This is a genomic window from Azorhizobium sp. AG788, assembly GCF_943371865.1.
Taxonomy (GTDB): domain Bacteria; phylum Pseudomonadota; class Alphaproteobacteria; order Rhizobiales; family Xanthobacteraceae; genus Azorhizobium.
Genome location: NZ_CALRWL010000005.1, coordinates 1 through 57671, shown reverse-complemented (window position 1 = coordinate 57671; position 57671 = coordinate 1). Strand labels below are relative to the sequence as shown.

General features: G+C 67.2%; 50 protein-coding genes. 37 read left to right on the top strand and 13 right to left on the bottom strand.

Going from position 1 to position 57671, the window contains the following annotated elements; genetic code table 11:
• Positions 1–223: 223 nt before the first annotated feature.
• The 4 genes from proS to AAG816_RS04945 all read left to right on the top strand — a co-directional run bounded on the left by proS (position 224) and on the right by AAG816_RS04945 (position 5082).
• Entirely contained in the window at positions 224–1546 is a 1323-nt protein-coding gene (proS, locus tag AAG816_RS04960) for a proline--tRNA ligase (protein WP_341988428.1), read from the top strand.
• A 14-nt stretch (positions 1547–1560) separates the two neighbouring features.
• Positions 1561–2865, top strand: a complete 1305-nt coding sequence (locus AAG816_RS04955; RefSeq protein WP_341988427.1) for a lipoprotein-releasing ABC transporter permease subunit — start codon at positions 1561–1563, stop codon at positions 2863–2865.
• The gene (locus AAG816_RS04950) at positions 2862–3560 is read left to right on the top strand and encodes an ABC transporter ATP-binding protein (RefSeq protein WP_341988426.1); all 699 of its coding nucleotides are present in this window, start codon (positions 2862–2864) and stop codon (positions 3558–3560) included. Before AAG816_RS04955 ends, AAG816_RS04950 begins: the two co-directional genes overlap by 4 nt.
• Before the next feature lie 190 nt (positions 3561–3750).
• Positions 3751–5082: a peptide MFS transporter gene (locus AAG816_RS04945; protein WP_341988425.1), complete on the top strand. Its 1332-nt coding sequence runs from the start codon at positions 3751–3753 to the stop codon at positions 5080–5082.
• A gap of 14 nt (positions 5083–5096) precedes the next feature.
• Here AAG816_RS04945 and AAG816_RS04940 read toward each other — a convergent pair whose 3' ends face one another.
• Entirely contained in the window at positions 5097–5531 is a 435-nt protein-coding gene (locus AAG816_RS04940) for an EamA family transporter (protein WP_341988424.1), read from the bottom strand.
• 263 nt (positions 5532–5794) lie between these two features.
• Between AAG816_RS04940 and dnaE the strand changes: the two genes are divergently transcribed.
• Complete coding sequence (dnaE, locus tag AAG816_RS04935; protein WP_341988423.1) at positions 5795–9235, top strand: DNA polymerase III subunit alpha; 3441 nt, start codon at positions 5795–5797, stop codon at positions 9233–9235.
• A 13-nt stretch (positions 9236–9248) separates the two neighbouring features.
• Positions 9249–10160, top strand: coding sequence for a transcriptional regulator GcvA (gene gcvA, locus AAG816_RS04930; RefSeq protein WP_341988422.1), 912 nt, complete (start codon positions 9249–9251; stop codon positions 10158–10160).
• On the opposite strand, the gene AAG816_RS04925 is transcribed toward gcvA, so the two are convergent.
• Complete coding sequence (locus tag AAG816_RS04925; RefSeq protein WP_341988421.1) at positions 10145–10936, bottom strand: crotonase/enoyl-CoA hydratase family protein; 792 nt, start codon at positions 10934–10936, stop codon at positions 10145–10147. The genes gcvA and AAG816_RS04925 overlap by 16 nt on opposite strands.
• Positions 10937–11219: 283 nt before the next feature.
• Between AAG816_RS04925 and AAG816_RS04920 the strand changes: the two genes are divergently transcribed.
• The 14 genes from AAG816_RS04920 to lpxB all read left to right on the top strand — a co-directional run bounded on the left by AAG816_RS04920 (position 11220) and on the right by lpxB (position 26076).
• Positions 11220–12224, top strand: a complete 1005-nt coding sequence (locus tag AAG816_RS04920; RefSeq protein WP_341988420.1) for a 30S ribosomal protein S2 — start codon at positions 11220–11222, stop codon at positions 12222–12224.
• 103 nt (positions 12225–12327) lie between these two features.
• On the top strand, positions 12328–13251 hold the full coding sequence (gene tsf, locus AAG816_RS04915) for a translation elongation factor Ts (RefSeq protein WP_341988419.1): 924 nt from the start codon (positions 12328–12330) through the stop codon (positions 13249–13251).
• Between the two features lie 23 nt (positions 13252–13274).
• Entirely contained in the window at positions 13275–13991 is a 717-nt protein-coding gene (gene pyrH, locus AAG816_RS04910; RefSeq protein ID WP_341988418.1) for a UMP kinase, read from the top strand.
• A gap of 314 nt (positions 13992–14305) precedes the next feature.
• A complete protein-coding gene (gene frr / locus AAG816_RS04905) occupies positions 14306–14869 on the top strand; it encodes a ribosome recycling factor (RefSeq protein ID WP_341988417.1) in 564 nt (187 codons plus the stop codon).
• 30 nt (positions 14870–14899) lie between these two features.
• Complete coding sequence (locus tag AAG816_RS04900; protein WP_341988416.1) at positions 14900–15676, top strand: isoprenyl transferase; 777 nt, start codon at positions 14900–14902, stop codon at positions 15674–15676.
• A 3-nt stretch (positions 15677–15679) separates the two neighbouring features.
• Positions 15680–16501 (top strand): phosphatidate cytidylyltransferase, encoded by an 822-nt coding sequence (locus AAG816_RS04895; protein ID WP_341988415.1) that lies wholly within the window; start codon positions 15680–15682, stop codon positions 16499–16501.
• Positions 16502–16511: 10 nt separating this feature from the next.
• Positions 16512–17681 carry a 1-deoxy-D-xylulose-5-phosphate reductoisomerase gene (gene dxr / locus AAG816_RS04890; RefSeq protein ID WP_341988414.1) on the top strand — a complete coding sequence of 390 codons (1170 nt, stop codon included), beginning with the start codon at positions 16512–16514 and terminating at the stop codon, positions 17679–17681.
• A gap of 132 nt (positions 17682–17813) precedes the next feature.
• Positions 17814–18959, top strand: coding sequence for an RIP metalloprotease RseP (gene rseP, locus AAG816_RS04885; protein WP_341988538.1), 1146 nt, complete (start codon positions 17814–17816; stop codon positions 18957–18959).
• Between the two features lie 173 nt (positions 18960–19132).
• Complete coding sequence (gene bamA / locus AAG816_RS04880; RefSeq protein ID WP_341988413.1) at positions 19133–21565, top strand: outer membrane protein assembly factor BamA; 2433 nt, start codon at positions 19133–19135, stop codon at positions 21563–21565.
• 66 nt (positions 21566–21631) lie between these two features.
• Positions 21632–22705: a UDP-3-O-(3-hydroxymyristoyl)glucosamine N-acyltransferase gene (gene lpxD / locus AAG816_RS04875; RefSeq protein ID WP_341988412.1), complete on the top strand. Its 1074-nt coding sequence runs from the start codon at positions 21632–21634 to the stop codon at positions 22703–22705.
• Entirely contained in the window at positions 22702–23163 is a 462-nt protein-coding gene (fabZ, locus tag AAG816_RS04870; protein WP_341988411.1) for a 3-hydroxyacyl-ACP dehydratase FabZ, read from the top strand. Before lpxD ends, fabZ begins: the two co-directional genes overlap by 4 nt.
• 2 nt (positions 23164–23165) lie before the next feature.
• Positions 23166–23975: an acyl-ACP--UDP-N-acetylglucosamine O-acyltransferase gene (lpxA, locus tag AAG816_RS04865; protein WP_341988410.1), complete on the top strand. Its 810-nt coding sequence runs from the start codon at positions 23166–23168 to the stop codon at positions 23973–23975.
• Positions 23972–24877, top strand: a complete 906-nt coding sequence (lpxI, locus tag AAG816_RS04860; RefSeq protein ID WP_341988409.1) for a UDP-2,3-diacylglucosamine diphosphatase LpxI — start codon at positions 23972–23974, stop codon at positions 24875–24877. The genes lpxA and lpxI overlap by 4 nt, the downstream gene beginning before the upstream one ends.
• On the top strand, positions 24877–26076 hold the full coding sequence (gene lpxB, locus AAG816_RS04855; RefSeq protein WP_341988408.1) for a lipid-A-disaccharide synthase: 1200 nt from the start codon (positions 24877–24879) through the stop codon (positions 26074–26076). Before lpxI ends, lpxB begins: the two co-directional genes overlap by 1 nt.
• A gap of 77 nt (positions 26077–26153) precedes the next feature.
• Here the strand turns inward: lpxB and AAG816_RS04850 are convergent, their stop codons facing one another.
• Positions 26154–27053, bottom strand: coding sequence for a LysR family transcriptional regulator (locus AAG816_RS04850; RefSeq protein WP_341988407.1), 900 nt, complete (start codon positions 27051–27053; stop codon positions 26154–26156).
• Positions 27054–27356: 303 nt separating this feature from the next.
• On the opposite strand from AAG816_RS04850, the gene AAG816_RS04845 reads away from it, so the two are divergent.
• Both AAG816_RS04845 and AAG816_RS04840 read left to right on the top strand, forming a co-directional pair.
• Positions 27357–27905: a hypothetical protein gene (locus AAG816_RS04845; RefSeq protein WP_341988406.1), complete on the top strand. Its 549-nt coding sequence runs from the start codon at positions 27357–27359 to the stop codon at positions 27903–27905.
• Between the two features lie 8 nt (positions 27906–27913).
• The gene (locus AAG816_RS04840) at positions 27914–28888 is read left to right on the top strand and encodes an NAD(P)H-quinone oxidoreductase (RefSeq protein WP_341988404.1); all 975 of its coding nucleotides are present in this window, start codon (positions 27914–27916) and stop codon (positions 28886–28888) included.
• Positions 28889–29110: 222 nt separating this feature from the next.
• Here the strand turns inward: AAG816_RS04840 and AAG816_RS04835 are convergent, their stop codons facing one another.
• On the bottom strand, positions 29111–29404 hold the full coding sequence (locus AAG816_RS04835) for a hypothetical protein (RefSeq protein ID WP_341988537.1): 294 nt from the start codon (positions 29402–29404) through the stop codon (positions 29111–29113).
• Positions 29405–29733: 329 nt separating this feature from the next.
• Here AAG816_RS04835 and cls point away from each other — a divergent pair, with 329 nt between their 5' ends.
• Positions 29734–31179, top strand: coding sequence for a cardiolipin synthase (gene cls / locus AAG816_RS04830; RefSeq protein WP_341988403.1), 1446 nt, complete (start codon positions 29734–29736; stop codon positions 31177–31179).
• 99 nt (positions 31180–31278) lie between these two features.
• Here the strand turns inward: cls and gltA are convergent, their stop codons facing one another.
• The 4 genes from gltA to AAG816_RS04810 form a co-directional block, all read right to left on the bottom strand.
• On the bottom strand, positions 31279–32586 hold the full coding sequence (gltA, locus tag AAG816_RS04825) for a citrate synthase (protein ID WP_341988401.1): 1308 nt from the start codon (positions 32584–32586) through the stop codon (positions 31279–31281).
• Positions 32587–32699: 113 nt separating this feature from the next.
• Positions 32700–33344: a molybdenum cofactor guanylyltransferase MobA gene (gene mobA, locus AAG816_RS04820; RefSeq protein WP_341988400.1), complete on the bottom strand. Its 645-nt coding sequence runs from the start codon at positions 33342–33344 to the stop codon at positions 32700–32702.
• A gap of 287 nt (positions 33345–33631) precedes the next feature.
• Entirely contained in the window at positions 33632–36271 is a 2640-nt protein-coding gene (locus tag AAG816_RS04815; protein WP_341988399.1) for a glycosyltransferase, read from the bottom strand.
• A gap of 211 nt (positions 36272–36482) precedes the next feature.
• Positions 36483–36956, bottom strand: coding sequence for a hypothetical protein (locus tag AAG816_RS04810; RefSeq protein WP_341988398.1), 474 nt, complete (start codon positions 36954–36956; stop codon positions 36483–36485).
• Between the two features lie 309 nt (positions 36957–37265).
• Here AAG816_RS04810 and AAG816_RS04805 point away from each other — a divergent pair, with 309 nt between their 5' ends.
• Both AAG816_RS04805 and AAG816_RS04800 read left to right on the top strand, forming a co-directional pair.
• On the top strand, positions 37266–38900 hold the full coding sequence (locus AAG816_RS04805; RefSeq protein ID WP_341988396.1) for a beta-1,6-glucan synthase: 1635 nt from the start codon (positions 37266–37268) through the stop codon (positions 38898–38900).
• Between the two features lie 198 nt (positions 38901–39098).
• A complete protein-coding gene (locus tag AAG816_RS04800) occupies positions 39099–39539 on the top strand; it encodes a TonB family protein (RefSeq protein WP_341988395.1) in 441 nt (146 codons plus the stop codon).
• Between the two features lie 6 nt (positions 39540–39545).
• On the opposite strand, the gene AAG816_RS04795 is transcribed toward AAG816_RS04800, so the two are convergent.
• The gene (locus tag AAG816_RS04795; protein WP_341988394.1) at positions 39546–39956 is read right to left on the bottom strand and encodes a hypothetical protein; all 411 of its coding nucleotides are present in this window, start codon (positions 39954–39956) and stop codon (positions 39546–39548) included.
• Between the two features lie 360 nt (positions 39957–40316).
• Between AAG816_RS04795 and AAG816_RS04790 the strand changes: the two genes are divergently transcribed.
• The 4 genes from AAG816_RS04790 to AAG816_RS04775 all read left to right on the top strand — a co-directional run bounded on the left by AAG816_RS04790 (position 40317) and on the right by AAG816_RS04775 (position 44248).
• Positions 40317–40622: a TonB family protein gene (locus tag AAG816_RS04790; RefSeq protein ID WP_341988392.1), complete on the top strand. Its 306-nt coding sequence runs from the start codon at positions 40317–40319 to the stop codon at positions 40620–40622.
• Positions 40623–40706: 84 nt separating this feature from the next.
• Positions 40707–42053, top strand: a complete 1347-nt coding sequence (gene glmU / locus AAG816_RS04785) for a bifunctional UDP-N-acetylglucosamine diphosphorylase/glucosamine-1-phosphate N-acetyltransferase GlmU (RefSeq protein ID WP_341988391.1) — start codon at positions 40707–40709, stop codon at positions 42051–42053.
• A 128-nt stretch (positions 42054–42181) separates the two neighbouring features.
• Positions 42182–44005 carry a glutamine--fructose-6-phosphate transaminase (isomerizing) gene (glmS, locus tag AAG816_RS04780; protein WP_341988390.1) on the top strand — a complete coding sequence of 608 codons (1824 nt, stop codon included), beginning with the start codon at positions 42182–42184 and terminating at the stop codon, positions 44003–44005.
• A gap of 42 nt (positions 44006–44047) precedes the next feature.
• Positions 44048–44248: a hypothetical protein gene (locus tag AAG816_RS04775; RefSeq protein ID WP_341988388.1), complete on the top strand. Its 201-nt coding sequence runs from the start codon at positions 44048–44050 to the stop codon at positions 44246–44248.
• Positions 44249–44263: 15 nt separating this feature from the next.
• Here AAG816_RS04775 and AAG816_RS04770 read toward each other — a convergent pair whose 3' ends face one another.
• From AAG816_RS04770 to AAG816_RS04755, 4 genes are all read right to left on the bottom strand, one after another.
• Entirely contained in the window at positions 44264–44818 is a 555-nt protein-coding gene (locus AAG816_RS04770; protein ID WP_341988387.1) for a YcxB family protein, read from the bottom strand.
• Positions 44819–44957: 139 nt separating this feature from the next.
• Positions 44958–45371, bottom strand: coding sequence for a YbaN family protein (locus AAG816_RS04765; RefSeq protein ID WP_341988386.1), 414 nt, complete (start codon positions 45369–45371; stop codon positions 44958–44960).
• Positions 45372–45417: 46 nt separating this feature from the next.
• A complete protein-coding gene (gene recG, locus AAG816_RS04760; RefSeq protein ID WP_341988385.1) occupies positions 45418–47511 on the bottom strand; it encodes an ATP-dependent DNA helicase RecG in 2094 nt (697 codons plus the stop codon).
• A gap of 134 nt (positions 47512–47645) precedes the next feature.
• Positions 47646–48029: a VOC family protein gene (locus AAG816_RS04755; protein WP_341988384.1), complete on the bottom strand. Its 384-nt coding sequence runs from the start codon at positions 48027–48029 to the stop codon at positions 47646–47648.
• Between the two features lie 235 nt (positions 48030–48264).
• On the opposite strand from AAG816_RS04755, the gene AAG816_RS04750 reads away from it, so the two are divergent.
• The 8 genes from AAG816_RS04750 to AAG816_RS04715 all read left to right on the top strand — a co-directional run.
• The gene (locus AAG816_RS04750; RefSeq protein ID WP_341988383.1) at positions 48265–48918 is read left to right on the top strand and encodes a protein-L-isoaspartate(D-aspartate) O-methyltransferase; all 654 of its coding nucleotides are present in this window, start codon (positions 48265–48267) and stop codon (positions 48916–48918) included.
• A 473-nt stretch (positions 48919–49391) separates the two neighbouring features.
• Positions 49392–51572 (top strand): TonB-dependent siderophore receptor, encoded by a 2181-nt coding sequence (locus tag AAG816_RS04745; protein WP_341988382.1) that lies wholly within the window; start codon positions 49392–49394, stop codon positions 51570–51572.
• Positions 51573–51689: 117 nt separating this feature from the next.
• Complete coding sequence (locus AAG816_RS04740) at positions 51690–52958, top strand: alpha/beta hydrolase (protein ID WP_341988381.1); 1269 nt, start codon at positions 51690–51692, stop codon at positions 52956–52958.
• A gap of 163 nt (positions 52959–53121) precedes the next feature.
• Entirely contained in the window at positions 53122–54336 is a 1215-nt protein-coding gene (locus tag AAG816_RS04735) for a M23 family metallopeptidase (protein WP_341988380.1), read from the top strand.
• 186 nt (positions 54337–54522) lie between these two features.
• Positions 54523–55551: a beta-N-acetylhexosaminidase gene (gene nagZ, locus AAG816_RS04730; RefSeq protein WP_341988379.1), complete on the top strand. Its 1029-nt coding sequence runs from the start codon at positions 54523–54525 to the stop codon at positions 55549–55551.
• Between the two features lie 7 nt (positions 55552–55558).
• A complete protein-coding gene (locus AAG816_RS04725) occupies positions 55559–56395 on the top strand; it encodes a ScpA family protein (protein ID WP_341988378.1) in 837 nt (278 codons plus the stop codon).
• Between the two features lie 25 nt (positions 56396–56420).
• Entirely contained in the window at positions 56421–57137 is a 717-nt protein-coding gene (gene scpB, locus AAG816_RS04720; protein WP_341988377.1) for an SMC-Scp complex subunit ScpB, read from the top strand.
• A gap of 50 nt (positions 57138–57187) precedes the next feature.
• A partial coding sequence (locus AAG816_RS04715; protein ID WP_341988376.1) for an ATP-binding cassette domain-containing protein occupies positions 57188–57671 on the top strand: 484 nt, incomplete at its 3' end.

The following is a 57671-nucleotide window of genomic DNA, read 5'->3' as shown; positions in this document are numbered from 1 at the left end:
GCGAAGACGTGGTCCTGGGCCCCCGCGCGGTGCTGCGGTGGGGCGGTCGCGCAGGGGATGTCGCGGTGGGCATGTCCGGGCCGGGCCGGCGGATGTTGCGGCGGGCGCCGCGATCCTCGATCACGGTCGCGATCGCCGAGATGACGCGGGCTTGTGTTTTGCCAAGGGTTCCGCTTTCTCTCACACCGAGATTTTCCGAAACGTCCAACGCCTGAGTCTATCGATGCGCTTGTCTCGCTATTTCCTGCCGACCCTTCGCGAAGTCCCGAAGGAGGCGGACATCGTCTCGCACCGCCTGATGCTGCGGGCGGGCATGATCCGGCAGGAGAGCGCCGGCATCTATGCCTGGCTGCCGCTCGGCCTGAAGGTGCTGAACAATATCTGCCGTATCATCCGCGAGGAGCAGAACCGCACCGGCGCGGTGGAACTGCTCATGCCCACCATCCAGTCGGCGGATCTGTGGCGCGAGAGCGGGCGCTATGACGATTACGGCAAGGAAATGCTGCGCATCAAGGACCGGCACGACCGGGACATGCTGTTCGGCCCGACCAATGAGGAAATGGTCACCGAGATCGTCCGGGCCTATGTGAAGTCCTACAAGAGCCTGCCGCTGAACCTCTATCACATCCAGTGGAAGTTCCGGGACGAGGTGCGCCCGCGCTTCGGCGTCTATCGCTCGCGCGAATTCCTGATGAAGGATGCCTATTCCTTCGATGTGGATGCGGAGGCGTCCCGCCATTCCTACAACAAGATGTTCGTCGCTTATCTGCGCACGTTCTCGCGGATGGGGCTGAAGGCGATTCCCATGGTGGCGGATACAGGGCCGATCGGCGGCAACCTGTCCCATGAATTCATCATCCTCGCCTCCACCGGGGAGAGCGAGGTGTTTTGCCATGGCGACTACCTGAACATGACCCCGCCGCCCGCGGACGTGAATTTCGATGATGCGGCTTCGCTGCAGTCCATCGTGGACCAGTGGACCACGCTCTATGCGGCCACTGAGGAGAAGCACGACACGGACGCCTTCGCGGCGGTGCCCGCCGATCGCCAGGTGGCGGCCCGCGGCATCGAGGTGGGCCATATCTTCTATTTTGGCACCAAATATTCCGAGCCGTTCGGCGTGAAGGTGCTCGGCCCCGACGGCGTCGAGCGGCTGGTGCACATGGGCTCCTACGGCATCGGTCCCTCGCGCCTGGTGGCGGCGATGATCGAGGCCTCCCACGACGAGAACGGAATCATCTGGCCGGACGCGGTGGCGCCGTTCCAGGTGGGGATCCTCAACCTCAAGGTGGGCGATACGGCCACCGATGCGGCCTGTGAGGAGCTCTACGCCAAGCTCACCGCCTCCGGCGTCGAGGTGCTCTATGACGACACCGACGAGCGGGCCGGCGGCAAGTTCGCCAAGGCGGATCTGATCGGCCTGCCGTGGCAGATCCTGGTGGGGCCGAAGGGCCTGGCCGACGGCAAAGTGGAACTGAAGCGGCGCGTGGACGGCTCCCGTGAGCTGGTGTCCCCGGCCGAAGCATTTGAGAGGCTCAAGGGATGACGGGAAGGCAGCGCATGGCCGCAGCCTCGGGTTCGCGCGGACCCGCGCCGGACGACGAGCCGAGCGGAACCCGGCCGTTCGCCGCCTTCGAATGGATGCTCTCAGCGCGCTACCTGCGGGCGCGGCGCAAGGAGGGCTTCATCTCAGTCATCGCGGGCTTCTCCTTCCTGGGCATCGTGCTCGGGGTGGCGACGCTGATCATCGTCATGGCGGTGATGAACGGCTTCCGGGCGGAACTGCTGGGCAAGATCCTTGGTCTCAACGGCCATATGCTGGTGCAGCCCATCGAGACCCCGCTGACCGACTATGCGGCGGTGGCCGAGCGCATCTCCAAGCTGAACGGCATCAAATTGGCGGTGCCGCTGGTGGAGGGGCAGGCGCTCGCGTCCTCGCCCTACAATGCTTCCGGCGTGCTGGTGCGCGGCCTGAGCGAGAAGGATCTGCGCGGCCTGCCGTCGGTGGCCAACACCATTCGGCAGGGGACGCTGGAGGGCTTCGACCAGGGGCAGGGGCTGGCCATCGGCAAGCGCCTCGCCGATCAATTGTCCCTGCGCGCGGGCGACAACATCACCTTGGTGGCCCCGCGCGGGGCGGTGACCCCTATGGGGACGTCACCGCGCATAAAAGTCTACAAGATCGCGGCGGTGTTCGAGATCGGCATGTCCGAGTATGACGGCGCCTTCGTCTTCATGCCGCTGCCGGAGGCGCAGGCCTATTTCAACCGCGCCAATGACGTGAATGCCATCGAGGTCTATATCGACAAGCCCGATGACGTGGGCATTCTGCGCGGCGCGGTGCAGGCGGCGGCGGAGCGGCCGGTCTATATCGTCGATTGGCGGCAGCGCAACGCCACCTTCTTCAACGCGCTACAGGTGGAGCGCAACGTGATGTTCCTCATCCTCACCCTGATCGTGCTGGTGGCGGCGCTCAACATCGTCTCCGGCCTGATCATGCTGGTGAAGGACAAGGGCCACGACATCGCCGTGCTGCGCACCATGGGTGCGACGCAGGGCGCGGTCATGCGCATCTTCCTCATCACCGGCGCCAGCATCGGCGTGGTTGGCACCCTGGTGGGCCTGCTGCTGGGGGTGCTGGTGTGCCTCAATGTGGAAGAGATCCGCCAGTTCATCTCCTGGATGACCCGCACGGAATTGTTCTCGCCCGAGCTGTATTATCTGAGCCGGCTGCCGGCGAAGATGGATTTCGGCGAGACGGCCTCGGTGGTGATCATGGCCCTGGTGCTGTCGCTGTTCGCGACCCTCTATCCCTCCTGGCGGGCGGCCCGGCTCGATCCGGTGGAAGCCCTGAGATACGAATGATGCCCGCTCCCGCGAGCCCCCCCGCCATTGCCCTGGTTCAGGTGTCCCGCCGCTATTCCGAAGGGGAGGGCGCCATCGAAGTGCTGCGCGACGCCAATCTGGTGGTGGAGCCCGGCCAGTCGGTGGCGCTGGTCGCCCCGTCGGGCACCGGCAAGTCCACCTTGCTGCATCTGGCCGGGCTGCTGGAGCACCCCGACGACGGTGAGGTCTATGTGGATGGCGAGCCCACCTCCAAGCTGCCGGACCGGGAGCGCACCCGGCTGCGGCGGAACCATGTGGGGTTCGTCTATCAATTCCATCACCTCCTGCCGGAACTGAGCGCGCTGGAGAATGTGATGATGCCGCAGATGATCCGCGGCCTGTCCAAGAAGGATGCGGCGGTGCGGGCGGGCGAATTGCTGGGCTATCTGGGCCTGGGCAAGCGCCTCAAGCATCGCCCTTCGGAACTCTCCGGCGGCGAGCAGCAGCGGGTCGCCATTGCCCGCGCCTTGGCCAATGCGCCGCGTCTGGTGCTGGCGGACGAGCCCACCGGCAATCTGGACCCGAAGACCTCCGATCATGTCTTCAGTGCTTTGGCGGAATTGGTGCACGCCACCGGCGTCGCCACCATCATCGCCACCCACAATATGGAACTGGCGTCCCGCATGGACCGGCGGGTCACCCTGCGCGACGGGCAGGTGGTGGAACTGGACTGAGGGCGGCGCGCGCCCATCCGTCCGGGGCCCTCGAAGGCCGGTCTCGCCGAATCCGTTGCGCATGCGACGGGCTGGCGTGTTCCGCCATCCGACTGTGCAAATGTGCTTTTACCTCCCCCGCCGCATTGTGACGGGGTGCCTCTACGGTATCATCCGGACTTCGGTCGGGGCGTAACGGTGGGGCGCAGGCATGAGTGACGTCGGCATCGCGGCCCCGCCGGGGCGCAAATGGTTGCTCTCCGCCCATCCCGCCGGCTTCTGGTTCGTGTTCTGGGCCGAGTTCGCCGAGCGCGCCAGCTTCTACGGCATGCGCGTGCTGCTGGCGCTCTATCTGGTGGAGGTGTTCGGTTTCCAGCAGGCCGATTCCGGCTCCATCGTGCAGCTGTTCACGGCGGCCTGTTACCTGACCCCGATTCTCGGCGGCTTCATCGCCGACCATTTCCTCGGGCGCTACCGCACCATCGTCTGGTTCTGCATTCCCTATATTCTGGGCCACCTCATCCTCGGCTATTTCCGCACCGAGTTTTTCCTGTTCCTGGCGCTGGCCCTGCTGGCGCTGGGCTCCGGGACCATCAAGCCGAACACGTCCACCTTGATGGGCATGATGTATGAGCGCCTCGGCAAGGGGCATCTGCTGGACGACGCGTTCGCTTATTATTACGCCGCCATCAACCTTGGCTCCACGGTGGCCTCGCTGTCGCTGCCTTTGGTCCAGGTCCACTATGGCTATGAGGTGGCGCTGTTCATTCCGGCGGCGCTGATTGCCGTGTCCATGATCGTGTTCGTCATGGGCCGCCATCATTTTCCAAAGGAGGCACTGCACTGGCGCAGGGAGCACAAGACCCCGGAGCGCAAGCGCGAGGAACGCGCGGTGCTGGCGCGGCTCATCGGCATTCTGGCGATGGTGGCGGTCTATTGGTACGTGGCGGACCAGTCCGGCACCACCTGGGTGTTTCTGGCCAAAAGCCACATGAACCTGGAGCTGTGGCCGTTTGGTATCTCGCTGACCGCCGCGCAGACCCAGGGCCTCAATCCGCTCATCATCATTCTGTTCACGCCCATCCTCGCCATCATCTGGCGCAAGGTGGATGTGGCCCGCGGCAAGCCGCTCATCCCCACCGACAAGATGATCATCGGCTTCGTGCTGACGGTGGCGGCGCTGATCATCATGTCCATGGCCGGGGGGCTGGCTGGCACGGGGCGGGTGTCGGTGTGGTTCCTGGTGCTGGCCACCTTCCTCATCACCTTGGGCGAACTGTGCATCTCCGTGGTGGGGCTGCAGCTCTGCTATGTGGTGGCGCCGCAATCCATGAAATCGCAGGTCACGGCGCTGTTCCTGCTGACCAGCTTCGTGGGCGATACCTTCGGCGCGGCGTTCGACCAGCTTTATGGCGTGGTCGGCAACGGCGTCTATTTCGGCATCCAGGCGCTGCTGGCCTTGGGCGCGTTGCTGGGCATGGTGTTCGTGGCCCGCAGCCTGCAGCGGCGGGAATTACGCGAGGTCAGCGCCGCGGCGAAATAGGCTCAGCCCGGCGGTCAGCGGAATGCCACCAGGATGCTCCCCGCCGCGATCAGGGCCACCCCGAGCCAGTTCTCCAGCGACAGCTTTTCGCCAAGGAACGCCACCCCGAACACCGCCACCATCACCACGCTCAGCTTGTCCACTGGGGCCACGCGGCTGGCGTCCCCCACTTGCAGGGCGCGGAAGTAGCACAGCCAGGACGCGCCGGTGGCACAGCCGGACAAGGTGAGGAACACCCAGGTCTTGGTGGTGATGCTGGAGAGCGGCTGCCAATTGCCCCCGGCGGTGACGATGCCGGTGACGATGGCCAGAATCACCACGGTGCGGATGAAGGTGGCAAAATCCGACTGGACATTGGCGACGCCGATCTTCGCCAATATGGCGGTCAGCGCCGCGAAGGCGGCAGCGCCGAAGGCCCAGAGGGTCCAAGGCTGGATGAGGGACTTCATGGCAACTCCTGCGGTGTGGGCCTGCGATGCATGCCGCAGCATGGGGTGGGACACGCGCGGACGCTACTGAAGCATCGGCACGGCACGCGCCCGGTGGGCCAACATCTCCGATCTCGCACCCGAGGCCCATGGCGTGAGGGCCAGCGACGATGGCGGACGATGTCCGCATGGGGAACATGGGCGTATCCCGGCTGCCACCCTTCCGCCGGCGGCGATTAGGGCTAATCTGGTGCCGACCTCCCGTCCGCGACCTTTGTGAGTCCATGCGCGATCCTGGCTTCGTCCACCTCCACGTCCACTCGTCCTATTCGCTGCTGGAGGGGGCCATGTCCCTGGGCAAGCTGGCGGATTTTGCCAAGGCGGACGCCCAGCCGGCTTTGGCGCTGACGGACACCGGAAATCTGTTCGGGGCGTTGGAATTCTCCGAGAAGATGTACGGTTCCGGCATCCAGCCCATCGCCGGCTGCTCGCTCGCCCTCGACCTGCCGGAGCCGCCCGGCCCGCGCGGCGCCATCGCGCCGAAGAAGCCGCGGGTGGTGCTGCTGGCGGCGCGGGAGAACGGCTGGCGCCATCTGATGACGCTGGTCTCCCGCGCCTATCTGGAAAGCCCCAATGACGAGGAACCCCGCATCACCCTGGAATGGCTCGCCGAGCTGAGCGGGGGCCTGATCGCGCTCACCGGCGGGCCGTCGGGGCCCATTGATCGCGCCCTGGCGGGCGGGCACGGGGAGCTGGCGGAGGCGCGCCTTAGCCAATTGGCCGACATTTTCGGTGACCGGCTCTATGTTGAGCTTCAGCGCCACGGCACCGACATGGAACGGCTGGCGGAGCGCGGCCTGCTAGACATGGCCTATGCCAAGGGTCTGCCGCTGGTGGCGGCCAACGAGCCCTTCTTCGGCGCCCAGAGCGACTACAATGCCCATGACGCCCTCATCAGCATCGCCGAAGGCAAGCTCCTGTCCGAGGGCGACCGCCGCCGGCTGACGCCGGAGCATCGCTTCAAGACCCGCGCCGAGATGCTGACCCTGTTCGCGGATCTGCCCGAGGCCACCGCCAACACGGTGGAGATCGCCCAGCGCTGCGCCTATCGGGTCAAGACGGTGAAGCCGATCCTACCGCGCTTCACCTCGGGGCAGGGGGGCGGCGATCCTTTGGCCGAAGAGGCGGCGGAACTGGAGCGTCAGGCCCAGGAAGGCCTGGTGGCGCGCCTCGCCAAGCATCCCCCAGCGCCGGGACTGGATACCAAGGTCTATGAGGACCGGCTCGCCTATGAGCTGTCCGTCATCACCAAGATGAAGTTCCCCGGCTACTTCCTGATCGTGTCGGACTTCATCAAATGGGCCAAGGCGCATGACATTCCCGTCGGTCCGGGCCGTGGATCGGGCGCCGGCTCGCTGGTGGCCTATTCGCTCCAGATCACCGACCTTGACCCCCTGCGCTTCGGTCTGCTGTTCGAGCGGTTCCTGAACCCGGACCGCGTGTCCATGCCCGACTTCGACGTGGACTTCTGCCAGGATCGCCGAGAAGAGGTGATCCATTATGTGCAGCAGCGCTATGGGCGCGCGCAGGTGGCGCAGATCATCACCTTCGGTACGCTCCAGGCGCGCGGCGTGCTGCGCGACGTGGGCCGCGTGCTGGAAATGCCCTATGGGCAGGTGGACAAGCTCTGCAAGCTGGTGCCGCAGAATCCGGCCGCTCCCGTCACCCTGAAGCAGGCCATCGAGGATGAGCCCCGCCTTCAGGCCGCCCGCGATCAGGAAGAGGTGGTCAAGCAGGCGTTCGACATCGCCGTGCGGCTGGAGGGGCTGAACCGCCACGCCTCCACCCACGCCGCCGGTATCGTGATCGGCGACCGGCCCTTGCATGAACTGGTGCCGCTCTATCGCGACCCCAAGTCCAACATGCCGGTCACCCAATACAATATGAAATGGGTGGAGCAGGCCGGGCTGGTGAAGTTCGACTTCCTCGGCCTGAAGACCCTGACCGTGATCGAGACCGCCGCGCGGCTGATCCGCCAGCGCGGCATCCCGCTGGATATCTCCTCCATTCCCCTCGACGATCCCAAGTCCTACGCCATGCTGGCCAAGGGCGAGACGGTGGGCGTGTTCCAGGTGGAAAGCGCGGGCATGCGCCGCGCCCTCGTGGACATGAAGGCCGACCGCGTTGAGGATCTGATCGCCCTGGTGGCGCTCTATCGCCCCGGCCCCATGGCCAACATCCCGGTCTATTGCGACTGCAAGCACGGCCGCGCCCAGCCGGACTATATCCATCCCAAGCTTGAGCCGTACCTGAAGGAAACCTTCGGCGTCATCATCTATCAGGAACAGGTGATGCAGATCGCCCAGGCGCTGGCGGGCTATTCGCTGGGCGAAGCGGATCTGTTGCGCCGCGCTATGGGCAAGAAGATCCGCGCCGAGATGGAGAAGCAGCGCGAGCGCTTCGTCTCCGGCGCCGAGGAACGCGGCGTGCCGAAGGCGCAGGCCGACACCATCTTCGATCTGCTGGCCAAGTTCGCCGACTACGGCTTCAACAAATCCCACGCGGCGGCGTATGCGCTGGTCTCCTACCAGACCGCCTGGCTGAAGGCGAACTACCCCACCGAATTCCTCGCCGCCTCCATGACGCTGGACATGGGCAATACGGACAAGCTGGCGGAATTCCGCCAGGAGGCGCAGCGGCTCGGCATCCAGGTGGTGCCGCCCAACATCAATCTCTCCACCCGCGAGTTCGCGGTGGTGGAGGGCAAGATCATCTATGCCATGGCTGCGCTCAAGGGCGTGGGCGGCCACGCGGTGGACGCCCTGGTGGGGGCGCGCGGCGACAAGCCGTTCGCGGATCTGGCGGATTTCGCCGGCCGCGTGCCGGTGAAGCTGGTGAACAAGCGCACGCTGGAAAGCCTGGCGGCGGCCGGCTGCTTCGACTGCCTGGAGCCCAACCGCGCCCGGGCGTTTGCCTCGCTCGAGTCGGTGGTGGCCCATGCCCAGCGGGTAGAGGCGGACAAGGTGTCCGGCCAGAACGACATGTTCGGTTCCGGCCCGGTGAAGACCAAGTTGCAGATCCCCGATGCCTCGCCCTGGATGCCCGCCGAGCGGCTGCAAAAGGAATATGACGCCATCGGCTTCTTCCTCACCGGCCATCCGCTGGATGACTATGCCCAGTCATTGAAGAAGATGCGGGTGCAGCCGTTCAACGATTTCTCCCGCGCGGTGCGGGCGGGAGCGGCGGCAGGGCGGCTGGCGGCCACCGTGGTGTCGAAGCAGGAGCGCCGCACCAAGTCCGGCACCCGCATGGGCATCATCGGCCTGTCCGACCCCTCCGGCCATTTCGAGGCGGTGATCTTCTCCGAGGGGCTGGCCCATTATCGCGATCTGCTGGAGCCGGGCACCCCGCTGCTGATGATGGTGGGGGCCGAACTCCAGGGCGAGGACGTGCGGGTGCGCATCCAGGCCTGCGAGCGGCTGGATGCCGCCACCGCCAGCCATCACAAGGGGCTGCGCATCTTCGTCAAATCCACCGACCCTCTGGACGGCATCACCAAGCGCCTGTCCGGCGGGCGGGGGGAGGGCGAGGTGAGTCTCATCCTGCTGATGGAAGAGGGCAAGGCGGAGGTGGAGATTCGCCTGGACGGCCGCTACCCGGTCTCGCCGCAGATCGCCGGCGCCATCAAGGCGATTCCTGGCGTGGTGGCGGTGGAAGCGGCCTGAGGCCGGGCTGGGCATGGCCTATCGGCTGCCGCCACTCAACGCGCTGCGCCTGTTCGAGGCGGCGGCCCGCCATCTGTCGTTCAAACGCGCCGCGCAGGAACTGCATCTGACGCCAAGCGCCGTGAGCCATGGCATCCAGGGGCTGGAGGCGTGGCTCGGCGTGCCATTGTTCGCGCGGAGCCACCGGCAATTGGTGTTGACGCAGGCGGGGGCCACCTACTTCCCGCGGGTGGCCCAGATCCTGAGCGACATCGCGTCGGCCACCGAATCGGTGCCCGGCCGCCGGCCGGTGGACCGGCTGCGCGTGAGTGCCGCCCCCACCTTTGGCCTGCGGTGGCTCATCCCCCATCTCGCCAGCTTTCAGGCCCGCTATCCCAGCATTGATGTCACCCTCGATACGGTCCACCGCCAAGTGGAGTTTCCCCGCGACGGCGTTGATCTTGCGATCCGCATGGGAGATGGAGCCTGGGACGGCGTCAATGCGGATCTGCTGGTGCGTCAGTGGTTGGTGCCGGTCTGCGCGCCGGAGGTTGCCGCAGGACTTTGCGGGGTGGAGGATCTGACGGGCCACACCTTGCTGCACGTGTCCGATGTCGCCGAGGACTGGGGCGCCTGGGCGGCGATGCGTGGGCTACCCGCGCCCGATCTGCAACGGGGCCTGCGCTTTGATGCCATCCATCTGGCCTGGGAGGCCGCAGCGCGGGGGCTCGGCATTGCCATTGGTCGCTTCCCCGTGGTGGAAGACGACTTGGCCGCGGGCCGGCTGGTCGCGGTCCTCGGGCCGCCGGTGGAGGCGCAAACGGCCTATTGGCTGCTGACCGACCGTGCCGCCCTACGCCGGCCGGAAGTGGCCGCCTTCCGGAGCTGGCTGCGGAGTGAACTTGCCGCCCCGCGGCCAGGCACGGATGCTCAGCGTCCCAGATAGTGGGGCTCGCGCCGCTCGATCCAGGCGTCGAGGCCCTCGCGCAGGTCATGGGTCGGCACCATGCGGGCGAACTGTTCGCTTTCCACCTGCAAGCCCTCGCCAATGGATTGATTGATGCCGCGGGTGACCGCTGTCAGGACGCTTGTGACGGCCACGGGTGAGTGCCGCATGATGCGCTGGGCCAGCGCCCGTGCCGCTGGAATCAGTTCGGCCGGCGGCACGATCTGGTTGATCAGGCCGAGGTCGAGGGCGTGCTCGGGCGAGAAGCTGTCGCCGGTGAGCAGCAGTTCCAGCGCGCGCTTGCGGCCGGCAAGGCGCGGCAGGCGCTGGGTTCCGCCGAAGGTCGGCGGCATGCCGAGCTTGATCTCGGGCTTGGCAAACAGCGCCGTTTCGCTGGCGATGGCCAGCGGCGCCGCCTCGGTGATTTCGCAGCCGCCGCCGAAGGCGATTCCGTTGACCGCGGCGATGATCGGCTTGGGAAAGGCCTCGATGCGCGAGGTCAAGGCCTGGCCACGCCGAACGAAGTCCCGCGTCGCACCCAGCGGGCCGAGACGCACGCTGCGGGAAAACTGATGGATGTCGCCGCCGGCGGAGAAGGCTTTGTCGCCGGCGCCGGTGAGAATAACCGCTTGCACCGACTCATCCGTCTCAAGCGCATCGAGGAAGGACAGCAGCGCATCGGCGAGGGCATAGTCGATGGCGTTGAGCTTCTGCGGTCGGTTGAGGGTGAGGGTGGCGATGCCCTCGCTGATCTGGCAGAGGACGGGATCAAACATGTCGGCTCCTTGGGTTTCGGCTGGCTTCATCCCAAAGCTGGCCCCTCCCGGCGGCCTCCGGCAAACGCGAAAAACCCACCCACAGGTGAGTAAAGCTCACGTATCTGGTGGATCGCAGGGGAGAGCGGACGGCGAAAATCCGCTGCGCCCTTGCCCTTTGGCCGTCCTTCGCCTATAAGCCGCGCCATTCCGCACGCGGACACTACGGCCAAATGGCCATCCGGTGCCTTCGTCCCTGACGGGTCGAGGGTACGTCCGCGGAGGCTCAACCGGAGAATACCAAGTGGCTCTTCCCGATTATTCCATGCGTCAGCTCCTCGAAGCTGGCGTGCATTTTGGCCATCAGTCTCACCGCTGGAACCCCAAGATGGCGCCGTTCATCTTCGGCGTTCGCAACAACATCCACATCCTGGATCTGTCGCAGACTGTGCCCGCGCTGCACCGCGCCCTGCAGGCCGTCTCCGACACCGTCGCCCAGGGTGGCCGCGTGCTGTTCGTCGGCACCAAGCGTCAGGCGTCCGAGCAGGTGGCCGATGCCGCCCGTCGCTCCGCCCAGTATTATGTGAACTCCCGCTGGCTGGGCGGCATGCTCACCAACTGGAAGACCATCTCCAACTCCATCGCCCGGCTGAAGAAGCTGGAAGAGATGCTGTCGGGTCCCGAGCAGGGCTCCGGCTACACCAAGAAGGAGCGCCTGACGCTGTCCCGTGAAAAGGACAAGCTGGAACGCGCCCTCGGTGGTATCCGCGACATGGGCGGCCTGCCCGACCTGCTGTTCGTGATCGACACGAACAAGGAAGACATCGCCGTGAAGGAGGCCCAGCGCCTCGGCATTCCGGTGGCCGCCATCCTCGACACCAATTCCGACCCGGACGGCATCGCCTTCCCGGTTCCGGGCAATGATGACGCGGGCCGCGCCATCCAGCTCTATTGCGACCTCGTCGCCCGCGCCGCCATCGACGGCATCGGCCGTGGCCACACCGATCTCGGCGTGGACATGGGCGAGACCGACGCGCCGCTGGTGGAAGAGCTGCCCATCGAAGCGAGCATCTGGTCCACCTTCGAGCCCCTGTCGGGCCCGCGCGGCGTGGCCGACGACCTGAAGAAGCTGGTGGGCGTGAGCCCCGAGATCGAGCAGAAGCTCAACGATCTCGGCGTGTTCCACCTCACCCAGATCGCCGGTCTCGATGCCATGGATGCGCACCGCATCGGCGAAGAAGTGGGTCTCCCGGGCCGTGTCGACGGCTGGGTCTCCCAGGCTAAGGAGCTCTCCGCCGAGGTGGAGTGATCCCGTCCTAAACTGAAGAACTTTGGGTTCAGGGGCATTGCCCCGACGGCCGGCTCGGGATCCCCCTGGCCGGCCGTGGCTTGAGAAGAAGAGGAAGCAGAGCATGGCCGCGATCAGTGCAGCGCTCGTGAAAGAACTCCGCGACAAGACCGGCGCCGGCATGATGGACTGCAAGGCAGCGCTGACCGAGACCAATGGCGACATCGAGGCCGGCATCGACTGGCTGCGCAAGAAGGGTCTCGCCAAGGCCGCCAAGAAGGCCGGTCGCATCGCCGCCGAAGGTCTGGTTGCCGTTGAATCGTCCGGTCACTACGCCGCCGCCATCGAAGTGAATGCCGAGACCGACTTCGTGGCCCGCAATGCGGACTTCCAGGCGTTCGTGCGCGAAGCCGCCAAGGTGGCGCTGAACACCGATGGTTCCGTGGAAGCGGTGGCCGCCGCCCATTTCCCCGGTGAAAGCGTCACCGTCGCCGACAAGCTGGCGACCCTGATCGCCACCATCGGCGAGAACATGACCCTGCGTCGCTCCGCCAAGCTCAGCGTCGAGCATGGCGTCATCGCCAGCTATGTGCACGGCGCGGTGATCGAGGGCCAGGGCCGCATCGGCGTGCTGGTGGCGCTGGAATCCAAGGGCGACGTGGACAAGCTGTCCACCCTCGGCCGGCAGATCGCCATGCATGTGGCGGCGCTGAACCCGCTGGCGCTGGACGCTTCCGGCATCGACGAGGCCACCATCGCCCGCGAGAAGGCCATCCTGCTGGAGAAGCATCAGGGCAAGCCCGCCAACGTGCAGGACAAGATCGCCGAAAGCGGCATCAAGACCTTCTTCAAGGAAGTCACCCTGCTGGAGCAGCCCTTCGTGCATGACGGCTCCAAGACCGTCGCGCAGGTGCTGAAGGAGAACGAAGGTTCGGTGGGCGCGCCCATCGTGCTGAAGGGCTTTGTGCGCTATGCGCTCGGCGAGGGCATCGAGAAGGAAGAGACGGACTTCGCCGCTGAAGTCGCCGCTGCGGCCGGTCAGTCCTGACCGCGCGCGGAGGGGATGCGGCCATGCCGGACCTTCCCTATCCACGCATCCTGGTCAAGGTCTCGGGAGAGGCCTTGATGGGGTCCGAACCGTTCGGCCTGCATCCGCCGACGGTGGCCCGCATTGCCCGTGAACTCGTTGCCGCGCGTGCGCTCGGCTGCGAGGTCGCGGTGGTGGTGGGCGGTGGCAACATCCTGCGCGGCGCGCGGGTGGCGGGCGAGGATCTCGACCGCTCCACCGCCGACCACATGGGCATGCTGGCCACGGTGATGAACTGCCTGGCATTGGAAGCGGCGATCGAAAAGGCCGGCGAGCCGGCCCGCACCTTGTCCGCCATTCCCATGCCGACCGTGTGCGAGCCCTATGCGCGCCAGCCGGCCATGCGGCATCTGCGGCGCGGCCGCGTGGTGCTGTTGGCCGGTGGCACCGGCAATCCCTACTTCACCACCGATACCGGAGCGGTGTTGCGGGCGGCGGAGCTGGATTGCGACGCGGTACTGAAGGCGACGACGGTGGATGGCGTCTATAGCGCCGACCCGAAGCTCGATCCCAATGCGACCCGTTACGAACGCCTCACCCACGACCAGGCGCTGGCCTATGACCTCAAGGTCATGGACGCAGCCGCGTTCGCCCTGGCCCGTGAGGCGGCGCTGCCCATCATCGTGTTCTCGATCCGCGAGCCGGGCGCCATCGTGGCGGCGGCGAAGGGCGAGGGACGCGTGACGGTGGTCTCGCCCTAGCGATAGGGCCCAATTTGCCCCGTGCGGTATCGCCGCGCGGGGCGGATCTCACCGCAATACGTGTCCTGCCGGCTATGCCGGGTTCCGCACGTGCGCTGCGGCGGGTCGGAAAATTTAAACGCGGCTTTCAAGGCCTGCGCGCGGTTGTGCCGAAGCTCGATGGTGGAACTGTCGCGCCGGCTCTTGACAGAAGCGCCCTCAGCGAACCATTCCAACCCGTTGGAGCTCGGCACGCTTGGCGCTGAGCGTCGGCGGCGGATATACCAGCGTGCGCGGCCCCGCTGCGGCGCGAGGATGAACTTTAGAGGACAGCCATGAGCACCGAGCCCTTCGACATTGCCGACATCAAGCGCCGCATGACCGGCGCGGTTGCATCGCTGAAGACCGAGCTTGGTGGCTTGCGCACGGGGCGGGCCTCCGCCAGCCTGCTGGAGCCCATCCATGTGGATGCCTATGGCACCCATCTGCCCCTGAGCCAGGTGGCCACCGTCTCGGTGCCGGAAGCCCGGCTGCTGTCGGTGCAGGTGTGGGATCGCGGGATGGTCAGCGCGGTTGAACGTGCCATCCGCGACAGCAATCTGGGCCTCAACCCCAACACCGAAGGCCAGGTTCTGCGCATCCGCATTCCGGAACTGAACCAGGAGCGCCGCCAGGAGCTGGTCAAGGTCGCCCATAAATATGCGGAAGCGGCCAAGGTCTCCGTGCGCCATGTGCGCCGTGACGGCATGGACCATCTGAAGAAGCTCGAGAAGGACAGCGCCATCAGCGCCGACGATCTCGAGCGCCTGTCCAAGGACGTCCAGAAGGCCACCGACGAAACCATCGCCGAGGTGGACCTGACCCTGGCGCACAAGGAAAAAGAAATCCTCTCGGTCTGAGAGGCGCCGCGGTTGACGGGGGAGCGGGCCATGTCCAGAGGAGATGGCGTCCGGGACGGTGTGTTGGACAAGGGGGCTGCGCCACATCTGGCGGGCATCCCGGTTCACGTCGGCATCATCATGGACGGCAACGGGCGATGGGCCACCGCGCGGAACCTGCCGCGGGTGGAGGGCCATCGGCGTGGCGTGGAGGCCTTGCGCCGCTGCGTGCGCGCCGCGCGCGAGATCGGCATCCGCTATCTCACGATCTACAGCTTCTCCAGCGAGAACTGGTCGCGCCCGGTGGGCGAGGTCTCCGAGTTGCTGGGCCTGCTGCGCCGCTTCCTGCGCCATGATCTGGCCGAGCTGCATTCCGCCAACGTGCGGGTGCGGATCATCGGCCAGCGCGCCTCCCTGGCACGCGACCTGTGCCTGTTGCTGGATGAAGCCGAAGCCCTCACCCGGGACAATACCGGCCTGACCCTGGTGGTGGCGTTCAACTATGGCAGCCGCCAGGAGATCGCCGATGCGGCGGCGAAGCTGGCCGCGGACGCGGTGGCTGGCCTCGTGAAGCCGGAGGACATCACGCCGGACCTGCTGGAAAGCCGGCTGTCCACCGCCGGGATCCCGGATCCCGATCTGATTATTCGCACCAGCGGCGAGCAGCGGCTCTCCAACTTCCTGCTGTGGCAGGCGGCCTATGCCGAACTGGTGTTCCTGCCGATCTATTGGCCCGAGTTTGACCATGCGGCGCTCTTGAGCGCGGTGCAGGAATATGCCCGGCGGGACCGTCGGTTCGGCGGCGTCGCCGCCCGCACCGGCAGCTGACCCGTGGCGGTTGGTCGGGATCTGAAGCCGCGCACCTTTTCCGCCCTGATCCTGGCGCCGGTGGCGCTTGCCGTCACCTATTTCGGTGGCATCCCGTTCCTGGTGCTCTGGGTGCTGGCCGGCTTCGGCGTGCTGTGGGAATGGGCGGGCGTCGCCCGGATTCTGCCGCGGGTCCGCTTCCTGGTGGCCGGCGGCCTGGTGCTGCTGGCGGAAGGCGTGCTGCTGGCGCTGGGGCATACCGCAGCGTTGGGGGCGGTCCTGGTGCTTGGAGCGGTGATCTGCTCCATCCTGGCAAAGGGCGGTCCGGTGCCGCGCGGCTGGTCGGCGCTGGGCCTGCTCTGCGCCACCGCGGTGGCGATTCCCGTCGTGATTCTGCGCGGCGACGACCGACTGGGCCTGCTTTGCATCCTGTTCCTGTTCGCGGTGGTCTGGGGCACCGACATCGCCGCCTATTTCACCGGCCGGGCGCTGGGCGGCCCGAAGCTGTGGCCGCGCCTTTCGCCGAACAAGACCTGGTCCGGCTCCCTGGGCGGGACGCTGATCGGCACGCTGGCCGGCGTGGCGGTGGCCATGGCCGGGGGGCTTCTGTTCACGCCGGCCCTGGTGGTGATCGGGCTGGCGCTCAGCGTCGTGGCGCAGTCGGGCGATCTGGCCGAGTCCGCCTTCAAGCGCGTGTTCGGCGTCAAGGATGCCGGCTGGCTGATTCCCGGCCATGGCGGCATCCTCGACCGGCTGGACGGCTTTGCCGCCGCGGCGGTGCTGGCCCTGGCCATTGCCCTGGTGCGAGGTGGCGCGAGCCCCGCGGCTGGGCTGCTCCTGTGGTAAGGCTAAGGCCATGACGACTGTTTCGATCCTGGGTGCCACCGGTTCCATCGGACGCAGCGCCGCCAAGGTGCTGGCCGAGGCCGGCCCGCGCTTTCGCGTGGAGGCCGTGGCCGGTGGGCGCGACCCGCTGGCGTTGGCGGAGCTGGCCATTGCGCTGGGCGCGCGGTTTGCCGCCATTGCCGATCCGAGCGCGGGGCCGCGCCTGAAAGAGCGGCTGGCGGGCACAGGTATTGCCAGCGGCGCCGGTCGCGAGGCGGTGCTGGAAGCGGCCGCCCGCGAGGCCGATATCGTCATCGCCGGCATTTCCGGCATTGCCGGGCTGGAGGCTACGGTCGCCGCCTTTGGCGCCGGCCGGCGCATCGGCGTCGCCAACAAGGAATGCCTGGTGGCGGCCGGAGCCTTCTTCATGGCCGAAGCGGCGCGCACCGGCACCGAGCTGTTCCCGGTGGACTCTGAACATAACGCCGTGTTCCAGGCGTTGGCCTGCGGACCGCGGGCGGCGGTGGAGCAGGTGGTCATCACCGCCTCCGGTGGCCCCTTCCGCACCGTGGCCCGCGATGTGATCGCCCGCGCGACGCCCGCGGACGCCCTGAAGCACCCCAATTGGTCCATGGGCGCCAAGATCACCATCGATTCCGCGACCCTGATGAACAAGGGACTGGAGCTGATCGAGGCCCACCATCTGTTTGCGGTGCCCCCCGGGCAGCTGGACGTGGTGGTCCATCCCGAATCCATCATCCACGGCATGGTGTCCTATGTGGACGGCTCGGTGGTGGCGGTGCTGGCCATGCCGGACATGGCGCTGCCCATCGCCCATTGCCTGGGCTATCCGGACCGGCTGCCCACCACCTGCCGCCGCCTCGATCTGGTGACGCTGGGGCGCCTGACCTTCGAGGCCCCCGACCTGGAGCGCTTTGCCTGCCTGCGGCTGGCCCGCGCGGCATTGGCGGAGGGCGGCGCCGCCACCACCGTGCTGAATGCGGCCAATGAGGTGGCCGTGGCCGCATTCCTGGAAGGGCGGATCGGATTTTTCGACATCGCCGCGGCGGTGGAGGAGACCTTGGGCCGGAGCCCGCAGGGGAGGGCGCCCGATTCTGTCGCCGAGGCGCTGGCCGTTGATGCGGCGGCCCGGCGCATTGCCGTTTCCCTCTTGCCTAAGTTCGCCGCAAAGGCATCCTAAGCGTATGCATCGCCGTGCGGGTGGCGGCTGGTCGGTCCCGAGGGGACCGATCGCTCGCCTGCGGCATCAGCGGGACGCAGCCGATGCGGAAGGTTCGCATGGGCGGGATATCCCGTGATCGAGGAAGAAACGATGGATGTGTTGTCGGGACTGGGTTCTTGGGGGCATTCGCTGCTGAGTTATGTGATTCCCTTCCTCTTCGTTCTGACCATCGTGGTGTTCTTCCACGAGCTGGGGCACTTCTGGGTGGCGCGGCGCGCGGGCGTGCGGGTTCTCACCTTTTCCCTCGGCTTCGGGCCGGAACTGTTCGGCTTCAATGACAAGCACGGCACCCGCTGGCGTCTGGCCGCGGTGCCGCTGGGCGGCTATGTGAAGTTCTTCGGCGACGAGGATGCCGCCAGCACGCCCGATCCCGCCAAGCTTGCCCACATGACGGAGGCCGAGCGCCGCCAGAGCTTCTTCTACCAGCCCCTGCGCTGGCGGGCGGCCATTGTGGCGGCCGGGCCGATCGCCAATTTCATCCTCGCAATCGTCATCTTCTCCCTGGTGTTCATGGTGTTCGGCCGGCAGGTCAGCACCCCGCGGGTGGACCAGGTGGCGGCGGGCAGTGCCGCGGAGCAGGGCGGATTCAAGCCCGGCGACCTGGTGACGCAGATCAACGGCGCCGCCGTGGAGAGCTTTGCCGACATGCAGCGCATCGTCGGCGCGCACGCGGGCAGCAAGCTGACCTTCACCGTGGACCGGGGCGGCGTGCCGGTGGATCTCAGCGCCACGCCGGAGCTGCGGGAAGTGAAGGACGCCTTCGGCAACGTCCATAAGATGGGCATGCTGGGGATTTCCCGCTCGCTGGCCGCCGCCGACGTGGTGACCCGCCGTTATGGCCCGGTGGAAGCGGTGACCATGGGCGCGCAGGAGACCTGGTTCGTGGTGGCGCGCACCTTCGACTATCTGGGCGGCCTCATCGCGGGGAGAGAATCGGCTGACCAACTGGGCGGCCCGATCCGGATTGCCCAGGTTTCCGGGCAGGTGGCGACGTTCGGCTTCGGGGCTCTGCTGTCTTTGGCCGCAGTTCTCTCGGTTTCGATCGGTCTTCTTAACCTCTTTCCCATCCCGCTCTTGGATGGCGGGCACTTGTTGTTCTACGCTGTAGAGGCAGTCCGCGGGCATCCTCTCAGCGCGCGGACGCAGGACATCGGTTTTCGCATTGGCCTCGCCATCGTTTTGATGCTGATGGTGTTTGCGACCTGGAACGACGTGGTTCACATCGCCACGATGTAAGGCTTTTACGCCGCACCTCGTGGCGTGGGAGCAACGGTCGCGGGAAAAGCGGAAGCTGCTGTAGGGACAGGCGTTTGCACTGCAGGGAAAAGCCTGTACAAGCGCCTCGAAGGTGGAGAATCCAGGGGGCTCGCCTCCTGGGTCGAGAACAACAATTCAAGGTTGCGCGCCATATGACTGCTCCGGCTCGGGTGTTAGTAAAACTGGCCGCCGTCCTCGGCTTCGCTCTTGCGACCGCTGTGACGACGACCGCCGGGTCGATGGTGACCGCCGTCCCGGCAATGGCGCAGTCGGCGTCGATCGTGGTGCAAGGCAATCGGCGTGTGGATGCCGATACCATCCGCTCTTATTTCAATTTGAAGCCGGGCGAGTCCCTGACCTCCGCAAAGATCGATGATGGTCTGAAGGCGCTGTATGCGACCGGGCTGTTTGCGGATGTGCGGGTCTCGAACCAGGGTGGCCGCACGGTTGTCACCGTGGTCGAGAACGAGGTGATCAATAAGATCGCCTTCGAGGGCAACAAGAAGGTCAAGGACGAGCAGCTCCTCGGAGAAATCCAGTCGAAGGAGCGCGGTCCGCTCTCCAAGGCCGTGGTGCAAGCCGATACGCAGCGCATTGTGGACGTCTATCGCCGCACCGGCCGTAGCGATGTGAGGGTCAATCCCGTCACCATCGATCGCGGCAATGGCCGTGTGGATCTGGTGTTCGAGGTGACAGAGGGCGAGAAGACCGGCGTCAAGGACATCAAGTTCGTTGGCAATAAGGCGTTCTCGGACTGGAAGCTCAAGGACATCATTTCGACGACCACCACCAACTGGCTGTCGTTCCTGAAGTCCACCGACGTCTATGATCCGGACCGCGTCAATTCCGACCAGGAACTGCTGCGTCGCTGGTATCTGAAGAATGGTTATGCCGACTTCCGCATCGTGTCGGCTTCGGCCGAGCTGGATCCGGCTGGCGGCGGCTTTGTGATCACCATCGTTCTCGACGAAGGTGCGCAGTACCGCTTCGGTAAGGTCGACGTGGTGTCCAACATCCGCGACGTTCCGGCGGCCAGCCTGCGCAATGCCCTGCGCATGAGCGACGGCCAAGTCTACAACGCCGAGCTGGTGGAAAAGTCGGTCGAGAACCTGACCATCGAAGTGGCGAAGAGCGGCTATGCCTTCGCCCAGGTGCGTCCGCGCGGCGATCGTGACTTCGAAACCAAGCGCATCAATGTCACCTTCGTGGTGGAAGAAGGCCCGCGGGTCTACGTTGAGCGCATCGAGATCCGGGGCAACACCCGGACCCGCGACTGGGTCATCCGGCGTGAGTTCGATATCGGCGAAGGTGATGCGTACAATCGCGTCCTGGTGGATCGCGCCGAGCGCCGCCTGAAGAACCTCGGCTATTTCAAGAGCATCAAGATCACCAACGAGCCCGGCTCCGCTCCGGATCGCGTGATCCTGCTGGTGAACGTGGAAGATCAGCCCACCGGCGAGTTCTCGGTGTCCGGTGGCTATTCCACCTCGGACGGCTTCATCGGCGAAGTCTCGCTGGGTGAGAAGAACTTCCTCGGACGGGGCCAGTATGTGCGGCTGTCCGGCACCTTTGGTCAGTACACCCAGGGCGCGGAATTCTCCTTCACCGAGCCTTACTTCCTCGGGTATCGGCTGGCTGCCGGCTTCGATCTCTACTGGAAAGAGACCAGCGCCAACAGCTACACCGCCTATGACAGCCAGACCGTGGGTGGTGGTATCCGCTTCGGCCTGCCCATCACGGACGAGGTTACCCTGGCCCTGCGCTACAACCTCTACCAGCGCGAGTTGAGCCTCGATAACTGCACCAATGTTTATGGCGCCTCGATCACTGCGAACAATTGCGGTGTGTCTTGGGCGGTCATCGAAGCAGTGCAGCAGGGCGCCACGATCACGTCGGTGGCGGGCTATACGCTCTCCTTCAACGGTCTGGACAGCAATCAGAGCCCGACGTCCGGCATGTATGCCGAACTCAAGCAGGACTTTGCTGGCCTTGGTGGCGACGTGCAGTTCATCCGCACCACGGGTGACGTGCGCTACTACTATCCCATCATCAGCGACTGGGTGCTGATGCTGCGCGGTCAGGCGGGTTATGTCTCTTCCTGGGGCGACAGCGACCTGCTGATCATGGATAACTTCTTCATGGGTCCCAATCTCGTGCGCGGCTTTGCCCCGTCCGGCATCGGCCCGCGGGATCTGGCCAGCTACAATCAGGATGCGCTCGGTGGAACCACCTACTGGGGTGTGTCCGCGGAAGTTCAGTTCCCGCTTTCCTTCCTGCCGAAGGATGTGGGGATGAAGGGCGCCTTCTTCTTCGATGCCGGCTCGCTCTACAATTATACCGGAGCGACCACCTTCTCCACCGCTGGCACCGCGAACAGCACGAACTGCGCCGCTTACGGCAAGACGCAGAATGCCACCGGCGCCATCTGCGTGGCCGACGACAATGTCATCCGCTCGTCGGTGGGTGCGAGCTTGATCTGGCAGTCGCCGTTCGGACCGCTGCGCTTCGACTATGCCTGGGCGTTGTCTGAGGCGTCCTACGACAATCTGCAGGCCTTCCGCTTCTCCGGCGGCACCAAGTTCTAGTCGCCGTCCCTTCTTATCCGGGCGCCGCCGGCATTCGCCGCGCGGCGCCCGAACCTTGTCTGGATCATGAGCGAGCCCGCCTTCTTCCCCCTCCCGTCCCCGCTCTCTCTCGCGGAGGTCGCGGCCTTGAGCGGGGCCCGCCTGCTGCATGAAGGCCAGGCCGACGGCCGCCAGGTGCACGGGGTCGGGCCGCTGGCCGATGCCGGCCCCACCGACCTCGCCTTTTTCGACAGCCCCCGCTATGTGGACGCCTTCCGCGCCTCCCGCGCCGGAGCCTGCATCACCACCGAGAAATTGGCGTCCGATGCGCCCGCGGGCATGGCGGTGTTCATCGCCGCTCGTCCCGCGCATGCCTTTGTTGCGGTGACGCGCACCTTGTTTCCGCAGGCCTTGCGCCCGCAGCCGATCTTCGGCCACAGCGGCATCACGCCCGGTGCCTTCATTCATCCCACCGCGCGGTTGGAAGATGGTGTGACGGTCGATCCCGGCGCCGTCATCGGCCCGCATACGGAAATCGGCTCCGGCAGCGTGATCTGCGCCAATGCGGTGATCGGCCCGCAGGTGCGGATCGGCCGCGACTGCACCATCGGTCCCGGCGCCAGCGTGCTATATGCCCTGCTGGGCAATCGCGTCATCATCCATGGCGGGGCGCGGATCGGACAGGATGGGTTCGGGTTCCAGCCCGGTGCCGGCGGACACCTCAAGGTGCCGCAGATCGGCCGCGTGGTGATTCAGGATGACGTGGAGATCGGCGCCAATTCGAGCATCGACCGCGGCGCTCTGCGCGATACCATCATCGGCGAGGGCAGCAAGATCGATAATCTGGTCCAGATCGCCCACAACGTGGTGATCGGCCGCCATTGCATCGTGGTCTCGCAGACCGGCATTTCCGGCAGCACCACCCTGGGCGACTATGTGATGCTCGGCGGGCAGGTGGGGATCGTGGGGCACGTCACCATCGGCGAGGGGGCGCAGATCGCCGCCTCCAGCAATGTGCGGGGCGACGTGCCGCCGGGCGTGCGCTGGGGCGGCTCGCCGGCCAAGCCGGTGCGCGAGTGGTTCCGCGAAGTGACAACCTTGAAGAAGCTCGCCGAAGCGGGGACGCGTTCCGGCGCCGCACGGGGCGGAGATGAGGCATGACCAGCGAAACCAAGTCCCTCTGCAGCATTGATATCCTGAAGATCCTGGCCCTGCTGCCCCATCGCTATCCGTTCCTGATGGTGGATCGGATCGAGCAGATTGATGCCGATCTCAGCTGCGTCGGCTATAAGAATGTGTCGGCCAACGAGCCGCACTTCCAAGGGCATTTCCCGAACAATCCGGTCATGCCCGGCGTGCTGATCATCGAGGGCATGGCCCAGACCGCCGGTGCCATCTGCATTCTCAACAAGGCGACGCCCGATAAGCCGTCGTTGGTCTATTTCATGACCATCGACGAAGCCAAGTTCCGCCGCCCGGTCCGTCCGGGGGATGTGCTCGAATATCACATGACCCGGATCGCAAAGCGCCGGAACATGTGGTGGTATCAGGGTGAGGCCAAGGTGGCCGGGGAAGTGGTGGCGCAGGCGCGCGTGGGCGCCATGATCGCCGAGGAGTGAGCGTGGCTCAGATTGATCCGACTGCCCGCGTTGCTGATGGTGCGCGGCTTGCTGATGACGTGGAAATCGGCCCCTTCTGCATTGTGGGCCCGGACGTGACGCTGGAGAGCGGGGTACGTCTCCTCTCCCATGTGAATGTCCAGGGCGTGACCACGCTGGGGGCGCGCACCCAGGTCTATCCCTTTGCCTCGCTGGGCACGCCGCCCCAGTCCGTGCACTATAAGGGCGAGCGCACCAGCCTGATGGTGGGCGCGGATTGCGTCATCCGCGAGCACGCCACCATGAACACCGGCACCGCGGGCGGCCGCGGCGTGACGCGGGTCGGCAACGGCTGCATGCTGATGACCGGGGCCCATGTGGGCCATGATTGCTTGGTGGGCGACCATGTGATCTTCGCCAACAATGCCACTTTGGGCGGGCATGTGGAGGTGGGGGACCATGTGTTCCTGGGCGGGCTCAGCGCGGTGCATCAATATTGCCGCATCGGCGCGCAAGTGATGGTGGGCGGGCTGTCCGGCATCCGCGAGGATGTGATCCCATTCGGCTATGCCATTGGCCAGACGGCGAATCTCGTCGGTTTGAACGTGGTCGGCATGAAGCGCCGCGGCTTCAGCAAGAGCGATCTGCACACCGCCCGCGCCGCCTATCGCGACCTGTTCTTCGGCGCCGGCACCTTCAGCGAGCGACTGGCTAACCTCCGGACGCGTATGGAAGAATCCACCTTCATCGCCGCCCTGGTGGCGTTCGTGGATGCGGGCGGGAGCCGGGCTTTGTGCCGGCCGTCCCGGGGCGTGGTCAAGCAGGAGGAGTGAGCGCCGTGCCGGCCGCGCAGTCGCAAGGTGAGGCCGGACCGCGCACCAGCCCGGTGGGCATCGTGGCCGGGGGCGGGGCCTTTCCCGCCGCCGTCGCCGAGGCGGTGCGCGCCCAGGGGCGCGAGGTGGTTCTGCTGCTGATTCAAGGCTTTGCGGATCCGGCCCTGGAGCGCTATCCGCATTATTGGTTCCGCCTCGGCTCCCTGGGCATGGCGACCGCCAAGCTCAAATCCCATGGGGTCGAGGATGTGGTGATGGTGGGCGCGCTCACCCGTCCGCGCCTGCGCGATCTCGGCTTCGACTGGACCATGCTCCGTCTGTTGCCGCGTATCGCTCCACTATTCCGCGGTGGCGACAACCATTTGCTGTCCGGGGTGGTGAAGCTGGCCGCCGGCCAGGGCTTTCACATTCGCGGCGCCCATGAAGTGGCGCCCAGCATGCTTTTGCCGCAGGGCGTGCTCGGCGCGTGCACCCCGAGCGCCAGCGAAATCCGCGACATCGCGCTCGGTTTGTCCGTTGTCGCAACCCTTGGTCCGTACGACGTGGGACAGGGTGTCATAGTGGTGGACGGTTTCGTCGTCGCCGTGGAGGCGGCGGAGGGCACCGACCAGATGCTCGCCCGCTATGGCAGCATGCGCGAGACCGGCCGCCTGCGCTTCCCGAGCGGGACCGGGGTGCTGGTGAAGGCGCCCAAGCCGCAGCAGGATCGCCGCATCGATCTGCCCTCCCTCGGCCCCGCCACCGTGGCCCGCGCCGCCCAGGTGGGGCTGGCGGGCATCGCCTTCGAGGCGGGTGGGGCGATCGTGCCGGATGTGCAGGACCTGATCGAGGCGGCGGATGCCGCCGGCCTGTTCGTCACCGGGGTCGCCCGCCGGGCGCCGGCCCAGGCGGACGCGCGCTGATGGACGCGGGGGCCACCCGGCCGCTGGATGTGTTCATCGTCGCGGGCGAGGAGTCCGGTGATCTGCTGGGGGCGGCGCTGATGGGCGGGCTGACGCAGGCGGCGCCCCACGGCGTGCGCTTCCGCGGCGTCGGCGGCACCCGCATGGCCGGGCAGGGGCTGGACAGCCTGTTTCCCATGGAAGACCTCACCGCCATGGGCTTCGGCGCCGTGGTGGCCAAATTGCCCACCCTGATCCGGCGCCTCGGCCAGACGGTGGAGGCCATCTGCGCCGCCCCGCCCGATGTGCTGGTGCTGGTGGATGCGCCCGATTTCACCCACCGGGTGGCGGCGCGGGTGCGGCGGCGCTGCCCGCACATTCCCATCGTCAAATATGTCTCGCCCACGGTCTGGGCCTGGCGTCCCGGCCGGGCCAAGGCCATGCGGGCTTATACCGACCGGCTGATGGCGCTGCTGCCGTTCGAGCCGGCGGTGCATGAACGACTGGGCGGCCCCCCCACCATCTATGTGGGCCACCCCTTGCTGGAGCGCCTCGCCGACCTGCGCCCCACGCCGCAGGATGCGGTGCGCCGCGAGAGCGCGCCGCCGGTGGTGCTGGTGCTGCCCGGCAGCCGCCGCATGGAGCTGGAGCGGCTGGGGCCGGTGTTCGGCGCCGCCGTGGCGCAGCTGGCCGCCCGTCGCGACGTCGAACTGGTGCTGCCCACCTTGCCGCGGGTGCGCGGGCGGGTGGAGGCGCTGGTGGCGGACTGGGCGGTGAAGCCGCGCATCATTACTGACCCGGGCGAGAAGCACGCCGCCTTCCGCCAGGCCCGCGCGGCGCTGGCCGCCTCCGGCACGGTGACGCTGGAACTGGCCCTGGCCGGCGTGCCGACGGTGGCGGCCTATCGGGTGGCGGAATGGGAGGCCAAGATCGCCCCCCATGTGATCAAGCTGATCACCAGCGTGATCCTGGCCAATCTGGTGCTGGGGGAGAATGTGGTGCCGGAATTTCTCCAGCACGACTGCACCCCGGAAAAGCTCTCCGCCGCTCTGGACCGCATCCTGGATGACGGCCCCGACCGGGAACGCCAGCTCTCTGCCTTTGCGCGGCTGGATGAGATCCTGGGCGCCGACGACGCCCCCGCCTCGCAGCGGGCGGCGGCGGTGGTGCTGGAGGTGGTCGGGCAGGGATCGGGTGGGATGGGGCGGCGCGGGGCCTGAGGGCGGGGCTTGGCTGGCGTTCGGGCGGAGCAGGGCAATGGCGTTTCGAGAGCCACCGGACCCCTGTACGCACCCGGTCACGGTTCCCAGACCGGAGGAGTTCCGATGGCGGCTCGCAACGCCTCGGTGAAGGCGCGCACCTTGGCACTGGGGTGCGGAAGGGCACGCAGGAGGTAAATCCCCGCCGGCGCATCGTTCCAGGTCTCTCCACCCGGTCGCAACCGGACCAGTGTTCCGGCCCTGACGTCCGGCCCGACAACCCAGCTCGACAGGAACGCAAGTCCCAGGCCTGCCTCGGCGGCCGCGCGCATGGCCTCGAAATCGTCGGAACGGAACGTCACCTCCCCATTTCCGGCATGACCGGCCGGGCAGCCGAGCACGTCCCGCCAGCCGAGGAGATCGGCACCGTGCAGCTTGTCGAGCAAACGGTGGAGCGAGAGATCGGCCACACTCTCGGGCGCGCCTGCCCGCGCCAGGTAGCTCGGGCTCGCCACCAGCAGGCGGGTCAAGGGCGCTAGCCGCGTGGCGATCAGCGTGCTGTCGGGCAGGGCACCCATGCGCACGACCACGTCGAGACGTTCGAGCACCGGATCGGCCAGCCGCTCCGTCAGATCCAGCTCGATCTTGAGCGCCGGATGCGCGCTCTGCAGGGCGGCGGCGACCGGTACCACGTAGCGCTTGCCGAAGGTGGGAAAGCAGGCAATCCGCAGCGTGCCAGAGACGGACCCGTCAAAGGCAGAGACCTCCGCGTGGGTGTCGGCAATCTCGTCGAGAAGCCGCACGGCCCGCTCGTGCAGCCGCCGGCCGGCATCCGTGAGCGTGAGGGCACGGGTCGAGCGGATCAGCAAAGCAACGCCCAGCTCCGCCTCAAGCGCGTCGATCTGGCGGACAATCGCCGAAGGCGTCACCGCGCGTCGGCGGGCAGCGCCGGAGAAGCTCCCAGCCCTGACGACATCGACGAAGGTGGACAGGAACACGGCGAAGTGGGGTCTCATCTTTGCGGTCCAGGCAAAGCCGTTTGCACGAGGCTGCGGCTTAACGCCGGCTGACGACAGTCGCATGTTCGCCGTCGTCAACACAGCGGCGGCCTATCACCGCCGGTGAAAATATCGCGGACGTTCCTTCTCGTAAGCAACCACATCAACAGTGGAAACCCCGAAATACGATGGCCCTGGCGCTGTGCATAACGATGCCTAGCGTCATCGCTTGGCTTCTGGGCTCCCGCCCGCGCTGCGAGGGACGCCGTGATTGAAAATCAGCGAAATTGAGAAAGTAAGGCCATGAAAATCCTCACCGATATGATCCTCTCGCAATCCGCCTATACCGCAGAGATCGACGTGCCGCTGCAAAAGGTGGATATCGCCGATTGGCTGTTCACTCTGCCGGAAGCCGAGTATCTGCGCTGCTGCCCGCCCGACCATATCGGCGCCGGCACCACGACCACGGATGACGGCCGCCGCATGTCGATCAATGTCGAGATGATCGGCACCGCGCTCGTCGTCCAGCACTATGTCGCAGAGGAGGCGACGGCGAGCTATTGCCGGATGAACTCGATCTCCGACGTGTTCACCCCGGTGGGGCGCACACAAGTCAACGTGATCTGGGAACTGATGGCCGAGGCCATCGAGGGTGGTCGCACCCGCTACACCAACCGCGTCACCTCGCACCCGACCGACGTTTTCCTGGATTTCATCGCCGCCCATGGCCAGACCTTCGAGCAGGCCGCGGCGGCCCGTCAGGAAGCCGGCGGTGACCACAATCGCCGCGAAACGCCGCTGTTTGCCGCCAGCATCGCGCGCCGGGCACTCGGCAAGGTCGCCGCGAAATGAGGGCGATCGTGTTCGACGATTTCGGCACGGCGGACGTCCTCCGCCTTGCCGAGGCGCCGATGCCGCAACCGCGCCCCGGCGATCTTCTGGTCAAGGTGCATGCGGCCGGCGTCAATCGCGCCGATCTGTTGCAGCGTCAGGGCTATTACGGCCGCCAGAGCTATGGCGAAAGCGATCTTCTTGGTTTGGAAGTGGCCGGCGAGGTGGTCACGGTGGGGCGCGACATCACGGATGTCCGCCCCGGCGACCGGATCATGGCCATCGTCGGTGGTGGGGCCTATGCCGAATATGCCCGTGTCGACCGGGGCATGGCGGTGCCCATTCCCGATGGCCTCGACTATGTCGGGGCAGCGGCGGTGATGGAATCTTTCGTCACGGCCTGGGAAGCGGCCGTGCATCTGGGGGGCACCAGCCAGGGCATGGCGGTGCTGATCCATGCCGCCGCGGGCGGTATTGGCTCCGCGGGGGTGGAGATCGCTCACGCTTTGGGGGCGCAGGTCTTCGCCACCGCCAATGCGGAGCGCCGGGCCGATGTCCTGTCCTTGGGCGCGGTGGCGGCGTTCGACTATCAGTCCGAGGACTTCGAGCGCGGCGTGCGTGAGGCCACCAGCGGCCACGGGGTGGATGTGATCGTCGACTTCATCGGCGGCGACTATCTCGCCCGCAACCTGCGCAGCCTCGCCCCAGGCGGGCGCCTCGTGCAGGTGGGCCTGCTCGGCGGGCACGACAGTGCCGTCATCCCGCTCGCCCTGCTGCTCCACAATCACCTGCGCCTGATCGGCACGGTGATGAAATCACGGACGGCCGAGGAAAAGCGCGCCATGGTGCGCCGTTTTGCGGAAGGCGCACTGCCCATGTTCGCCGATGGACGGCTGAGGCCTGTGGTCGGCCAGGTGTTCCCGCTCTGCGAGGCGGCTGCGGCCCATCGCGCGATGGAGGCGGGCGGCGGGTTCGGGAAGATCGTGCTCGACGCGACGGCGTGAGGACCCTGCCGCCGGGGGGCTCCATTGCCTCCGCCGCTGAGGGGCCGCGCCGTCCGGTTGCCTCGGGCCGATATGACAGCGCCACCCCCTCTCGCCGAAGGTCCGCGGCGTCGTGGCGTCATCAGCGCGACTGCGTGAGCGCCGCGGGCGCAACGGCGCCTCCCCTCGGCGCCCACGCACCGACGCCGAAGCGGCGGCGCCGAACCAGGAGGCCCACCCCCTTTACTCCGGCGGTGCGGAGCCGAGGGGGGCCGACGCCTTTCCGGGGCGGTGCAGCAGGGTCAGGGACAGGAACGCGCCCACCCACGACCCCACCGCCGCGAACACCACATAGGCCCAGTTCTCCGTGTAGCTGATCACGGCGAAGGACGAGAGCATGTACCAGACGCTGGACCAGTTGGCGGCGGACAGCCGCTTGCGCGCCACCACCGCCGAGGTGAAGGCCACATAGCAGGCGTCCGTCGCCGCCGTGGCGATGAACACGCCAAGCGCGATGAGCGGGTCCAGAGCGAGAATGGCGGTGAGCATGTGCTGCATGGGTGGTCCGCGACGAGGGCGGTGGGAAAGGTAACCGCGTCCCCATCATGGCGCAGGTGATCGCCGGGGCAATGGGCCATTTGCCTGAAACGCCGGCCCTCGGGCCGGTCCGTGCGGGGCCGGCGCCCCATGATGGTGCGCCGCACGCACCAAGGGCGGGCGCTGCGATCCGTATCCGGCACCGTCGGGGCGGACGCCCGGCGCCCGTCAGCCTCCCGGCCGCCATGCCGGCCCCCGCCCGCAGGACGTTCGCGCCGGCGCGGAAGATGGTTTAATGCGGGGAACCGCAATCAACCCCCTACCGCCCCATGCATGATTCCGCCGTCTTCGCCTGGGTGCTGTTCGCCGCCCATGCGAGCCTCCAGCTGGTGTTCATCATCCGCGCTTTGCTGCGCCCGCACCGGGAGCCCCCCTCGCGGTTCGCCTGGGTGCTGGTGATCCTGATGGCGCCGGTGGTCGGCATCCTGGCCTATATCCTGTTCGGGGAGGTCAATCTGGGCCGCAAGCCCATCGCGCGGCTGTGCGCGGCGCTCAAAGCCCTGCCGCCCCCGGAAGGCGTGGCCGGCCCGTCCGCCGAGGCCATGGTGCCGGAGCGCTGCGCGCCGCTGTTCCGGGTCGGCTATTCGGTCAACCAGTTCGTGCCCGTCGCCGGCAACCGGGCAACGCTGCTGCCGGACTCCGCGGCGGCCATCGCCGCCATGGTGGCGGACATCGATGCCGCCCGCCACAGCGTGCATGTGCTGTTCTATATCTGGCTGGCGGACGAGAGCGGCCTGAAGGTGATGGCGGCCCTGAAGCGCGCCGCCGCGCGCGGCGTCACCTGCCGGGCCATGGCCGATGATCTCGGCTCGCGGGCGCTGATCCGCTCGGCCCATTGGCGCGACATGGCGCAAAGCGGCGTGCGGCTGGCGGCGGCCCTGCCGGTGGGCAATCCGCTGCTGCGCCTGTTCAAGGGCCGCATCGACATGCGCAATCACCGCAAGATCCTGGTGGTGGACAATGCCATCACCTTTTGCGGCAGCCAGAATTGCGCCGATGCCGCCTTCGCCGTGAAGGCGCGCTTTGCCCCCTGGGTGGACGTCATGACCCGGTTCGAAGGGCCGGTGGTGCGGCAGAACCAATATCTGTTCGCCAGCAACTGGATGGCGCAGACCGACGAGGATCTCGCCCCCCTGTTCGCCGAGCCGCTGCCCGCAACGGGGGAGGGCTTCGTGGCGCAGGTGATCGGCTCCGGTGCGGGCGTGCGGTACTCGGCCATGCCGGAGACCTTCGTGGCGCTGATGAACGCCGCCCGGCGCGAACTGGTGATCACCACGCCTTATTACGTCCCGGACGAGCCGATCCAGGCGGCTTTGTGCGCCAGCGCCCGGCGTGGGGTGGCCACCACCATCGTCTTTCCCCGGCACAATGATTCCTGGATCGTGGCGGCGGCCAGCCGCAGCTATTATCGCGACCTGCTGGAGGCGGGGGTGGAGATCCGCGAATATGTGGGCGGCCTGCTGCACGCCAAGACGCTGACGCTGGACGGCGAGGTGAGCCTGATCGGCTCGGCCAATATCGACCGCCGCAGCTTCGAATTGAATGCGGAGAACAACATCCTCCTGCACGATGAAGCCTTCACCCGGCAGATCCGCGCCCGCCAGCAGGTGTTCCTCGATGCCGCGCCGCCGGTGACGCGGGCGCAGGTGGAAGCCACTAGCCGGCGGCGGCAGCTCTGGAATAATTGCATCGCCATGCTGGGGCCGGTTCTGTAGCGGGGCCGCCGCCATAAAAAAGGGCGCGGCCGAAGCCGCGCCCTGGTGGTGTGTCGCAGAAGCCTCAGCGCCGGAGCGCGTCAGCTCACGTTCGTCAGCTCACTTGCGCTTGGACATGGGCACGTAGTCGCGCCGCGCCGCGCCGGTGTAGAGCTGGCGGGGACGGCCGATGCGCTGGCCGGGATCCTCGATCATTTCCTTCCACTGGCCGATCCAGCCCACGGTGCGGGCGAGCGCGAACAGCACGGTGAACATGGTGGTGGGGAAGCCCATCGCCTTCAGTGTGATGCCGGAATAGAAATCGATGTTCGGATAGAGCTTCTTCTCGATGAAATATTCATCGTGCAGCGCAACCCGCTCCAGCTCGATGGCCACGTCCAGCAACGGATCGTCCTTGATGCCCAGCTCGGCCAGCACTTCATGGCAGGTCTGCTGCATGATCTTGGCGCGCGGATCGTAGTTCTTATAGACCCGGTGGCCGAAGCCCATGAGACGGAACGGATCGTTCTTGTCCTTGGCGCGGGCGACGAATTCCGGGATGCGGTCCACATGGCCGATCTCGGTCAGCATCTTCAGCGCCGCTTCGTTGGCGCCGCCATGGGCGGGGCCCCACAGGCAGGCGATGCCGGCGGCGATACAGGCGAACGGATTGGCGCCCGAGGAGCCGGCCAGACGCACGGTGGAGGTGGAGGCGTTCTGCTCGTGGTCCGCGTGCAGGATGAAGATCTTATCCAGGGCGCGGGCGAGCGTGGGGCTCACCTTGTAGTCTTCGCAGGGCACTGCGAAGCACATGTTGAGGAAGTTGGACGTATAGTCCAGATCGTTCTTGGGATAGATGAAGGGCTGGCCGATGGAGTATTTATAGGCCATCGCCGCCAGGGTCGGCATCTTCGCGATCATGCGGATCGACGCGATCAGGCGCTGCTGCGGATCGGAGATGTCGGTCGAGTCATGATAGAAGGCCGACAGCGCGCCAACCGAGGCCACCATGATCGCCATGGGATGGGCGTCGCGGCGGAAGCCGTTGGTGAAGCGGGTCATCTGGTCGTGAACCATCGTGTGACGGGTCACGGAATAATCGAAGTCCGCCTTCTGGGCCGCGGTGGGCAGCTCGCCATACAGCAGCAGATAGCAGGTCTCGAGGAAATCGCCCTCGGCCGCCTGCTCGATGGGGTAGCCGCGATAGAGCAGCACGCCCTCGTCACCGTCGATATAGGTGATGTCGCTCTCGCACGAGGCGGTGGAGGTGAAGCCCGGATCGAAGGTGAACATCCCGGTCTGGCCGTAGAGCTTCGAGATGTCGATCACGTCGGGGCCGATGCTGCCCTGCTTGATCGGGAAATCCCAGCTCTTGTCGCCCACTGTCAGCTTGGCCGCTGTGGCTGCGGTATTGGTGCTGGCGTCCATGAGGTCTCCCATAATCTCGGGCCGAATGGCGATGCCTTCGCGGATGCGAAGGGATCTCGCGCGCAGTCGTAAACCCTCCCTAAATTTGCCGCAAGCGTGCGGGTGCTGCGACTTCATCCACCCAGGATGTGTTCCGCCCGCACCATATCCTCAGGCGTGTTGATATTGGTGAAGGGGTCGTAAGATACCGCCTCCCAGCTCGCGGTGGCGGCGCCGATCTGCGCCAGGAATTGGCCCACGCGGCGTTCTCCCGCAAGGAGATAGGCCCGCAGCTCAGGGGCAAGGTCCGCCCGCCACAGCGCGGTGGCCGGATGGGTGCGGGTCCCGGAGGCAGCAAACACCGCGCGGCTGCCGGTTTCGCCCTGCCGGGCGAGGAGGCGGCTCACGAGGTCGTGCGGCAGGAACGGGGCGTCCGCCGGGGCGCTCACCAGCCAGGCCTCGCCCGCCAGGGCTTCGAGGCCGGCCAGGATGCCGGCCAGGGGGCCGGGATGATCGGGCAGGGGATCCGGCAGCACCGGCAAAGCGAAGGCGGCGAACCGTGCCGGGTCGCCATTGGCGGACAGCGCCAGCCGGTCCACCTGCGGTGCCAAAGCGGCGATGCCATGGGCCAGCAGTGGCCGGCCGGCGAGGGGCAGCAGCGCCTTGTCCACCCCGCCCATGCGCCGGCCGAGGCCTCCGGCGAGGATCAGGCCGCAGACGGCCGGACGGTCGGGCACGGGGAGGGGAGACGGGGCAGACGAGGCGGAGGGGGGAGTCATGGCGGCAGCATAGCAGAGCCGGAAGCGCGTGGGCGCGGGCGGGCCGCAGGGCAGGGGTCCCGTCGCCGGCGCTTAGGCTCTGCCATGGGCGGCTGCGCGCCGATGCCGCGCGGCGGGCGCTGGGGCGCGAGGCTTTGCCGGGAGGTCGGCCCCGTGCGGGGTCACCGGCGGTGATGGCGCCCCGAGGCGGCGCGCGCACCGGCATATACGGCGCCACAAACGAAAACGCCCGGCTGAAGCCGGGCGTTCGCATCACAGGCGGATGGCGGGAGCGAAGGGCTCCAGCCTCACTTCACCACGGCCGGGGGCGTCGTGGGGGCCCGCAGGCGGCGGGGCACCATGCCCATCCGGGCGCGGGCGGCGCGCCAGGCGGCGAAGTCGTTCAGCTTGGAGCCTTCGCCCAGAGCGATGAGGGCGGCGGCCATGAACGGCAGGCTCTGGATCACCAGCGCCAAAGCGTAAAGGTCGATCTCCCGCACCGCATGCCAGTTCTGCATGTGCAGGGCGATGCCGGCGGTGAACAGCAGGCCGCCGATGATCGCTTCCGGCAGGGCCGGGAACGAGCGGGCGGCGCCCGCCAGCCAGTTGCCGCCCTTGGCGGTGCGGGCAAAGGCCAGGTCCTTGTAGCGGAAGCCGTCATAGACCGCCTTGGCCACCGTGAACTGCACCGCCATGGCCGCGAAGGCCGCGCCCAGCATGCGCAGCGGCGTGGTGGCCACCCGCAGGCGATAGGCGGCGATGAAGTGCAGCACATAGACCAGGAAGGTGGCGATGATCGGCAGCGTCAGCACATGGGCCGGCACGGCGATGCCGAGCGCGAACACGAAGGGCACGAAGGCCAGCGACAGGATCGCCGCCAAGGCGCCGACCGATTCCGCACCGAGCCAGGTCACCCAGCCCAGCAGGAACTGGCGGCGCTGGGCGGTGGTCAGGCGCGAGCCATTGGGCAGGAACCGGCGCCAGTGCTTCTTGACGATCTGGAAGCCGCCGTAGGCCCAGCGATGACGCTGCTTCTTGAACGCCTCGAAGGTGTCCGGCAGCAGGCCCCAGCCGTAGCGGGTGCGGGTGTAATGGGTCTTCCAGCCGTTCTCGGCGATGGAGAGGCCGAGATCGGTGTCCTCGCAGATGGTGTCGGACGACCAGGAGCCGGCCTCCATCATCGCCGCGCGGCGGATCAGGCACATGGTGCCATGGACGACGATGGCGTCGTCCTCGTTGCGCTGAACCATGCCGATGTCGAAGAAGCCGGCATATTCCGCGTTCATGGCTTCATGCAGCGGGCTCACCGCGCCGTCGCGATGGTCCTGCGGCGCCTGGACGATGCCGACGGTCGGGTCGTCGAACACCGGCACCAGATCCTTCAGCCAGTCCGGATGGACGGTGTAGTCGGCATCGATGATGCCGATGATCTCGGCGTCCGGGGCGGTGTGGTCCAAGGCGATGCGCAGGGCGCCGGCCTTGAAGCCCTGCACCTTCTCCGCATTGATGAACTTGATGTGGGCGCCCAGGGTCTCGCAATAGGCCCGCACCGGCTCGACCATGGCGGGATCGGGGGTGTTGTTCACCACGATCACGCATTCGAAGTTCGGGTAGGCGAGGCGGGCGACGCTGTCGATGGTCAGCTTCAGCATCTCCGGCGGCTCACGATAAGCCGGGATATGAATGGAGACCTTGGGGAAGCGGGCAGGCGTGCCGGTGCGCGGACGCTCCACCAGACGGGTGGGGCGCCGGCCGAAGGCCACCGCCGAGAGTTCCTCGGCGCGATAGAGCACCACCAGCACCAGCGGCCCCAGCAGCAGGAAGCTCAGCGTCACGGTGATGTAGTTGCCGCCGGTGACGTAGTGGTTGAGCCAGTAGTTGAACACCAAAGCCACCCAGGCGCCGGCGCCATTGGCGGCGGCGGACAAGGCGAGGCCCTGGGACACGGTCACCGGGGCGCCGCGCAGCATGGGCAGCGAGAACAGCACGCCCAGCAGCAGCGCCAGGATGGCGGTCTGGGTGTAGCCCTTCTCGGTCAGCGGGCCGGTGAGGGAGAACTTGAGATGCCGCTGGGCATCCATCACGCCCCAATACTGGCCAACCGAGCCTTCGAAGCTCTTCCACGGGGCGTCGAACGCCTCGATGATGTTGTACTCGATGCCAAGGGCATCGGCGCGGGAGGCGAAGGTGCGGATGACCTGGGCCTGGGCCAGTTCGCCGGGCACCGAGGCGTCGCGATTATAGCCCGCGCTCGGCCAGCCGAACTCGGCGATCACGATGCGCTTGCCGGGATAGGCGGCGCGCAGGCGGTTGTAGATGTCGATGGAGCGGTCCACCACCTTGTCGGCGGGGACGCCTTCCCAGTAGGGCAGGATATGGGCGGCGATATAGTCCACCGCCGAAACCAGCTCGGGATGGTCCAGCCACACGTTCCAGATCTCGCCGGTGGTCACCGGGGTGCTGGTCTGGCTCTTCACCTTGCGGATCAGCTCGGCCATCTCGCCGGCGGTCTTTTCACCGCGGAAGATGGTCTCGTTGCCGACCACCAGGCCTTCGACATTGGAATTCTTGCGCGACAGATCCACCGCATTGCGCAGTTCGCGCTCGTTGCGGGCTTCGTTCTTGTCGATCCAGGCGCCCACCGTCACCTTGAGGTCACGCTCGGCGGCGATGGCCGGGGTCAGCTGGACGCCGCCGGTGGACGAATAGGTGCGGATGGCCCGGGTGTAGGGGGCCACCGCATCCACGTCGGCGCGGATCTGCTTTTCGTTGGTGGCTTCGCCCGCATCGGGATCGGCGCCGCGTCCGTAGGGCGCGAACGACATGCTGGAGAATCGGTCGGTGACCGCAGGCGCGCTCACCTCCGGCCGCAGGGACATCCACATGGCGGCTTGAAACGCCGCCACAACCGTAATGATCGCTGCCGCAGCAGCCAGACCGGGACGCATGGCCAGAACCCACCGAAAGGGGACATCGAACCTGATAACGCACGCTCCAGACGACGGTTCCGGACCTGAAGCGCGGGGCACCCTTTCGACCTGCCCCCACGGTCGGCACTTCACTTTTACGCGGCAGTGCAATGAGACACTAAACGTCTCATATCAAGAGGTAAATGGAGACTGTGGCGGCGGTTCGACGGAGCCGCGTCGCCGCGATGTCTTATTGTTGCGCAGGTGCAGCAACATAGTCGGGATTCACCCAACATTGCTGCACTCGGCCGCCCAGACGCTCCTGCGTTTTTGGATCGATGTTGCCCTGGCGCACCAGGCAGCGGAAGGCGAGCTTCAAATGCTCGGTCGGGCAGCCGAAGCGCTCGTACAAATCCAGATGGCGCCGTGCAGTGTCGATGTCGTCGCGCCACAACAGTGCGGCAATGCGGCGCCCGGTCCACACGCATTCCGGCAGTCCGGCGGTGCCGGGCAATTTGGAGGCCTCGACAAACTCTTCCACCGAGCGGCGCTGCGCCTCGCGGGCGGCCTGTTGCTCGGGGGTCAGTTGTTCCGCCGGTGCGGGCTTGGCCTCGGCCGCCGGCTTGGCCTCCGGCGCTTGAGTCTGGGCGGCAAGCGGGCCGGTACAGGCGATCAAAAAGGCGCCCAGGAGGAGCGTAAAACGGAAGCGATCCATGACGGCCATTATGTTCGAAGGCTGAAGCTGATGAGGCGGATCCAGGTCCGCGGCCGCACGTTAGAAGAAGGCCAAGCATTTGTCAGCATGACGGCGCGGCGAACCTTGCGTGAGGGATGCATTTCCCCGACCATCTCCCGTCGCCACGCCCGATCGCCCCCACCCGGCACATCCCCCCGCCGCAGGCGCCCTTTCACGGCCATGCCCGCGCCTTGGTGACTTCACACTGTGCGTGCGAAGCTTTAAGTCGCAGGGTCCGGCGCGCAGGGGTTCCCTTGCGTGCGTCTTCGGTCCTCGTCCGTTCCCTCGGGAGTCTCCATGTCCGTGTCCTATCGGTTGCCGCTCGTGCTGGCCCTTGTCGTGTCGGCGGTGGTGGTGGCGCTGTGGGCCTTCGCCGGGCGCCCGGTGGCCATGCCGCCGTCGCCATTGGCAGCGGGCGAGAAACTGCAATGCGTGTCCTACGCGCCGTTCCGCGACGGGCAATCGCCCTTCACCAAGGGCTTGGTGATTCCCGAATCCCAGATCGACGAGGATTTCGCCCAGCTGGCCAAGATCACCGATTGCGTGCGCACCTATTCGGTGGAGATGGGCCTCGACAAGGTGGCGCCCATCGCCCGCAAGCACGGGTTAACCGTGTTGCAAGGAATCTGGCTCGGGGGCGATGCGGCCAAGAACAAGATCGAGATCGACAACGGGGTGCGCGTCGCCCAGCAGAACCCGGATGTGGTCAAGGCCGTGGTGGTGGGCAATGAGGTGATGCTGCGCGGCGAACTCTCCGCCACCGACATTTCCGCCATCCTGAAAGATGTGAAATCCCGCGTCGGGCCGGTGCAGGTCACCTATGCGGACGTGTGGGAATTCTGGTCGCGGGCCAAGGCGCTGGCCAATGACGTGGACTTCCTCACCATCCATATCCTGCCCTATTGGGAGGACATGCCCATCGCCGCCAAGCTCGCCGGCGGCCATGTGGACCAGATCCGCCAGCACATGGCGGAGGAATTTCCCGGCAAGAAGATCCTGATCGGCGAAACCGGCTGGCCCAGCGCCGGCCGCATGCGCGAGGGCGCGCTGCCGTCCCCGTCCGAGCAGGCGCTGGTGATGCATGACCTGATGCGTCTGGCCAAGGAAAAGGGCTACCGGGTCAATGTCATCGAGGCCTTCGACCAGCCCTGGAAGCGGGCCAATGAAGGCACGGTCGGCGGCCATTGGGGCCTGATCGATGCCGGCAACCGCATGCCGAAATTCGCCTGGGGGCAGGGGGTGACCAACCATCCCCACTGGGCCGCCCATGCGGTGGTGGGCGTGGTGACGGTGCTGGCGGTGTTCGGCGCGGCGCTGGCCGGCGCCCGTCGCCGGGCCGAGCCGGTGCCGAACCGGGACTGGATCGGCGTGGCGGTGGTGGCTCTGGCCGGCGGCGCCACTTTGGGGGCGGCTTTCTCGGCGCTGCCGCTGGAGAGCCTCGGGCTGCTGGGCTGGGCGCGCAACGGCTTCTTCGTGATGGTGGCGATCGCCGTGCTGGTGATCATTCCCGCCGCCATCGGCGCCGGCCTGCGGCTGCCGGCCATTGCGGTGGCCCTGAATGGCGCGCGGCGCCGGGCGGCGGGGCCGCTCAGCGCGGCGACCGCCGCCGTGCTGGCTTTGGCCCTGCTGGCCATCGGCGAAGTGGCGCTCGAACTGGTGTTCGACCCGCGCTACAAGGACTTCCCGTTCTTCCCGCTCACCCCCGTCGCGGTGGCGGTGGCGGTGCTGGCGCTGCTGCGCCGGCCGGACGGGGCGGGCGTGAGCCTCGCGGAGACGTTCGGCGTCTTCGGCCTGCTGCTGGCGGGACTCTATATCCCGCTCAACGAGACGCTGCAGAACTGGCAGGCGTTGTGGTTCGGGGTGATCTGCCTGGTCCTGGCCGTCGCGCTGTGGCGGGTGCGGGGGGGCTTCGGACGGCCACACTGTTCCTGACGCCTGATGCATATCCAATCAGCCGCAGGTGCACATCGGGGCCGCGCGTCGCAGCGGTCAGCCCGTTGCTCGGGACTTCGGCCGGTATTTGAAAACTCGGCGTTTCTGTTAGATGGACGCTGCCTCTGCCCGAACGGCATATCCGCGACGAATTTTGGTCGCGGATAAGAAGGTCTGATTATTCCAGGCAGGATGATTATGAAATTCGTTGCGTTCATGCTGGCACTGGTGCTCGTCGCTCCTGCTGCTCAAGCACAGTCGGTTGCCAGCCCCTCAAAACCCGCGCGATCCACGGCGGCACCGGCCCCGCCGCAAAATGCCGAGCAGTGGGTCGCCACGACCACTGCGGCCTTTCAGAAGCAAAGCCGCGGAGCGTATCCGTCAGGGGTTGCTCCCGGCGACTATATCACCGTGGTGGCGATGATTGTGCGCCGCGATGGGGTTGTGACGACGTATCACCTGAGCCAAAGCTCCGGGAATCCGCTCATCGATCAAGCCGCTCTGATGATGGTGTCGCGTGCCGGGCGCCTTCAGCCTTTGCCCCCGGACATTCGTGACCAGCAAAGGGTGAGGCTGCCGATTGCCTTTCATATTCCTGTGCCGAAGCCGCCGGCCAAGAAGAAGCCGGACCCGGCCTGACCTCGCCTAGGCCGTCGCAGGTCCGGGCCGCGCGAAGGACAGGATGACCAGCATCATCGCCACGGCGCCGGCCACGTTATTATAAAGCACGAGGCCGATGCTGGCGAAGGCCAGCGCCACGCCCAAAGTCACCACGTGCGGCCGCCAGAACTGGAGCGCGGCCGCGGCAAGGGCGATGGCGCCGAACACGCTCCAGCCGAACAGGCCGATGACCACGGCGCGGGCCTGGCACTGGAAGGTCTTCAGGCCCGCCTCGCAGGCCAGCCCCACGGTGGAGGGCTCGATCACCATATAGCGCATGTACATGGCCCAGCCCGTGGCCACGAAGGTGGCGGTGATCAGCCAGTTCATGGCGCTGGGGCTGGGGCGGAAGCTGCGATCGGCCCGGCGGGGATGGGCGAGTCGGGGATCTGTCATGGCGGACTGCGGATGCTCTGCTGCGCGAGGTCGATGGGACAATCTGCACCGACCACATGGCATCGCCAAGGCGCTCTGACAACGCCCGCCGTGCACAGGCCGATGGGAGGGAGGATTTTCGCTTTGTGCATTGCACAATGTTCTGATTGGGATACCATCGTTCCATTGTGGTGCAACCTAATTGATTGATTGATTTGAGATTAAACCATGGGTTTGCCTGTGCGTGTCCCGTGTCTGGTTCTCGCCGGATTGCTTTTGGCAACCGTCGCTCAAGCCCAAACCACCGTCAGCAGTCCGGCCGCGGGCGGGCCCGCGCGGCCCGAAACCCAGTCCGAGTGGATGCAGGCCGCCTGGACCCGCATGGCGCGGCTGAAAAGCGTGCCGCCGGACATCGCCAACGCCTCGGGCACCTTCGAGGTGGAACTGTCCCTCATCGTGCGGCGCGACGGAACCGTGGTGTCCTCGCGGGTCAGGAAAACCAGCGGCCAGCCGGCGCTGGATGACCATGCGGTGCGCCTGGTGATGCTGGCCTCGCCTTTGCCGCCGACGCCTCCGGACATGGACAATGTCCTGACCATGACCTTTCCCGTGGTCTATGACTTCGGCCCCGAGGTGTGGCAGCGCAAGCGCGACAGCCGGCGGCAGAACTTCGCCTCCCAGCGCTGACGCGGCGACTTCCCTTCGTCCGAGGCTTTCCTCCGGTCGCCGGGCGCTCTATGGAGGCGCGTGACGTCGGAAAAGGATAGGGCCATGACTGAACGCAGCCTGCTGGTGGTGGTTCTGGCGGCGGGCGAGGGCACGCGCATGGCCTCCCGCCTGCCCAAGGTTCTGCACCAGATCGCCAATCGCAGCATGCTGCACCACGTGCTGGAGACCACCCGACAGGCCGGCGCCACCCGAGTCGCCGTGGTGGTGGGCCCCGGTCGCGACGACGTGGCCGCCGAAGCCCTGCGGGTGCGCCCCGATGCGCAGGTGTTCGTGCAGGAAGAGCGCCTGGGCACCGCCCATGCGGTGCTCGCCGCCCGGGCCGCCCTGGAGGCGCCGGTGGACGACGTGCTGGTGCTCTATGCGGACACCCCCTTGCTGCGCCCGGAGACTTTGGCCCAGTTGCGGGCGCCGCTGGCGGACGGCGCCGGCGTGGCGGTGCTGGGCTTCCGCCCCGCCGATCCCACCGGCTATGGCCGCCTGCTGACCGAGGGCGCCGAACTGGTCGCCATCCGCGAGGAGAAGGACGCCACCGCCGAGGAGCGGGCGATCACCTTCTCCAATGCCGGGGTGATGGCCCTGCGCGGCGACAAGGCGCTCTCGCTGCTCTCCGCCATCGGCAATGCCAATGCCAAGGGCGAATATTATCTCACCGACGCGGTGGAGGTGGCCCGCGCCGCCGGTCTTCGCGCCGTGGCCGCGGAGGCGGACGAGGACGAGGTGGCCGGCGTCAACAGCCGGCTGCAACTGGCCGAGGCCGAATCCATCCTGCAAAAGCGCCTGCGCCGGGCCGCCATGGCCGGAGGCGCGACGCTGATCGCCCCCAAGACCGTGTTCTTCTCCGCCGATACCAAGCTCGGCCGCGACGTCATCGTCGAGCCCAACGTGGTGTTCGGCCCCGGCGTCACCGTGGCGGACGACGTGGTGATCCACGCCTTCTGCCATCTGGAGGGGGCGCATCTGGAATCCGGCGTCTCCATCGGCCCCTATGCCCGGCTGCGGCCGGGCACGCGGCTGGGAGCGGGGGTGCGCATCGGCAATTTCGTGGAGACCAAGGCGGCGCAGCTCGATGCCGGGGCCAAGGTTAACCATCTGTCTTACGTGGGCGATGCCCATGTGGGCGCGGGGGCCAATATCGGCGCCGGCACCATCACCTGCAATTATGATGGCTTTGCCAAGCACCGCACCGAGATCGGCGCCGGGGCCTTCATCGGCACCAATTCCTCGCTGGTGGCGCCGGTCACCATCGGCGCGGGCGCCTATATCGGCTCCGGCTCGGTGATCACCGACGACGTGCCGGCGGATGCGCTGGCGCTGGGGCGGGGCCGGCAGATGGTCAAGGCCGGCTGGGCCGCCGCATTGCGGCTGGCGCGCGGCGTCGCCAAGGGCTGAGTCCCGGCGCCGCCCCGGCGCCTGAGACAAAGCGAAAACGGAATTGATCCCCATATACGCCACAGACCGGCTAGAGCTTGGGGATGCTTCCCGGCCTCGGGCGCAACTTCTGCGGAGCGGTATCTTCTATGTGCGGCATCATCGGAATTCTCGGAACCGGCCCGGTCGCCGAGGACGTCATCGACGCCCTGAAGCGGCTTGAGTATCGCGGCTACGATTCCGCCGGCATCGCCACGCTGGAGGACGGCCACATCGCCATCTGCCGCGCCGAGGGCAAGCTGCGCAATCTGGACCAGAAGCTGCACCGCCATCCGCTCCAGGGCCACACCGCCATCGGCCACACCCGCTGGGCCACCCACGGCAAGCCCACCGAGCGCAACGCCCATCCCCATTCGGGCAAGAAGGTGGCGGTGGTGCACAATGGCATCATCGAGAATTTCCGCGCCCTGAAGGACGAACTGATCGCCGGCGGCGCCCATTTCCTCAGCGACACCGACACCGAAGTGGTGGCCCTGCTGGTGGACCGCGAACTGCGCGCCGGCCGCAGCCCCACGGAGGCGGTGGGCCTGGTGCTGCCGCGCCTGATCGGCGCGTTCGCGCTCGCCTTCCTGTTCGAGGGCGAGAACAACCTGCTGATCGCCGCCCGCAAGGGCTCGCCGCTGGCCATCGGCTATGGCAAGGGCCAGATGTATCTGGGCTCGGACGCCATCGCGCTCGGCCTGTTCACCGACGAGATCGTCTATCTGGAAGAGGGCGACTGGGCGATCCTCACCCGCGAGGGGGTGGAAATCCGCGATGTCACCGGCAAGGTGGTGGCCCGCCCCATGTTGAAGGTGCCCGCCAGCGCCATCATGGTGGACAAGGGCAACCATCGCCATTTCATGGCCAAGGAAATCTACGAGCAGCCCGAGGCCATCGCCCACACCTTCGGCCATTATCTGGATTTGAGCGAAGAGACCGTGGCCCTGCCGGAGTTGCCGTTCGATCTCAAGGACGTCACCAATATCTCGATCACCGCCTGCGGCACCGCGCTCTATGCGGGGGCGGTGGCGGAATATTGGTTCGAGCGCTTCGCGCGGGTGCCGGTGAGCATCGATATCGCCTCCGAGTTCCGCTATCGCGAGACCCCCTTGCTGCCGGGCGGGGTGACCATCGTCATCTCCCAGTCCGGCGAGACCGCCGATACGCTGGCCTCGCTGCGCTATGCCAAGGAGCAGGGGCAGAAGGTGATCGCCGTGGTCAACGTGCCCACCTCCACCATTGCGCGGGAGGCGGACGTGGTGCTGCCGATCCTCGCCGGGGTGGAGATCGGGGTGGCCTCCACCAAGGCCTTCACCTGCCAATTGGCCACCTTGCTGTGCCTGGCGGTGGCCACCGGCCGCGCCCATGGCCATCTCTCCACCGAGGATGAGCACAAATTGGTGCGGGCCATGATCGAAGTGCCGCGGCTGATGACCGAGGCGCTGAAGCTCTCGCCCGAGATCGAGCTTCTGGCCCGCTCGCTGGCCAAGGCCCAGGACGTGCTCTATCTCGGGCGCGGCACCAATTATCCCTTGGCTTTGGAAGGGGCGTTGAAGCTCAAGGAAATCTCCTACATCCACGCCGAGGGCTATGCGGGCGGCGAGCTGAAGCACGGCCCCATCGCCTTGATCGACGAGAAGATGCCGGTGGTGGTGATCGCCCCCCATGACCGGGTGTTCGACAAGACCGTGTCGAACATGGAGGAAGTGGCGGCGCGCGGCGGGCGGATCATCCTGATCACCGACCCCAAGGGAGCGGACCTCGCCCATGTGACGGCGCTGCAGAAGCTGATCCTGCCGGAGATGCCGGCCACGGTCGCCCCCATGGTCTATTCCATCCCGGTGCAACTGATCGCCTATCACACGGCGGTCATCATGGGCACCGACGTGGACCAGCCGCGCAACCTCGCCAAGTCGGTGACGGTGGAGTGAGCACCGGCCACCCGCGCACCTGCAATGAGGGGACGTAGGCCCATGGTGGAGAATGATCGACCGACCACGACGGTCCCCGTTCACAGCGCGGACGTGTCCTTGATGATCAACAAGGATGCCGGCTTCAGGGCCAGGGCCGAGATCACCAGCGGCGGTCTGCTGTGTGTGGCCGGCCTCGTGTCCGCGATCCTGCTGTCCACCGCTGTGCTGGTCCATGTGGCGGTGCGCGCCTCCCGGCGCTGAGATTCAGGCCGACGCTTATCCGCCCCCTGCGCCGGAGGGCGGAGCGGCCCGCGCCGCGCTGGCCGCTTGCAGGATGTCGGCCTGCTGCGCGGCGGTAAGCACGCGCCGCGGCACGATGCGGAACAGCGCGTCGCTCTCGCAGAACAGGATGGTGCGTTTGTCGTGCAACACCTTGCGCAGGTCGGTCCAGGCGAGGGAGGCCCGGCCCTGATCGGACACCGTTTCAAAGTGGTCGGCGGTCCAGGACAGGGTGAAGGGCAGTTGCAACGATTTCTGCTGGGCAAAGATGCGCCGGGCGCCGGTCGCGTTGCGATAATAGAGACTGGCCACCAGGGCGCATGGCCCGGCAATGCCGGCGATGATGGCCAGCGGCCAGACGACGGTGCCGTCTATGGCCAGGAGCGCGACGGCGCTGGCGGTCATCGTGATCAGCCCGAGGAAGAACAGCCGCAGAAAGCCGATGGGGGAGACGATCGCCTTGGTCTGAATCAGCCAATAAGCGTGCTTCAGGTCATCGGGCGTCAGGGTGATCGCCACCGTGTGGGGCGCATCGGGGCTTTCGTCCGGCATGAACACTCCTGCCACAGACCGCATTGCTCGCAAGACAGAGCATGGAGAGCAGCGGTGCGGCAAGTCGGTTGCCAGAAGGGCGGTAATAAAGTCCGTAATAGCGCGCGCGATAGTGCGGTCTATATTACCGCCATGCGCTCTATTCCGACGGCCGCGTGACGATGAACGTCGCCAACCCCAAGAAGAACAGGCCCAGGCCCCACAGCACCGCCACCGGCGCGCCCACATACCAGACGGCGGTCCAGCTGCCGACGAAGCTCATGAGGGAAAACGCCTTCACCACCAGAGGAATGGCGCCGGTCTGCTGCCAGCGCACCACGCTGGGGCCGAGATAGCGGTTGGTCAGCAGCCAGGTTTCAAAGCGCGGCGAGGTGCGGGCGAAGCACCAGGCGGCGCCGATCAGGAACACGGTGGCCGGCATCATCGGCACCACCATGCCGATGGCCCCCAGCACCAGGCAGACGACGCCCAAGGCGAAGATCATCCGCTTCATCACCAACTGACGGAACATGGCGGCGGCGAACGGCGGGCGCTCGGTGGGATCAGGGGACAAGGTCTGGCCTTAAGCTGGCGCCGAGGGGACGGGCGACCTTGGCCCGTCAGCCGGCGGAGAGCAAGCGCATGGCCGCATCGCGCTCATGCAGATACATGTGCAGCCGCAGGCCCTTGGTGGTCTCGCCGGCCAGTTCGGGATCGGCGGCGATGGTGGCGGCCGCCGCATCCCGGGCCTGCGGCACCAGTTCCCCATGCACGTCCATGCGGGCGATCTTGAAGCCGGGGAAGCCGCTCTGCCGGGTGCCCAGCACATCGCCTTCGCCGCGCAGGCGCAGATCTTCCTCGGCGATGCGGAAGCCGTCCTCGGTCTCGCGCAGGATGGCGAGGCGGGACTTGGCGATCTCGCTCAACGGGGTGCGGAACAGCAGCAGGCAGGTGGACGGCTTGTCGCCGCGGCCCACGCGCCCGCGCAATTGGTGGAGCTGGGCGAGGCCGAAGCGCTCCGCATGCTCGATCACCATGATGGTGGCGTTGGGCACGTTCACCCCCACCTCCACCACCGTGGTGGCCACCAGAATGCGCGCCTGCCCGGAGGCAAAGCGCGCCATGGCGGCATCCTTCTCCGCCCCGGTCAGGCGCCCGTGCACCAGTTCCACCGCATCGCCGAAATAGGCGCGCAGATCGTCGGCGCGCTCGGTGGCGGCGGCCAGATCCGAGGTGTCGGTCTCCTCCACCAGCGGGCAGATCCAATAGCATTGCGCCCCCTGCGCCAGCGCCCGGCCCACGGCGGCCACCACTTCGCCCAGGCGCTCCAGCGACACCGAGCGGGTGTCCACCGGCAGGCGACCGGGGGGCTTCTCGCGCAGCTCGGAACTGTCCATGTCGCCGAACAGGGTCAGCACCAAAGTGCGGGGAATGGGGGTGGCGGTCATCAGCAGCATGTCCACCGCTTGGCCCTTGCGGGAGAAGGTGAGGCGCTGCTCCACGCCGAAGCGGTGCTGCTCGTCCACCACCGCGAAGGCGAGATCGGCGAACACCACGTCGTCCTGGATCAGGGCATGGGTGCCCACCACCAGCCCGATGCGCCCCTCCTGCAAGCCGTCGAGAATGGCGGCGCGGGTGCGGCCCTTCTCGCGGCCGGTGAGCAGGGCCACCTCGATGCCGGCGGCGGCGGCCAGCGGGGCGATAGTCTCCAGATGCTGGCGGGCGAGGATTTCGGTCGGCGCCATCAGCGCCGCCTGTCGTCCCGCCTCGATGGCGCCGGCGGCGGCCAGCAGCGCCACCACCGTCTTGCCCGAGCCCACGTCGCCCTGGAGCAGCCGCAGCATGCGGGTGTCAGCTTCCATGTCGCCGCGAATGGCGGCCAGCGCCGTCTCCTGCGCGCCGGTGAGCTGGAAGGGGAGAGCGGCGCGGATCTTCTGCGCCAGATCGCCGGGGCTGCGGGTGGCGCGCCCGCCCGCCTTCACCTGCCGCGCCCGCACCAGGGCCAGCGTGACCTGATGGGCATAGAGCTCGTCGAAGGCCAGGCGGGTCCAGGCCCGCCCGGTGGGCTGGGCGTCCGCCGGGGTCTGGGGCTGGTGCACCCGGATCAGCGCGTCCCGGAACGAGGGCCAGTCACCGGCGCCGAGCAGATCGGGCGGGATCTCTTCCGGCATTTCCGGCACGCGGGCGAGCGCCGCCTCCATGGCCCGGCGCACATGGCCGGCGGCCAGCCCCTCCACCAGGGGATAGACCGTCTCCACCGGCGAGAGCTTGGCGAGGCCCGCCGCATCGAGGATGCGGTCGGGATGGGTCATCTGCCGCATGCCGTCATAGAGCGTGATGCGCCCGCACAGCCAGCGGGTTTCGCCCTCGGGGAGCAGGCGCTCGATGCGGGCGCGCTCGATGTTGAAATGCACCACTTGGAGGTCGCCGCTGGCATCGCTCACATAGGTGCGGTGCGGCGCGCGGCGGCCGGGGGGCGGGGCCTGATGGCCATCCACCCGCACCTCGATGGTCACGTCGGTATCGGGGGCGGCTTCCGCGATGGTGGGGCGGGCGCGCCGGTCCACCAGGCCGGAGGGCATGTGGAACAGCAGGTCGATCACCCGCGGCGCCTCGCGGCCCAACAGCCGTCCGAACGGCTTCATCATCTTGGGGCCGATGCCCGCAAGGCTGGTGAGGGGGGCGAAGAGGGGATCGAGCAAAGCCGGGCGCATGGGCGCCGACCGTGACCGACCGTCCCACGGGAGGCAAGGGGCGGGGCAGGGGGCGTCCACCGGAACCGCCCAGTTTGGGGGCGCCGTCATGCACGCAACCCCAAAGAGCAGATGCTCAGACACGCGGACCGAGCCTATGTATTGCAGACGATGGCGATCTTGTTGCCGGCGGGATCGCGCATATAGGCCGCATACCAGTTCGGCCCATATTGGGGCCGCAGGCCTGGGGCGCCGTCGTCCGCGCCGCCGTGGGCCATGGCCGCGGCATAAAACGCATCCACGGCCTGATGCGAGGGGGCGAAGAAGCCGATCATGGACCCGTTTCCGGCCGTTGCCGGTTCCCCATTGAACGGCTTTGCCACCCACAGGACGAAGCCCTGGCCGTCGCCCTTCTCGGAATAGGCCCGCCAATCGGGAAAGGAGGCATGGCTCTTCCAGCCGATCGTCGCCAAGGCGGCGTCATAAAACGCGCAGGACGCCTCCGAGTCGATCGCGCCGACGGTTGCATAGACGCTCATTTTTCCCTCCCGTGTGACTCCGTGTCTGTGCAGGCAGGATACATTTCGAATAGAACATAACAAGAACATTTTCCGGGAAATCCCCGGCGATGGGGCTGCCCGATCCGTTTCCCAGAGGATGGATGGCGGAGGGCACGTTTCTGCCCGCTTCCTCAACGGCGCATCCCGCCGCTGTCATCAGGTGCAATCCGCGCGATTTTCCCCTTACACTCGTCCCGGGACGGATGGGGCGAAGATGAGCGACAGCGACGCCGAACGCGCGGAACGGGCCGCTTTCATCCTGGGGCTGCGGGGACGCGGCATCCGGGATGTGGCGGTGCTGCGCGCATTGGAGCTGGTGCCCCGCGCGCTTTTCGTGGATCCCACCTTGCGCCGCCATGCCTATGAGGACGTGGCCCTGCCCATCGCCTGCGGCCAGACCATGTCGCAGCCGAGCCTGGTGGCGGCCATGACCGAGGCGCTGGCGCTGACCGCCGAACATGCGGTGCTGGAGATCGGCACCGGCAGCGGCTATCAGGCGGCCGTGCTCTCGCATCTGGCCTCGCAGGTGGTGACCATGGATCGCTACCGCGCCTTGGTGAGCGAGGCACAGGTGCGCTTCAAGGTGCTGGGCCTGCGCAATGTCACCGCCTTCCTGGGTGACGGCACCCTGGGCCTGCCGGCGCGGGCGCCGTTCGACCGCATCATCATCACCGCCGCCGGCACCGAGCTGCACAAGGCGCTGGTGGATCAGTTGAAGCCCGGCGGCCTGCTGGTGGCGCCCATCGGCGAAGCGCGCCAAGTGCAGACGCTGCGGCTGTTCACCAAGGAGGCCACGGGCCTCGTGGCCAAGGACCTGATGGCGGTGCGCTTCGTGCCGCTGGTGCCCGGCGTCGCCACCACCCTCTAGCTCGCTCGGCCTTTGCGGGGACGTGCCGCAGGCGCATCCCACGGCTGAACATCCATCCCGCCCACACCGATTAGCAACGCTGCGCGCATGGACGCGACCGGCGCCGGGCTGTCCATGGCAGATCCCGGCCAGATGCGGTCTGGCGCCGGGCCGCCCGCATGCGGGCTTTTCCTCACGCCCCAGTGGGGAGATCGCGTCGCCCGTGCGGGCAAGTCTGTGATGGGCCCTGTCCTGCTGATGCTGAAGGGTAACTCAGTGCCGCAAAGAATTCAGTTAGATTAGAACTATTAAATATCAAATATTCTATCGTGCGATGACGAAGTATTGCAGTCCTGTTTTTGAAATGTAATCCAGGGTCCATGTGCAGCCACACTTTGCGTCAGTTGGGTTGGTTGTTGATGACTTGAGTTTCAACTTCTTTGGGGGCTGGTTTGTCTGGGATTTCAGTGTTGGAGCGGGGCCGTGCGTGGTCTTTGTCCTCTCGCCATCGCTGCGGCGGTGCGTGCCGCCGAACCGATCTGCGCTCCGGCGTAGCGCTGGCGGTGCTGATCGCACAGTCCTGCCTCTGGGCGGTCCCCGCGGCTGCGCAGCAGGCCGGCAGCGACGTGGTTCTCGATACGGTGGTGGTTCAGAGCGACGGCGTTCGGGCCGATCTGCCGGCGGCGTTTCCCGGCGGGCAGGTGGCGCGCGGCGGCAATCTGGGCCTGCTGGGCACCACGGATGTGTTCAACGCCCCGTTCAGCCTGATCACTTACACCAGCGAAGCCATTCGCGACCGGCAGGCGGCCACCGCGGCGGACGCGCTGATCCTCGATCCCTCGGTGCGCGTCACCAGTCCCGGCGGCGGGATGCTGGATTCCTATTATATCCGTGGCTTTCCGGTGAATGAGGGCACGGCGGGGGAGGTGGCGTTCGCCGGGGTCTATGGCGTGGCCCCCAGCTTCCGCATCTTCAACGATTATGTGGAGCGCATCGAGGTGCTCAAGGGGCCGGGCGCGCTGCTGTACGGCATGTCGCCCAACGGCGGCGTCGGCGGCGTCATCAACATTGTGCCCAAGATCGCCCGCGAGGACCTCACCCGCCTCAGCACCGCTTATGTCTCCGACGGCAACGTCAGCGGCCATGCGGACATCGCCCGCCGCTATGGCGAGAACCGGGAGTTCGGCGTGCGCTTCTCCGGCGGGCTCGGGGCCGGCGATACGGTGTTCGACAATCAGGCCGAGCGCATGCAGGTGGGGGCGCTGGCGCTGGACTATCAGGGCGAGCGCTATCGCAGCTGGCTCTATCTGTTAGCGCAGAACGAGAACATCACCGCGCCCACGCGCCCGTTCCAGGTGGCCAGCGGGCTGGCGGTGCCGAGCGCACCCAATGGGCGCAACAATGTCACCCAGTCCTGGGAATGGTCGCAATCCGACGATCGCTCGGTGCTGTGGCGCAACGAATACGACATCTCGGACACTCTGATGGTGTTCGCCAATGTCGGCGCGGCCAATTCCGGCGTCGAGCGCTATTTTGGCCTTCCCACCATCATCAATGCGGCCGGAGATACGCGCTCTTCGGTGCAATATTATAATCTGGATGTGGATCGCTACACCTATGACCTTGGCGGCCGCGCCAAGTTCGATACCGGCTTCGTGCACCACACGGTGAGCCTGGAAGGGTCATATTATGACGAGACCCAGAACCGGGCCTATCCGACCAGTCCCGGCTCGGTGCTCTCCAACATCTACAATCCCATCGCCCGCGCGCCGATCGCCTACACCTCCGCTGCCATGATGCGCTTGTCGGACAGCACGCTGAGCGGGATTTCGCTGGCCGATACCCTGGCGGTGCTGGAGGACCGCATCCAGCTCACCTTGGGCGTGCGGCTGCAAAATGTAGAGTCCAACAACTACTCCACCACCACCGGCGCGCGGACCACCTCATATGACGAGAGCGCCGTCTCGCCCATGGCCGGTCTGGTGGTGCGGCCGCTGCAGAATGTGTCGTTCTACGCCAATTATATCGAGGGCCTGAGCAAGGGCGACGTGGCGCCGGTCACCGCCACCAATTCCGGCGAGGTGTTCGCGCCCTATCAGTCCAAGCAGACCGAAATCGGCGTGAAGTGGGAGGCCGGCAAGCTGGTGACGACCCTGGCGGTGTTCCAGATCACCAAGCCCGGCGCGGAGTTGAGCAGCGCCGGCCTCTATTCGGTGAGCGGCCAGCAGCGGGTGCGCGGCATCGAATGGGAGACCTTCGGCGAGGTGATGCCGGGCGTGCGCATTCTCGGCGGCGTTACCTTGATGCAGGGCATGCTCACCCAGACCGCCACCGTCGCCAATGTGGGCAACACCCCCATCGGCGTGCCCTCGGTCCAGGCCAATATTGGCGCCGAATGGGATCTGCCCTGGATCAAGGGCCTGACCGCCAATGGCGCGCTGATCTACAGCGGCAAGCAATATATCAACACCGCCAACACCCAATGGCTGCCGGAGTGGACGCGGGTGGATCTCGGCCTGCGCTATGTGACCACCATCAATGATCGCCGCACCACCTTCCGCGCCTCGGTGCAGAATGTGGCGGATACCGCTTATTGGGCGGGCGTGGCTTCGTTCGGTACCTTTTCCCTGGGCGCGCCGCGCACCTTCCTCGTCTCCATGGACGTGGACTTCTAGGCTCCGCTGCCCATGGGCCGGGGGCCTCGGGCCCCCGGCGGCCACGGCCGCTCCATTGCGCCCGCCGTACCGATGCTCTACCAAAACCGCCTGATGGTGCGGTCGAGAGGACACGCCGTGATCTTGGCTGAACGGCTGACGGCGCTGGTGGCAAGCGCGATGGTCTCGCTGCTGCTGGCCTCCTGCGCCGGCCGTCCGGCGGGGGTGCTGATTCCGGTCACCACCGAGGTGCCGGGCACCAGCCGGGTCGCCATGGCGGTGGCCACCACCCGCGCCCGCACCACCGGTCCCGACATGTTCACCGGCGAGCGCGGCGCCACGCCCAGCTTTGCCGAAATCACCGTCTCGCTGCCCCCCGATGCCGCGCGCCAGATCGGCGAGGTGCAGTGGCCGCGCAGCGTTCCCGGCAATCCGGCTACCGATTTCGTGGTCACCGGCGCCCGCGACATGGATCGCGGCCAAGCGCTGGCCTGGCTGCATGCGGACGTGGCCAAGCGGCCGCAGCACCAGGTGCTGGTGTTCGTCCATGGCTACAACAGCCGGTTTGACGATGCGGTGTTCCGCTTTGCCCAGATCGTCCATGATTCCGGGGCGAACGTGACGCCGGTGCTGTTCACCTGGCCCTCCCGCGGCAGCCTTTTGGCCTATGGCTATGACCGCGAGAGCGCGGTCTATTCCCGCGATGCGCTGGAAGACCTGCTGGGAGGGCTCGCCAACGACCCGGCGGTGGGGGAAATCTCGATCCTGGCCCATTCCATGGGCAATTGGGTGACCTTCGAGGCGTTGCGGCAGATGGGCATCCGCAAGGGGCGCATTCCGGCCAAGATCAAGAATGTGATGCTGGCCGCCCCCGATGTGGACGTGGACATCTTCCAGCAGCAATGGAAGGACCTGGGCACGCCGATGCCGAACGTCACCTTGTTCGTGTCCCAGGATGACCGGGCGCTGCAGGTGTCGCAGCGGGTGTGGGGGTCCAAGGCGCGGCTGGGGCAGGTGAATCCGGAGATCGAGCCCTATCGCAGCGAGTTCATCTCCCGCAAGATCACGGTGCTCGATCTCACCACGCTGAACACGTCGGACAATCTGAACCACGGCAAGTTCGCCGCGAGCCCGGGCGTCGTGCAGCTGATCGGCGCGCGCCTCGCCGCGCAGAAGACCATCACCGACAATCGCGACGGGGTGGGCGACCGCATCCTGCAGGTGACCACCGGCGCCGCCTCCAGCATCGGGCAGGCGGCGGGTCTGGTGATCTCCGCGCCGGTGGCGGTGCTGGATGCCAACACCCGCGACAATCTCGGCGCGCAGATGCAGAATCTGGGCGGTACGGTCTCCGGTACCGTCGGCTCCACCACGGGCCTGATCACCACGGTACCGAACAGCCAGTGAGGCCTGTGTTTTCCATGTGGCAAAATCGTCACATGGCCGCAATTGTTACGCGGGGACGCCGGACTTAAGCGCTCGTTTACCCATAGGGCCTTTACTCCACGACATGTTCGGAGCGTGCGAGTCAGGTCACATGACATCTTCCAGCCAAACCTTGGGACGTATTGTGATCGCTCGTTTTGCGGCGGTCAGCCTGGTGGCCCTTGGGCTGGCCGGATGCAGTTCCGACGCGACCCGTTTCTCCGAAACCGCGTCCGCCGCGCCGTCCGCCGGCCTGCCCCGCCAGGGCAATGCGGATGTGACAGGTTCCCTTGGGGCCGCCCCCACCTCGCGGGTGGATGCCGCCCCCATCGGCGCCCCGTCCGTGGCCGGTGCGCCCCCGGCCGCTTACGCTCCGTCCACCGCCTCCTACGGCCCCACGGGCGGCCAGCCGCTCTATGGCGCGCCGGGCTATGCCGCTGCCCCTGCGGCACCCCCGGTACCGGCGGCACCGGCACCCGCCGTGGCCACCGCCAATGCGGGCACCCATGTGGTGACCTCCGGCGAAACCTTGTCCTCCATCGGCCGCCGTTACGGGGTGACCCGCACCCAGGTCGCCACCGCCAACGGTTTGGCGCCGGAAGCCAATCTGCGGATCGGCCAGCATCTGGTCATTCCCGGCACCGGTGGCCCGGTGGTCGCCCAGGCCCATCCCGCCGCGACGCCGGTTCCCGTGGCCGCCGCGCCGCTGGCCAGCAAGCCGCAGAATCTGGCGGCGACGCCCTTGGCCGCCCCGGTGGCGCCGGCCGCGGCGCCGCTCGCCGCCGCCAAGCCGAATCAACTGGCCGCGCCTGCCACCACCACGCCGCCCAAGACCGCCGCGGTGACCACCGCCGCGCTCGCGCCGACCGCTGCCGCGCCGGCCGCCACCGGCAAGCCCGGCGCCGCGCCGGTCAAGGTCGAGACCGCCGCCAAGGTGACCCCCGCCGAGGAGGCCGATGATGCCCGCGGCCCCGGCACGGGCCCGCAGTTCCGGGCCCCGGTGCGCGGCCGGGTGATCTCCGGCTTCGGACCCAAGCCGGGCGGTACCCGCAATGACGGCGTCAATTTCGCGGTGCCGGAAGGCACCGGTGTGCGCGCCGCCGAGGACGGCACCGTGGCTTATGCGGGCAATGAGCTGAAGGGCTATGGCAATCTGGTGCTCATCAAGCATGCGGACGGCTTTGTGACCGCCTATGCCCATAACAGCGAGATCATGGTGAAGCGCGGCGACACCGTCCGGCGCGGCCAGATCGTGGCCAAGGCGGGCCAGAGCGGCGGCGTGAACACCCCGCAGTTGCACTTTGAAATCCGCAAGGGCTCGCAGCCGGTGGATCCCAGCCAATATGTGGCTGGCCTGTGAGTGTCCCGCGGACCTGAATGGTTTTGCGCGTTCCTCCCGAGTGACTTCCAACGGCCGGGCCTGCCCGGCCGTTTTCTTGTGCGGCACGCCCTGAGAGGCGAGCCCCAGCCCAAGGCAGGGCTGCCCCTCGCTTGACGCAGCCATCGGGCGCTTGACGCCTCCGGCCCACGCCGATAGGCCCGTGCCATGACGACCCACGCTCCAGCTTCACGCGCCCTCATTGTCGGCCTCTCGGGCCTGCGTCTCACGCCGGTGGAGCGCGCCTTCCTGCGCGACATCCGCCCCTGGGGGCTGATCCTGTTCGCCCGCAACGTGGCCGACCCCATGCAGGTGCGCGATCTGGTGGCGGACGCCCGCGGCGAATTGGGCTGGCAGGCCCCGGTGCTGATCGACCAGGAAGGCGGGCGGGTGCAGCGCCTGCGGCCGCCGCATTGGCCGGAATATCCCGCCGCCGAGCGCTTCGGGCAGCTCTATCGCCATGATCGCCAGCATGGGCTGACCGCCGTGCGGCTGAATTCGCGGCTGATGGCCGCCGATCTGATGGCGCTGGGCATTGATGTGGATTGCCTGCCGGTGGCGGATCTACGCTTGCCGCAAGGCCACGGGGTGATCGGCAACCGCGCCTATGGCGAGGATCCCGCCAGCGTCGCCGTGATGGCCGGCGCTGCCGCCCAGGGCCTGCTGGATGGCGGCGTGCTGCCGGTTCTGAAACACATTCCCGGCCATGGCCGCGCCCGGGTGGACAGCCACGAGGGCCTGCCCACGGTGGAGACGCCCCGCGCCGAGCTGGAAGCGACCGATTTCGCCGCCTTCCGCCCGCTGCGTGGCCTGCCTTTGGCCATGACCGCCCACGTGGTCTATGCTGACCTCGATCCGACCGCGCCTGCCACCACCTCCAAGCTGGTGCTGGACGAGGTGGTGCGCGGCTTTATCGGCTTCGACGGCGCGCTGATGAGCGACGACCTGTCCATGGGCGCATTGTCCGGTACGCTGGCGGAGCGGGCCAAGGCGGCCATTGACGCCGGCTGCGATCTGCTGCTGCATTGCAACGGCATCCCCGAGGAAATGGACGAAGTGGCCACCGAGGCGCCCGAGCTGGACGGACTGGCGGCAGAGCGCGCCGCTCGCGCCTTGACCTGGCGCTCGGCGCCGCCGGCCTTCGATGCCGATAGCGCCCGCCGCGAAGTGGCGCGGCTGCTCCGTCTGGCGGCCTGAGGCGCTCATGTCCGGCGCGCCATCCTCCGAAGGGGAACGGCCGGCGGACCCCGCAGCCTCGGACTTTGCGGAAGACCAGCTCCCCACCGCCGCCGAGGGCGCGTTTGTGGTGGATCTGGACGGCTTCGAAGGCCCGCTGGATCTGCTGCTGGCGCTGGCCCGCACCCAGAAGGTGGATCTGGCCCGCATCTCCATCCTCGCTTTGGCGAACCAGTATCTCGCCTTCATCGACGAGGCCCGCCGGGTGCGGCTGGAACTGGCCGCCGACTATCTGGTGATGGCGGCGTGGCTGGCCTATCTGAAATCCCGCCTGCTGCTGCCGCTGCCGCCCAAGGAAGACGGCCCCAGTGCGGAAGAGCTGGCCGCCGCCTTCACCCGCCGCCTGCGCCATCTGGAGCGCATCCGCACCGCCGCCGCAGCCTTGATGGCCCGCGAGCGCCTGGGCGTGCACGTGTTTCCCCGCGCCGCGCCCGATGCCAGCGTGGTGGAGAGCCGGCCGGTGGTGTTCACCGCCACGCTCTATGATTTGTTGTCCGCTTATGCCCAGCAGCGGCAGAAGCAGGCGCTGTCCTTCGTGACGCTCAAGACCCGCATGGTGTGGTCGCTGGCCGAGGCGCGCGCGCGGCTGGAACGGCTGCTCGGCGGGGCGGCAGGGGACTGGATGCGCCTCGACGACTTCCTGCTAGACTATCTCACCACGCCGGAGCAGCGCGCCACCGCGCTCGCCTCCAGCTTTTCGGCCAGCCTCGAGATGGTGAAGGAGGGCAAGGTGGACATACGTCAGGACGCGCCCTTCGCGCCCCTGTGGCTGCGCCCGCGTCCGGCGCCGGGCTCCGACGCATGATCGCACCCGCCCCAGGGGGGCCGGCATGAGCCGGACCGCGCCGCGCATCGACCTGTTCGACGTCCGCCCGGACGACGAGCGCGCCGTCGCGCTGGCCCGCGATCTGCGGATCATCGAGGCACTGCTGTTCACCTCCAGCCAGCCTTTGGACGCGGCGGCGCTGGCGGCGCAATTGCCCGGCAAGACCGATATCGAGGCGCTGATGGAGATCCTCGGCGCCGATTATGCCCGGCGCGGGGTCAATATCATCAAGGCGGCGGGCGGCTGGATGCTGCGCACCGCGCCGGATCTCGCCCATGTGGTGGCCGCCGGGGCGGTGGAGCCGCGCAAGATGTCCCGCGCCGCGGTGGAGGTGCTGTCCATCGTCGCCTACCATCAGCCGGTGACGCGGGCGGAAATCGAGGACATTCGCGGCGTCTCCACCTCCAAGGGCACGCTGGACGTGCTGCTGGAGAGCGGCTGGGTGCGCCTGCGCGGCCGCCGCAAGGCGCCGGGGCGCCCGGTCACTTATGGCACCACGCCGGCCTTTCTGGTGCATTTCGGCCTGGATGCGCTGCAGGACCTGCCGGGCCTGGATGAATTGCGCGGGGCCGGGCTTTTGGACGGGCGCATTCCCCAGGGCTTCTCCATTCCCTTGCCCTCGGACGATGCCGGCCTGCGCGACGACGAGGAGCCGCTGGAAAAGGAGCCGCTCGATCTCGCTTTGGCGCCGCTGCTGGCGCCGTTGGAGGACGAGGAGTGAGCGGCACCGCGGCGCCCGCACCATCTCCTTCCTGCGCCTGAGGCCCCCGGATGAATGCAGAGGTTCCCATCTTGCGCACCCGCACCCCCGCCGCCTTCGCCAAGGGCCTGAGCTTCGAGCAGGTCTCGCTCGCCTATGGCGCGGTGGAGGCGGTGCGCGGGGTGAGCCTCGCCGTGGAGCCGGGGGAGGTGCTGTGCCTCTTGGGGCAATCCGGCTGCGGCAAGACCTCGCTGCTGCGCCTTGCTGCCGGCATCGAGCGGCCGGATCGGGGCCGGGTGTGCGTGGACGGCATGGAAGTGGCCGGTCCTGACGCCTTCGTGCCGCCGGAGCGGCGGGGCGTGGGGCTGGTGTTCCAGGACTATGCCCTGTTCCCGCATCTGACGAATCTGGAGAACGTGATGTTCGGCCTGTCCCGCCTCAAGCGGGCCGAGGCCGAGGCGGAGGCCCGCCGGGCGCTGGCGCGGGTGGCGCTGGAGGGGCTGGCCAAGGCTTATCCCCATGAATTATCCGGCGGCCAGCAGCAGCGGGTGGCGC

What these genes read in the sequence shown, in the direction of transcription:
- proS (WP_341988428.1), top strand. Translation starts at nt 224, where the DNA reads ATGCGCTTGTCTCGCTATTTCCTGCCGACCCTTCGCGAAGTCCCGAAG.
- AAG816_RS04955 (WP_341988427.1), top strand. Translation starts at nt 1,561, where the DNA reads ATGGCCGCAGCCTCGGGTTCGCGCGGACCCGCGCCGGACGACGAGCCG.
- AAG816_RS04950 (WP_341988426.1), top strand. Translation starts at nt 2,862, where the DNA reads ATGATGCCCGCTCCCGCGAGCCCCCCCGCCATTGCCCTGGTTCAGGTG.
- AAG816_RS04945 (WP_341988425.1), top strand. Translation starts at nt 3,751, where the DNA reads ATGAGTGACGTCGGCATCGCGGCCCCGCCGGGGCGCAAATGGTTGCTC.
- AAG816_RS04940 (WP_341988424.1), bottom strand. Translation starts at nt 5,531, where the DNA reads ATGAAGTCCCTCATCCAGCCTTGGACCCTCTGGGCCTTCGGCGCTGCC.
- dnaE (WP_341988423.1), top strand. Translation starts at nt 5,795, where the DNA reads ATGCGCGATCCTGGCTTCGTCCACCTCCACGTCCACTCGTCCTATTCG.
- gcvA (WP_341988422.1), top strand. Translation starts at nt 9,249, where the DNA reads ATGGCCTATCGGCTGCCGCCACTCAACGCGCTGCGCCTGTTCGAGGCG.
- AAG816_RS04925 (WP_341988421.1), bottom strand. Translation starts at nt 10,936, where the DNA reads ATGTTTGATCCCGTCCTCTGCCAGATCAGCGAGGGCATCGCCACCCTC.
- tsf (WP_341988419.1), top strand. Translation starts at nt 12,328, where the DNA reads ATGGCCGCGATCAGTGCAGCGCTCGTGAAAGAACTCCGCGACAAGACC.
- pyrH (WP_341988418.1), top strand. Translation starts at nt 13,275, where the DNA reads ATGCCGGACCTTCCCTATCCACGCATCCTGGTCAAGGTCTCGGGAGAG.
- frr (WP_341988417.1), top strand. Translation starts at nt 14,306, where the DNA reads ATGAGCACCGAGCCCTTCGACATTGCCGACATCAAGCGCCGCATGACC.
- AAG816_RS04900 (WP_341988416.1), top strand. Translation starts at nt 14,900, where the DNA reads ATGTCCAGAGGAGATGGCGTCCGGGACGGTGTGTTGGACAAGGGGGCT.
- dxr (WP_341988414.1), top strand. Translation starts at nt 16,512, where the DNA reads ATGACGACTGTTTCGATCCTGGGTGCCACCGGTTCCATCGGACGCAGC.
- rseP (WP_341988538.1), top strand. Translation starts at nt 17,814, where the DNA reads ATGGATGTGTTGTCGGGACTGGGTTCTTGGGGGCATTCGCTGCTGAGT.
- bamA (WP_341988413.1), top strand. Translation starts at nt 19,133, where the DNA reads ATGACTGCTCCGGCTCGGGTGTTAGTAAAACTGGCCGCCGTCCTCGGC.
- lpxD (WP_341988412.1), top strand. Translation starts at nt 21,632, where the DNA reads ATGAGCGAGCCCGCCTTCTTCCCCCTCCCGTCCCCGCTCTCTCTCGCG.
- fabZ (WP_341988411.1), top strand. Translation starts at nt 22,702, where the DNA reads ATGACCAGCGAAACCAAGTCCCTCTGCAGCATTGATATCCTGAAGATC.
- lpxB (WP_341988408.1), top strand. Translation starts at nt 24,877, where the DNA reads ATGGACGCGGGGGCCACCCGGCCGCTGGATGTGTTCATCGTCGCGGGC.
- AAG816_RS04845 (WP_341988406.1), top strand. Translation starts at nt 27,357, where the DNA reads ATGAAAATCCTCACCGATATGATCCTCTCGCAATCCGCCTATACCGCA.
- cls (WP_341988403.1), top strand. Translation starts at nt 29,734, where the DNA reads ATGCATGATTCCGCCGTCTTCGCCTGGGTGCTGTTCGCCGCCCATGCG.
- gltA (WP_341988401.1), bottom strand. Translation starts at nt 32,586, where the DNA reads ATGGACGCCAGCACCAATACCGCAGCCACAGCGGCCAAGCTGACAGTG.
- mobA (WP_341988400.1), bottom strand. Translation starts at nt 33,344, where the DNA reads ATGACTCCCCCCTCCGCCTCGTCTGCCCCGTCTCCCCTCCCCGTGCCC.
- AAG816_RS04815 (WP_341988399.1), bottom strand. Translation starts at nt 36,271, where the DNA reads ATGCGTCCCGGTCTGGCTGCTGCGGCAGCGATCATTACGGTTGTGGCG.
- AAG816_RS04810 (WP_341988398.1), bottom strand. Translation starts at nt 36,956, where the DNA reads ATGGCCGTCATGGATCGCTTCCGTTTTACGCTCCTCCTGGGCGCCTTT.
- AAG816_RS04805 (WP_341988396.1), top strand. Translation starts at nt 37,266, where the DNA reads ATGTCCGTGTCCTATCGGTTGCCGCTCGTGCTGGCCCTTGTCGTGTCG.
- AAG816_RS04800 (WP_341988395.1), top strand. Translation starts at nt 39,099, where the DNA reads ATGAAATTCGTTGCGTTCATGCTGGCACTGGTGCTCGTCGCTCCTGCT.
- AAG816_RS04795 (WP_341988394.1), bottom strand. Translation starts at nt 39,956, where the DNA reads ATGACAGATCCCCGACTCGCCCATCCCCGCCGGGCCGATCGCAGCTTC.
- AAG816_RS04790 (WP_341988392.1), top strand. Translation starts at nt 40,317, where the DNA reads ATGGCGCGGCTGAAAAGCGTGCCGCCGGACATCGCCAACGCCTCGGGC.
- glmU (WP_341988391.1), top strand. Translation starts at nt 40,707, where the DNA reads ATGACTGAACGCAGCCTGCTGGTGGTGGTTCTGGCGGCGGGCGAGGGC.
- glmS (WP_341988390.1), top strand. Translation starts at nt 42,182, where the DNA reads ATGTGCGGCATCATCGGAATTCTCGGAACCGGCCCGGTCGCCGAGGAC.
- AAG816_RS04775 (WP_341988388.1), top strand. Translation starts at nt 44,048, where the DNA reads ATGGTGGAGAATGATCGACCGACCACGACGGTCCCCGTTCACAGCGCG.
- AAG816_RS04770 (WP_341988387.1), bottom strand. Translation starts at nt 44,818, where the DNA reads ATGCCGGACGAAAGCCCCGATGCGCCCCACACGGTGGCGATCACCCTG.
- recG (WP_341988385.1), bottom strand. Translation starts at nt 47,511, where the DNA reads ATGCGCCCGGCTTTGCTCGATCCCCTCTTCGCCCCCCTCACCAGCCTT.
- AAG816_RS04755 (WP_341988384.1), bottom strand. Translation starts at nt 48,029, where the DNA reads ATGAGCGTCTATGCAACCGTCGGCGCGATCGACTCGGAGGCGTCCTGC.
- AAG816_RS04750 (WP_341988383.1), top strand. Translation starts at nt 48,265, where the DNA reads ATGAGCGACAGCGACGCCGAACGCGCGGAACGGGCCGCTTTCATCCTG.
- nagZ (WP_341988379.1), top strand. Translation starts at nt 54,523, where the DNA reads ATGACGACCCACGCTCCAGCTTCACGCGCCCTCATTGTCGGCCTCTCG.
- AAG816_RS04725 (WP_341988378.1), top strand. Translation starts at nt 55,559, where the DNA reads ATGTCCGGCGCGCCATCCTCCGAAGGGGAACGGCCGGCGGACCCCGCA.
- scpB (WP_341988377.1), top strand. Translation starts at nt 56,421, where the DNA reads ATGAGCCGGACCGCGCCGCGCATCGACCTGTTCGACGTCCGCCCGGAC.